Source organism: Aeromonas sp. DNP9 (assembly GCF_001728955.1).
GTDB classification, from domain to species: domain Bacteria; phylum Pseudomonadota; class Gammaproteobacteria; order Enterobacterales; family Aeromonadaceae; genus Aeromonas; species Aeromonas veronii.
The window spans coordinates 55,907-113,577 of sequence record NZ_LYSQ01000011.1; the positions used below are offsets into that span (position 1 = coordinate 55,907).

Annotated in this window: 46 protein-coding genes, 3 tRNA genes and 1 riboswitch (2 of these 50 running past the window's edge); of the genes, 29 read left to right on the forward strand and 20 right to left on the reverse strand. The window is 60.5% G+C overall.

The annotated features are described in order from the left end of the window. From A9G06_RS09200 to A9G06_RS09250, 11 genes are all read left to right on the forward strand, one after another. Positions 1 to 1,011 carry the 3' portion of a DNA internalization-related competence protein ComEC/Rec2 gene (locus A9G06_RS09200; protein ID WP_069555025.1) on the forward strand. Its footprint begins 1,191 nt before the window's first position, so the window shows 1,011 of its 2,202 coding nt (coding positions 1,192–2,202); the start codon falls outside the window, past its left edge; the stop codon is at positions 1,009 to 1,011. A gap of 104 nt (positions 1,012 to 1,115) precedes the next feature. Continuing rightward, positions 1,116 to 2,879 carry a lipid A ABC transporter ATP-binding protein/permease MsbA gene (msbA, locus tag A9G06_RS09205; protein WP_069555026.1) on the forward strand — a complete coding sequence of 588 codons (1,764 nt, stop codon included), beginning with the start codon at positions 1,116 to 1,118 and terminating at the stop codon, positions 2,877 to 2,879. Beyond that, positions 2,879 to 3,880, forward strand: coding sequence for a tetraacyldisaccharide 4'-kinase (lpxK, locus tag A9G06_RS09210; RefSeq protein WP_069555027.1), 1,002 nt, complete (start codon positions 2,879 to 2,881; stop codon positions 3,878 to 3,880). Before msbA ends, lpxK begins: the two co-directional genes overlap by 1 nt. Positions 3,881 to 4,003: 123 nt before the next feature. Continuing rightward, entirely contained in the window at positions 4,004 to 4,192 is a 189-nt protein-coding gene (locus A9G06_RS09215; RefSeq protein WP_005347033.1) for a Trm112 family protein, read from the forward strand. Continuing rightward, a complete protein-coding gene (gene kdsB, locus A9G06_RS09220) occupies positions 4,189 to 4,938 on the forward strand; it encodes a 3-deoxy-manno-octulosonate cytidylyltransferase (RefSeq protein ID WP_069555028.1) in 750 nt (249 codons plus the stop codon). The genes A9G06_RS09215 and kdsB overlap by 4 nt, the downstream gene beginning before the upstream one ends. 212 nt (positions 4,939 to 5,150) lie before the next feature. Then, the gene (gene uvrY, locus A9G06_RS09225) at positions 5,151 to 5,795 is read left to right on the forward strand and encodes a UvrY/SirA/GacA family response regulator transcription factor (RefSeq protein WP_005337448.1); all 645 of its coding nucleotides are present in this window, start codon (positions 5,151 to 5,153) and stop codon (positions 5,793 to 5,795) included. A 111-nt stretch (positions 5,796 to 5,906) separates the two neighbouring features. Beyond that, complete coding sequence (gene uvrC / locus A9G06_RS09230) at positions 5,907 to 7,760, forward strand: excinuclease ABC subunit UvrC (RefSeq protein WP_069555029.1); 1,854 nt, start codon at positions 5,907 to 5,909, stop codon at positions 7,758 to 7,760. Positions 7,761 to 7,959: 199 nt separating this feature from the next. Next, positions 7,960 to 8,514, forward strand: coding sequence for a CDP-diacylglycerol--glycerol-3-phosphate 3-phosphatidyltransferase (gene pgsA, locus A9G06_RS09235; protein ID WP_031227442.1), 555 nt, complete (start codon positions 7,960 to 7,962; stop codon positions 8,512 to 8,514). 181 nt (positions 8,515 to 8,695) lie between these two features. Beyond that, positions 8,696 to 8,771, forward strand: a tRNA-Gly gene (locus A9G06_RS09240). 35 nt (positions 8,772 to 8,806) lie between these two features. Then, a tRNA-Cys gene (locus tag A9G06_RS09245) sits at positions 8,807 to 8,880 on the forward strand. Between the two features lie 41 nt (positions 8,881 to 8,921). Continuing rightward, a tRNA-Leu gene (locus tag A9G06_RS09250) sits at positions 8,922 to 9,008 on the forward strand. 401 nt (positions 9,009 to 9,409) lie between these two features. Here the strand turns inward: A9G06_RS09250 and A9G06_RS09255 are convergent. From A9G06_RS09255 to A9G06_RS09275, 5 genes are all read right to left on the reverse strand, one after another. Further along, positions 9,410 to 9,934, reverse strand: a complete 525-nt coding sequence (locus A9G06_RS09255; RefSeq protein WP_069555030.1) for an acyloxyacyl hydrolase — start codon at positions 9,932 to 9,934, stop codon at positions 9,410 to 9,412. Between the two features lie 226 nt (positions 9,935 to 10,160). Beyond that, positions 10,161 to 11,825: an asparagine synthase B gene (gene asnB, locus A9G06_RS09260; RefSeq protein WP_069555031.1), complete on the reverse strand. Its 1,665-nt coding sequence runs from the start codon at positions 11,823 to 11,825 to the stop codon at positions 10,161 to 10,163. Between the two features lie 192 nt (positions 11,826 to 12,017). Beyond that, on the reverse strand, positions 12,018 to 12,386 hold the full coding sequence (locus A9G06_RS09265) for a cupin domain-containing protein (RefSeq protein ID WP_069555032.1): 369 nt from the start codon (positions 12,384 to 12,386) through the stop codon (positions 12,018 to 12,020). Between the two features lie 130 nt (positions 12,387 to 12,516). After that, positions 12,517 to 14,091, reverse strand: a complete 1,575-nt coding sequence (locus A9G06_RS09270; protein ID WP_069555033.1) for a cation:proton antiporter family protein — start codon at positions 14,089 to 14,091, stop codon at positions 12,517 to 12,519. A gap of 54 nt (positions 14,092 to 14,145) precedes the next feature. Beyond that, the gene (locus A9G06_RS09275) at positions 14,146 to 14,895 is read right to left on the reverse strand and encodes an HAD-IIA family hydrolase (RefSeq protein ID WP_005337281.1); all 750 of its coding nucleotides are present in this window, start codon (positions 14,893 to 14,895) and stop codon (positions 14,146 to 14,148) included. A 197-nt stretch (positions 14,896 to 15,092) separates the two neighbouring features. Between A9G06_RS09275 and A9G06_RS09280 the strand changes: the two genes are divergently transcribed. Continuing rightward, positions 15,093 to 16,157 carry an adenosine deaminase gene (locus A9G06_RS09280; RefSeq protein WP_069555034.1) on the forward strand — a complete coding sequence of 355 codons (1,065 nt, stop codon included), beginning with the start codon at positions 15,093 to 15,095 and terminating at the stop codon, positions 16,155 to 16,157. 113 nt (positions 16,158 to 16,270) lie between these two features. Here A9G06_RS09280 and A9G06_RS09285 read toward each other — a convergent pair whose 3' ends face one another. From A9G06_RS09285 to A9G06_RS09300, 4 genes are all read right to left on the reverse strand, one after another. Next, on the reverse strand, positions 16,271 to 17,257 hold the full coding sequence (locus A9G06_RS09285) for a zinc-binding dehydrogenase (protein ID WP_069555035.1): 987 nt from the start codon (positions 17,255 to 17,257) through the stop codon (positions 16,271 to 16,273). A gap of 146 nt (positions 17,258 to 17,403) precedes the next feature. Beyond that, positions 17,404 to 18,525 carry an alkene reductase gene (locus A9G06_RS09290; RefSeq protein ID WP_069555036.1) on the reverse strand — a complete coding sequence of 374 codons (1,122 nt, stop codon included), beginning with the start codon at positions 18,523 to 18,525 and terminating at the stop codon, positions 17,404 to 17,406. Between the two features lie 182 nt (positions 18,526 to 18,707). After that, complete coding sequence (locus A9G06_RS09295) at positions 18,708 to 20,243, reverse strand: TerC family protein (RefSeq protein ID WP_069555037.1); 1,536 nt, start codon at positions 20,241 to 20,243, stop codon at positions 18,708 to 18,710. 301 nt (positions 20,244 to 20,544) lie between these two features. Continuing rightward, complete coding sequence (locus tag A9G06_RS09300; RefSeq protein ID WP_069555038.1) at positions 20,545 to 21,471, reverse strand: cation diffusion facilitator family transporter; 927 nt, start codon at positions 21,469 to 21,471, stop codon at positions 20,545 to 20,547. A 167-nt stretch (positions 21,472 to 21,638) separates the two neighbouring features. Between A9G06_RS09300 and A9G06_RS09305 the strand changes: the two genes are divergently transcribed. The 6 genes from A9G06_RS09305 to A9G06_RS09330 all read left to right on the forward strand — a co-directional run bounded on the left by A9G06_RS09305 (position 21,639) and on the right by A9G06_RS09330 (position 30,643). Then, complete coding sequence (locus A9G06_RS09305) at positions 21,639 to 24,710, forward strand: FAD-binding and (Fe-S)-binding domain-containing protein (RefSeq protein WP_069555039.1); 3,072 nt, start codon at positions 21,639 to 21,641, stop codon at positions 24,708 to 24,710. Further along, on the forward strand, positions 24,710 to 25,198 hold the full coding sequence (locus A9G06_RS09310) for a hypothetical protein (RefSeq protein ID WP_069555040.1): 489 nt from the start codon (positions 24,710 to 24,712) through the stop codon (positions 25,196 to 25,198). The genes A9G06_RS09305 and A9G06_RS09310 overlap by 1 nt, the downstream gene beginning before the upstream one ends. A 168-nt stretch (positions 25,199 to 25,366) precedes the next feature. Then, a complete protein-coding gene (locus A9G06_RS09315; protein WP_069555041.1) occupies positions 25,367 to 25,828 on the forward strand; it encodes a hotdog fold thioesterase in 462 nt (153 codons plus the stop codon). Positions 25,829 to 26,008: 180 nt separating this feature from the next. Then, entirely contained in the window at positions 26,009 to 27,910 is a 1,902-nt protein-coding gene (locus tag A9G06_RS09320; RefSeq protein WP_047438936.1) for a DEAD/DEAH box helicase, read from the forward strand. 332 nt (positions 27,911 to 28,242) lie between these two features. Then, on the forward strand, positions 28,243 to 28,725 hold the full coding sequence (locus tag A9G06_RS09325) for a molybdopterin-dependent oxidoreductase (RefSeq protein WP_069555042.1): 483 nt from the start codon (positions 28,243 to 28,245) through the stop codon (positions 28,723 to 28,725). Position 28,726: 1 nt separating this feature from the next. After that, complete coding sequence (locus A9G06_RS09330; RefSeq protein ID WP_069555043.1) at positions 28,727 to 30,643, forward strand: bifunctional diguanylate cyclase/phosphodiesterase; 1,917 nt, start codon at positions 28,727 to 28,729, stop codon at positions 30,641 to 30,643. 134 nt (positions 30,644 to 30,777) lie between these two features. Here the strand turns inward: A9G06_RS09330 and A9G06_RS09335 are convergent, their stop codons facing one another. From A9G06_RS09335 to A9G06_RS09345, 3 genes are all read right to left on the reverse strand, one after another. Then, positions 30,778 to 32,100 (reverse strand): Na+/H+ antiporter family protein, encoded by a 1,323-nt coding sequence (locus tag A9G06_RS09335; RefSeq protein ID WP_005344933.1) that lies wholly within the window; start codon positions 32,098 to 32,100, stop codon positions 30,778 to 30,780. A 273-nt stretch (positions 32,101 to 32,373) separates the two neighbouring features. Next, a complete protein-coding gene (gene rnt, locus A9G06_RS09340) occupies positions 32,374 to 33,051 on the reverse strand; it encodes a ribonuclease T (protein ID WP_069555044.1) in 678 nt (225 codons plus the stop codon). Between the two features lie 99 nt (positions 33,052 to 33,150). After that, positions 33,151 to 33,894, reverse strand: coding sequence for a phosphatase PAP2 family protein (locus A9G06_RS09345; RefSeq protein ID WP_069555045.1), 744 nt, complete (start codon positions 33,892 to 33,894; stop codon positions 33,151 to 33,153). Positions 33,895 to 34,142: 248 nt separating this feature from the next. Between A9G06_RS09345 and A9G06_RS09350 the strand changes: the two genes are divergently transcribed. The 9 genes from A9G06_RS09350 (at position 34,143) to A9G06_RS09390 (ending at position 44,462) form a co-directional block, all read left to right on the forward strand. Beyond that, entirely contained in the window at positions 34,143 to 35,264 is a 1,122-nt protein-coding gene (locus A9G06_RS09350; protein WP_069555046.1) for a 4-phosphoerythronate dehydrogenase, read from the forward strand. A 194-nt stretch (positions 35,265 to 35,458) separates the two neighbouring features. Then, the gene (locus tag A9G06_RS09355; RefSeq protein ID WP_005344937.1) at positions 35,459 to 36,475 is read left to right on the forward strand and encodes an aspartate-semialdehyde dehydrogenase; all 1,017 of its coding nucleotides are present in this window, start codon (positions 35,459 to 35,461) and stop codon (positions 36,473 to 36,475) included. Positions 36,476 to 36,746: 271 nt separating this feature from the next. Beyond that, a complete protein-coding gene (locus A9G06_RS09360) occupies positions 36,747 to 38,951 on the forward strand; it encodes a FimV/HubP family polar landmark protein (protein WP_069555047.1) in 2,205 nt (734 codons plus the stop codon). A gap of 200 nt (positions 38,952 to 39,151) precedes the next feature. After that, complete coding sequence (gene truA / locus A9G06_RS09365) at positions 39,152 to 39,961, forward strand: tRNA pseudouridine(38-40) synthase TruA (protein ID WP_069555048.1); 810 nt, start codon at positions 39,152 to 39,154, stop codon at positions 39,959 to 39,961. A gap of 119 nt (positions 39,962 to 40,080) precedes the next feature. After that, the gene (gene accD / locus A9G06_RS09370; RefSeq protein WP_069555049.1) at positions 40,081 to 40,944 is read left to right on the forward strand and encodes an acetyl-CoA carboxylase, carboxyltransferase subunit beta; all 864 of its coding nucleotides are present in this window, start codon (positions 40,081 to 40,083) and stop codon (positions 40,942 to 40,944) included. A 2-nt stretch (positions 40,945 to 40,946) separates the two neighbouring features. Continuing rightward, a complete protein-coding gene (folC, locus tag A9G06_RS09375) occupies positions 40,947 to 42,206 on the forward strand; it encodes a bifunctional tetrahydrofolate synthase/dihydrofolate synthase (protein WP_069555050.1) in 1,260 nt (419 codons plus the stop codon). Between the two features lie 74 nt (positions 42,207 to 42,280). Further along, a complete protein-coding gene (gene dedD, locus A9G06_RS09380; RefSeq protein WP_069555051.1) occupies positions 42,281 to 43,081 on the forward strand; it encodes a cell division protein DedD in 801 nt (266 codons plus the stop codon). A 172-nt stretch (positions 43,082 to 43,253) separates the two neighbouring features. Further along, positions 43,254 to 43,571 (forward strand): heavy metal-binding domain-containing protein, encoded by a 318-nt coding sequence (locus A9G06_RS09385; RefSeq protein ID WP_005333757.1) that lies wholly within the window; start codon positions 43,254 to 43,256, stop codon positions 43,569 to 43,571. A gap of 288 nt (positions 43,572 to 43,859) precedes the next feature. Further along, the gene (locus tag A9G06_RS09390) at positions 43,860 to 44,462 is read left to right on the forward strand and encodes a hypothetical protein (RefSeq protein ID WP_069555052.1); all 603 of its coding nucleotides are present in this window, start codon (positions 43,860 to 43,862) and stop codon (positions 44,460 to 44,462) included. 100 nt (positions 44,463 to 44,562) lie between these two features. On the opposite strand, the gene cysG is transcribed toward A9G06_RS09390, so the two are convergent. From cysG to A9G06_RS09415, 5 genes are all read right to left on the reverse strand, one after another. Then, positions 44,563 to 45,954 (reverse strand): siroheme synthase CysG, encoded by a 1,392-nt coding sequence (cysG, locus tag A9G06_RS09395; RefSeq protein ID WP_069555053.1) that lies wholly within the window; start codon positions 45,952 to 45,954, stop codon positions 44,563 to 44,565. A 197-nt stretch (positions 45,955 to 46,151) separates the two neighbouring features. Continuing rightward, positions 46,152 to 47,162, reverse strand: a complete 1,011-nt coding sequence (gene asrC, locus A9G06_RS09400; protein ID WP_058056676.1) for a sulfite reductase subunit C — start codon at positions 47,160 to 47,162, stop codon at positions 46,152 to 46,154. An 11-nt stretch (positions 47,163 to 47,173) separates the two neighbouring features. Then, a complete protein-coding gene (gene asrB, locus A9G06_RS09405) occupies positions 47,174 to 48,013 on the reverse strand; it encodes an anaerobic sulfite reductase subunit AsrB (RefSeq protein ID WP_021229668.1) in 840 nt (279 codons plus the stop codon). Between the two features lies 1 nt (position 48,014). Then, complete coding sequence (gene asrA / locus A9G06_RS09410; protein ID WP_069555054.1) at positions 48,015 to 49,073, reverse strand: anaerobic sulfite reductase subunit AsrA; 1,059 nt, start codon at positions 49,071 to 49,073, stop codon at positions 48,015 to 48,017. A gap of 200 nt (positions 49,074 to 49,273) precedes the next feature. Further along, positions 49,274 to 50,116, reverse strand: coding sequence for a patatin family protein (locus A9G06_RS09415; protein WP_069555055.1), 843 nt, complete (start codon positions 50,114 to 50,116; stop codon positions 49,274 to 49,276). A 265-nt stretch (positions 50,117 to 50,381) separates the two neighbouring features. Between A9G06_RS09415 and A9G06_RS09420 the strand changes: the two genes are divergently transcribed. After that, a complete protein-coding gene (locus tag A9G06_RS09420) occupies positions 50,382 to 51,398 on the forward strand; it encodes a S66 peptidase family protein (protein ID WP_069555056.1) in 1,017 nt (338 codons plus the stop codon). A 78-nt stretch (positions 51,399 to 51,476) separates the two neighbouring features. On the opposite strand, the gene A9G06_RS09425 is transcribed toward A9G06_RS09420, so the two are convergent. Then, positions 51,477 to 53,732: an LTA synthase family protein gene (locus A9G06_RS09425; protein ID WP_069555057.1), complete on the reverse strand. Its 2,256-nt coding sequence runs from the start codon at positions 53,730 to 53,732 to the stop codon at positions 51,477 to 51,479. Between the two features lie 255 nt (positions 53,733 to 53,987). Between A9G06_RS09425 and A9G06_RS09430 the strand changes: the two genes are divergently transcribed. Next, positions 53,988 to 55,073, forward strand: a complete 1,086-nt coding sequence (locus A9G06_RS09430; RefSeq protein ID WP_069555058.1) for a hypothetical protein — start codon at positions 53,988 to 53,990, stop codon at positions 55,071 to 55,073. A gap of 81 nt (positions 55,074 to 55,154) precedes the next feature. On the opposite strand, the gene lysC is transcribed toward A9G06_RS09430, so the two are convergent. Both lysC and argA read right to left on the reverse strand, forming a co-directional pair. Beyond that, complete coding sequence (lysC, locus tag A9G06_RS09435; RefSeq protein WP_069555059.1) at positions 55,155 to 56,507, reverse strand: lysine-sensitive aspartokinase 3; 1,353 nt, start codon at positions 56,505 to 56,507, stop codon at positions 55,155 to 55,157. A gap of 90 nt (positions 56,508 to 56,597) precedes the next feature. Continuing rightward, positions 56,598 to 56,821, reverse strand: a riboswitch (Lysine riboswitch). A gap of 107 nt (positions 56,822 to 56,928) precedes the next feature. Further along, positions 56,929 to 57,671 carry the 3' portion of an amino-acid N-acetyltransferase gene (gene argA / locus A9G06_RS09440; RefSeq protein ID WP_005345063.1) on the reverse strand. The gene runs 586 nt beyond the window's last position, so 743 of the gene's 1,329 nt are visible here — the last part of the coding sequence; the start codon falls outside the window, past its right edge — the gene reads right to left on this strand; it ends in the stop codon at positions 56,929 to 56,931.

Genomic DNA, 57,671 nt, shown 5'->3' on the forward strand with positions numbered 1-57,671 from the left:
TTGCTTGCCTACGGCCTGTTCTGGCTGGCGGATTTTGCGCTCGGGTGGGTGCTGACGATCCTGAGCTGGCTTTCCGATCAACTGCAACTGTGGTGGCCACTGCCCAGCTGGTGGCTGCCGCTTTGCACCCTGCTGTTGCTGCTCTGGTTCGCCGCACAGTGGCGCCCGGCACGCTGGCTCTGGCTACCGGGTCTGTGTGCGCTGTTGTTGGCGCTCTGGCCAACGCCAGTCCGCTGGCAACTGCGGGTGCTGGACGTGGGGCAAGGGCTAGCGGTGCTGATCAGCAAGGGGGAGCGAGCCATCCTCTATGACACCGGCGATCGTTATCCCGGAGGTTACAACATGGCGGACGCTGTGATCCTGCCCCAGCTAAGCCATCTGGGGATCCGGGTCATCGATCGCCTCATCATCAGCCACAAGGATCGGGACCATGCCGGCAATCGCAAGCGACTGCTCAGCGCCATGCCGGTGCGCTACGAGCTCTCCTCTTACCCTTTTAGTGAGAGAACGACGCTCTGCCAGCGTGGGCAACAGTGGCGTTGGCAGGGGCTCTCGTTTGCAGTGCTCTGGCCAGAACGCCCCGGTGGCGGGCGCAATAACGATGGCTGCGTGGTGCGTATCAGCGATGGGCAGCGCAGCGTGCTGCTCAGTGCCGATATCGAGCGGCAGGCCGAGCAACGGCTGGTGGCGCTGGAGGGAGAGGGGTTGGCCAGCACCTTGCTGGTGAGCCCCCATCATGGCAGTCGCACCTCTTCCACGCCCCCGTTTGTCGCGGCGGTAGCGGCGCAGGAGGTGATCCACAGCGCCGGTTTTATGAATCAGTGGGGCTTTCCCCGTCCCGATGTGGTGGCCCGCTATCGGGATGCCCGCCAGTGGATCACCGGTCAGCAAGGGGCGATGCTGGTTGAACCCACCGCAGCGGGCTTGAGCATCACCGCCGAGCGAGATCTGGGGCCCTGGTACCGGCGCAGTGGCGAGTGGTGGCGACCGCGAGTGTGGTTTGAGCAATAATCGGCCATTTCTGCCGTGTAGGGATGCGATATAGGTGGCGGCGCTTGGTGTAAGCCTGCGCTTTGGCTAGAATAGCCCGTCATTTCCATTACTAACGGCTATTCATGCAACAAGAAACCTCACAAGAGAGCTGGCCAGTATTCAAACGCCTGCTCGGTTATGTCCGTGATCGCAAGCTGGGCCTGGTCGGTGGCATCATCGGGATGCTGGGCTACGCCGCCGTGGATACCACCTTTGTCTACTCCATCAAGCCGCTGATCGATCAGGGCATCAATGGCAACGACAGCACCGTTTTGAAATGGATGCCTTTCTTCGTCCTCGGCATCGTGGCCCTGCGCGGTGTCGCCAACTTTCTCTCCAACTACTGCATGGCCTGGGTCGGCAACCATGTCGTGATGCGTCTGCAACAGCAGGTGTTCAATCACATGGTGGCGATGCCGATGAGCTTCTTCGATCGCCAGAACACCGGCCACCTGCTCTCCAAGGTGACCTATGACGCCAGTCAGGTCTCCTCGGCGGCGAGCACCACCTTGGTGACCCTGGTGCGGGAAGGGGCGACCGTGGCCGGTCTGCTCGGCCTGATGTTCTGGCACTCCTGGCAGCTGTCGGTGATTTTCCTGGTGGTTGGCCCGCTGGTGGGGGTCATCATTGGCCTTATCAGCCGCCGTTTCCGCCAGATCAGCCGTCACATCCAGCAGGCGGTAGGGGATATCACCACCTCCACCGAGCAGATGCTCAAAGGGCACAAAGAGGTGCTGATGTTTGGTGGCCAGAAGGTGGAAGAGAAACGCTTCTTCCAGGTCAGCAACAACATGCGCCAGCAAACCATGAAGATGGTCGCCGCCGATGCCATCGGCAGCCCGGTGGTGCAGATGGTTGCCTCCATCGCGCTGGCTGCCTTCCTCTATGTAGCTACCATCGACAGTGTGCGCAGCGAGCTGACTGCCGGTACGTTTACCGTCATGATCACCTCCATGATGATGCTGCTCAAGCCGCTGAAAAGCCTGACCGACGTCAACAACCAGTTCCAGCGCGCCATCACCGCCTGCCATAGCCTGTTTGGCCTGCTCGACACCGAGCCGGAGCAGGATACCGGCACCCGTATTCTGGAGCGTGCCCGCGGCGAGATCGAGTTTCGCAACGTCACCTTCACCTACCCGACCAAGGATACTCCGGCGCTGCACAACGTCAGCTTCAAGGTGGAGGCGGGTAAGTCGGTGGCGCTGGTGGGCCGTTCCGGCTCTGGCAAGAGTACCATTGCCAGCCTGCTGACCCGCTTCTACGACATCGATCAGGGCGAGATCCTGCTGGACGGCATCAACATCCGCGAATACAAGTTGAGCGAGCTGCGCAAGCAGTACGCGCTGGTCTCCCAGCATGTCCACCTGTTCAACGACTCGGTGGCCAACAACATCGCCTACGCGGCAGAAGACAAATACAGCCGCGACCAGATCGTGCAGGCTGCCCGCATCGCTCATGCCGACGAATTCGTCAGCAAGATGAGCAACGGGTATGACACTGTGGTTGGCGAGAACGGTGCATCCCTCTCCGGTGGTCAGCGTCAGCGTGTTGCCATTGCGCGCGCCCTGCTGCGCGATGCGCCGGTTCTGCTGCTGGATGAGGCCACCTCGGCCCTCGATACCGAATCCGAGCGCCACATTCAGGCGGCTATCGACGAGCTTTGCAAAGCGCGTACCTCGCTGGTGATCGCCCACCGTCTCTCCACCATCGAGAAGGCGGACGAGATCCTGGTGATCGACGAAGGCCATATCGTCGAGCGCGGGAACCACGAAGCATTGATGGAGCAGCGCGGCACCTATGCCCAGCTGCGCGCTATTCAGTTTGGCAACGCGGGAAGCAAGGCCTGATGCTGGAACGGCTCTGGTATCGCAAAAGTGGCTGGCGCTGGTTGCTGGCCCCCTTTGCCCTGCTGTTTGCCATCATCAGCGGCACCCGCCGCTACGCCTATCGTCACGGCTGGCGCAAGGGGTATCGCGCCTCCTTGCCGGTGATCGTGGTGGGCAATATTTCGGTGGGGGGCAACGGCAAGACGCCGGTGGTGGTCTGGCTTGTGGAGCAGTTGCAAGCTCGTGGCTATCGACCCGGGGTGGTGAGCCGTGGTTATGGTGGCAAGGCGCCCCATTACCCCTATCGGCTGGATGAGACCAGCACTACGGCGCAGGCCGGAGATGAGCCTGTGCTGATTGCCCGGCGCTGCGGCTGTCCGGTGGTGGTTGCCCCGAAACGGGCCGATGCGGTACGACTGCTGGAGCAGAGCGGTGAGGTGGATATCATCATCACCGACGACGGCCTGCAGCACTACGGGCTGGCCCGTGACATCGAGCTGGTGGTGGTGGACGGAGCGCGCCGTTTCGGCAACGCCTGCCTGCTGCCCATGGGGCCGCTGCGCGAGCCAGTCACTCGTCTCAAACGGGTGGACGCCATCATCTGCAACGGCGGCGAGCCGGGCAAGGGGGAGTATCCCATGCAACTGGTCGCCGACACCCCGCGCCGGGTGCGCGACGATGCCCCGCTGGCGGCCCCCTTGTCGGGACCTGTCGATGCGCTGGCGGGGATTGGTCATCCGCCCCGCTTCTTTGCCACCCTGGAAGGGCTCGGCTATCAGCTGGATCAGCAGGCCGCCTACGGCGATCATCACCCCTTCGATCGGGATGAGCTGGTGGGCCGCTTTGCCCGCAAGCCGCTGCTGATGACCGAGAAGGATGCGGTCAAGTGTCGTCCGTTTGCCCTCGAAAACTGGTGGTATCTGCCGGTCAGTGCCGAGTTGCCCGCCTCCTTGCTCGATACCCTGCTGCACAAGCTGAGCACGAGTGGAAAGGCGCAAGGCGTAACCAAGGCACAAGATTAATCTCTCTCGCCTGAATGGGGGAGAAGTGGACCAATAGCGGTCCCGTATGGAATATCTGGTTGCTCGACATCCATCGCTGGCGTGATGAAGCCGCCAGCGCGACATCGTTGAAGGAGTATCGTTTTGGCTTTGGACATCAAGTTGCTCGACATCATCGCCTGCCCGGTCTGCAAGGGTAAGCTGCACTACAACAAAGCGGTTCATGAGCTGGTCTGCCGCTTCGACAAGCTGGCCTATCCGCTGGAGGAGGGGATCCCGGTACTACTGGAGAACCGTGCCCGTCCGCTCAACAGCGATGAGCTGCCGTCATGAGTTTCGTCGTCGTTATTCCTGCCCGCTATGCGTCAACTCGTCTGCCGGGCAAGCCGCTGGCGGATATTCATGGCAAGCCCATGGTGCAGCATGTGGTGGAGAAAGCCCTGCAATCCGGTGCCGATCGGGTGATTGTTGCCACTGACGATGCCCGGGTACAGCAGGCTCTGCTGACCACCGGCGTCGAGGTGTGCATGACCTCACCGGATCACCAGTCCGGCACCGAGCGTCTGGCCGAGGTGTGCCGTCACTACGGCTTTGCCGCCGATACCATCATCGTCAATGTGCAGGGGGATGAGCCGCTCATTCCGCCCGCCATCATTCGTCAGGTAGCGGACAATCTTGCCGCCGCCACGGCGCCGATGGCGACCCTGTCGGTGCCGATCAAGGATGCCGAAGAGGCGTTCAATCCGAACGCAGTGAAAGTGGTGACAGACAAGGATGGCTACGCCCTCTACTTCAGTCGCGCCAGCATTCCCTGGGATCGGGATCGCTTTGCCAACAGCCATGAGCAGATTGGTGAACACTACCAGCGTCATATCGGCATCTACGCCTATCGCGCCGGCTTTATCCAGCGTTATGTCGACTGGGCGCCGAGCGTGCTGGAGCAGGTCGAGGCGCTGGAGCAGCTGCGGGTGCTCTGGTACGGGGAGAAGATCCACGTTGCCCAGGCCCTTGAAGCGCCACCGGTCGGGGTGGATACTCAGGCCGATCTGGAGAAGGTGCGGGCCTTTTTGGCCAAGTGATGGCCACAGCACGAAAGTCATGAAAAACGGTGTCGCGAGACACCGTTTTTTGTTTTGAAAATTTATATAATTATTTGATTTTAAACGCTAAACATGGGTTTTCTCAAACTTTTGGCGTGCATGGTTTGCCAAAGCGACGAGTTTGGTTATGATGCAAGACGCCCTGTTAACCCTAACCGGGCGGCTAAAACGAGATAAAACGGGGTGTTTGGGTGATAAATGTATTCCTGGTCGATGATCATGAGCTGGTGCGTACAGGGATAAGACGCATTCTTGAAGATGTGCGCGGGATCAAGGTGGTGGGTGAGGCGCAGAGCGGCGAGACAGCAGTTACGTTCTGTCGCCAACACCATCCGGACGTGATCCTGATGGACATGAACATGCCGGGTATTGGTGGTCTGGAAGCGACCCGCAAAATTCTGCGGATCCGCCCCGATGTGCGCATCATAGTGCTGACCATTCATTCAGAAAATCCGTTCCCCACCAAGGTGATGCAGGCAGGCGCCGCCGGTTACCTGACCAAGGGGGCTGCCCCTGACGAGATGATCCAGGCGATCCGGTTGGTGCACTCCGGTCAGCGCTACATCTCCCCGGAGATTGCCCAGCAGATGGCCCTCAGCCAGTTTGCCTCCGCTGACGAGAACCCCTTCAAGTCCCTCTCTGAGCGCGAGCTGCAGATCATGATGATGATCACCAAGGGGCAGAAGGTGACCGATATCTCCGAGCAGCTCAACCTGAGCCCGAAGACGGTCAACAGCTACCGCTATCGTCTGTTCAGCAAGCTGGGGATCAACGGTGACGTGGAACTGACCCATCTGGCCATTCGCTATGGCATGCTGGATGCCGATACCCTCTAATCGGGTGGCGTGTGGTCACAAAGGCGGCGCGTGCCGCCTTTTTGCTTTTCAGGCGGCGGGGGCAGTATGCTCTGCCCGTCAATTTTTGCCTTTGTGTGAGCCGAGTAGCTGATGACCCTCTCTCCCGAACCTCTCTTCGACAGCAAGGCGTTTCTGAGCGCCGTCACCCATCAGAGCGGCGTCTACCGCATGTATGACAGCGGTGGCACCGTGATCTACGTGGGCAAGGCCAAGGATCTGAAAAAGCGGCTCGCCTCCTACTTTCGCACCAACGTCGACAGCATCAAGACTCGCACCCTGGTGCGACAGATCGCCGATATCCAGGTCACCGTCACCCACACCGAGACCGAGGCGCTGATCCTCGAGCACAACCTGATCAAGCAGTACCAGCCCCGTTACAACGTGCTGCTGCGGGACGACAAATCCTACCCCTGGATCATCATCACCGCGCACCAGCATCCACGCATCGGCGTCCATCGCGGTGCCCGCAAGGTGAAGGGGGAGTACTTCGGCCCATACCCCTCTGGCGGTGCGGTGCGCGAGAGTTTGCATCTGATGCAGAAGATTTTTCCGGTGCGCCAGTGCGAGGATGCGGTCTATGCCAACCGCACCCGTCCCTGTCTGCTCTATCAGCTCAAGCGTTGCGCTGGCCCTTGCGTACCCGGGTTGGTGAGCGAGGCCGAATATGCCCAGCAGGTGGAGCTGGCCAAACTGTTTCTGGCGGGCAAGAACCAGCAGGTGATTGGCGAACTGGTGGGCAAGATGGAGTCCGCCAGCGGCGATCTGCGCTTTGAAGAGGCAGCTCGCTATCGGGATCAGATCCTGGCGCTGCGCCGGGTCACCGAACAGCAGTCGGTGAGCGGCAACGTGCTGGACGAGCTGGATGTGGTGGGGGTCGCCTTCCAGCAAGGTGCTGCTTGCATCCACGTGCTCTTTATCCGTCAGGGCAAGGTGCTCGGTTCGCGTAGCTACTTCCCGAAAGTGCCGGCTGACACCCCGCTCGATGAGGTGGTGCAATCCTTCCTGCTGCAGTTCTATCTGTCGGGGCAGGGGGGACGGCAGATCCCGAGCGAGGTGCTGCTTGATGTGGCGTTGGAGGACGAGAGCGTCATCGCCGAGACCCTGAGCCAGACCGCAGGCTACAAGGTGCGGGTGGTGAGCCGAACCCGTGCCGAACGGGCCCGTTTTATCAAGCTTGCCTCCATCAACGCCGAGACGGCGCTGCGATCGCGGCTTGCTCACAAGAGCACCATCACCGCTCGCTACGACCAGCTGGAAGAGCTGCTGGAGCTGGAGCGCCCCATCGCCCGCATGGAGTGTTTCGATATCTCCCACACCATGGGGGAGCTCACCGTGGCCTCTTGCGTGGTGTTCAACCGGGAGGGGCCGCTCTCATCGGAATATCGTCGTTTCAACATCGACGGCATCACCGGCGGTGATGACTACGCGGCGATGGAGCAGGCGCTGGAGCGCCGCTTTGGCAAGCAGCAGGAGCCGGACAAGGTGCCGGACGTGCTGTTTATTGACGGTGGCCTCGGCCAACTGCGCCGCGCCGAAGAGATCCTGGCCCGTCAGCTGGAGTTCCTCGGCGGCAAATATCCGCTGCTGGTGGGGATTGCCAAGGGGGTCACCCGCAAGGCCGGGTTGGAAACGCTCATCATGGGGGAGAGCCACGAAGAGCTGCATTTGCCGGCAGATATGCCCGCTTTGCACCTTATTCAGCATATTCGCGATGAATCCCACCGTTTTGCCATTACCGGCCACCGGGCTAGACGGGCCAAGGCCCGCACCAGCAGCAGTCTGGAGGATATTCCGGGGGTGGGGCCAAAGCGGCGGCAGGCGCTGCTCAAATATCTGGGCGGCCTGCAGGAGGTCAAAAAGGCGAGCGTGGATGAACTGGCCAAGGTACCTGGCATCAGTCAGGAGCTGGCCCAGACCATCCACGATGGCTTGCACAGCGCCTGAGCAGGGTTAGCCGCATGGCAAAATCGCTAACTCCTTGATGCACAAGAGCCGTGACGCGGGGGGGCCGTAAATGCCATAATGGCCCTCGCATTTTGAGAAGATTGATGGATTAAAAAGACCAAGACGGGCGCCAGTGCGGTTGCATCGCAAATCGGCTTTGGCGCACTATGTAGCGACGTACAAGAAGTGGCTGAAAATAATGACAAACATACCTAACCTGTTGACGTTTTTCCGGATTTTGCTCATTCCCGTCTTCGTCATCCTGTTCTATCTGCCTTATCAATGGTCCTATCTGGCTGCCGCCATCATCTTTATTCTGGCCGCTGCCACCGACTGGTTTGATGGCTATCTGGCCCGCAAGCTCAATCAGTCCACCGCCTTTGGCGCCTTCCTCGACCCGGTTGCCGACAAGATCATGGTCGCTGCCGCACTGGTGGTCATCGTCGAACACTATAACACCATCTGGGTGACCATCCCCGCCATGACCATGATTGGCCGCGAGATCATCATCTCCGCCCTGCGCGAATGGATGGCCGAGCTCGGCAAACGCTCCTCGGTGGCGGTCAGCTGGATTGGCAAGTGGAAGACCATGATCCAGATGGTGTCGCTCACCGGTCTGATTTGGCAATACAACGTCTGGATGGTGTGGCTCGCCTATGTGATGCTCTATGTCGCCACCGTGCTCACCTTCTGGTCGATGTTCCAGTACATGAAGGCCGCCTGGGGCGATTTGACCCACCACGCCAACCTGTGAGTCGCTTGCTCCGCAAGGTGATGTTTCCACTGATTTGAGGCAGGAAACGGCCAAAGGCGCTAAAACTGTTCAAAAAGGGCAAAAAACGCCCGAACGATCAGGTAATTAAATATTTCTGGTTGACTGGGCGAGGAACATCGCTAGAATGCGTCCTCGTAGTCAGGCAGTCAGCCAGACCAATGCGGGAATAGCTCAGTTGGTAGAGCACGACCTTGCCAAGGTCGGGGTCGCGAGTTCGAGTCTCGTTTCCCGCTCCAAATTCAGACAATAGAGAGCCAACTCTCTTTTGCATGGCGCGTTAGCAAAGCGGTTATGCAGCGGATTGCAAATCCGTTTAGTCCGGTTCGACTCCGGAACGTGCCTCCATATTGACAAGCCCGCCACGCGAGCTTGATACCGATTGCGGTGCCCGAGTGGTGAAATCGGTAGACACAAGGGATTTAAAATCCCTCGACGTTCGCGTCGTGCCGGTTCGATTCCGGCCTCGGGCACCATTAAAATCAAAGAGTTACGAAAGGCCACTAGAAATAGTGGCCTTTTTATTTTGCCTAAATGGCGACAAAGTGGCGACAGCGCTTTTTTGATCGGTTCACCTCTTCTTGTAATGGTAGTGACACGGTCTTCTTGTATGATGCCGCTCTGCCTGACGGCGCACTTCATGCGGCGCCTTTCCCTGGCCATGTTTCGGTGTGCTGTCAGACAGAAACGAGAATGGCCCCACATTATGGGGTCATTCTCGGATCCTGTTATCACTCCTGCGTTCTTCTAGCTGCACGTCGATACTCTTCTTCTCGGTGGTATCGCCGTTGGTGAACGATGCTATGGTCTGGTCGTTTTGGACCATGCACACCTGTATTCCGCTGCGTAGTCTACAGACCAAGGCATTAGCCTGTAATCAGAACCGGTACTCGATATGGAAGGTATGGCTGTCCAGCCCCGGGTTCTTGTCATACATATAGGCGTTGGACATGTGCTCATACTGATAGCCGATCAGCCAATTCTTGGTGATGGCGTAACCGAGGCCAATACCCAGAGCGAACTGAAAGGGGCCGCCGTAATCCTTGTAGCCGTGGCCGAGAGTGCCAAATTGGTACTGATCGAGCCATACCATTTCGCCGGGGAGCCAGGTTACCCAGTTACCCCATTGGCATTCGATACGGGCACCGCCCCCCAGTCTGGCGGTCTCTTCATCTTCTACCTTGAGTGTGCCGCCACGTACCCCCAGTCCAAATTGACAGCCTGAGTCTCCCCAGCGCCAGAACATGTGATGGAACTTGGCGTCGGCAATGTTGATGTCGAGCTTTTCATTGCTGAAGGCCTTGCCAAGCTGCAGTACCACGATATTGTCATTGGCCATTGTAGCCTGACTGGCGAGCAGTGCTGTCAGCAGGCCGATCCTTGATAGAGTGTTAGCGTCCATGCCCCCTCCCGATCCTTGTTGTCATCCTGGTGATCACCCTTCAGGCATAGTCAATTGACGCGGTCCCTGTCAATGCATGGTCCTTAGGTAAAAAATTAAATATTTATGAAAAATCAACTATCTGTGTGGTCTGGCGGGCGTGTCCGCGGGGACATGAAAAAGCCCTTCACCATGGTGAAGGGCTTTTTGTTATCTGACGTTTATCCGCTCGGTTTGGCGTGCAGGCTTAGTAGCCCTGCTGGTGCACGTCCATCACGGCGCGACCGGACGGATCTGCCATCTCCTTGAACTTGGCATCCCACTCCAGCGCTGTGGGGGTGGAGCAGGCGACCGACTTGCCGTAGGGCACGGTACGGGCGGCGGATTCCAGGGGGAAGTGCTCGTCGAAGATGGCGCGGTAGAAGTAGGCCTCCTTGGTGAGCGGGGTGTTGATGGGGAAGCGGAATGCGGCCGCCTCGAACATCTGATCCGTCACTTCCTGCTCCACCATGGCTTTCAGGCTGTCGATCCACGAATAACCTACGCCGTCGGAGAACTGCTCCTTCTGGCGCCACGCTACTTCGTGGGGCAGCAGATCTTCGAACGCTTCGCGCAGGATGTGTTTCTCGATCTTGCCCTTGCCGCACATCTTGTCAGCTGGCTGCAGGCGCATCGCCACGTCCATGAACTCCTTGTCGAGGAAGGGCACGCGACCCTCCACACCCCAAGCGGCCATCGACTTGTTGGCGCGCAGGCAGTCATAGAGGTGCAAAGAGGCGAGCTTGCGCACGTTCTCTTCGTGGAACTCGCGGGCGTTGGGCGCCTTGTGGAAGTAGAGGTAGCCACCGAACAGCTCGTCGGAGCCTTCGCCGGAGAGCACCATCTTGATCCCCATCGCCTTGATGTAGCGGGCCATCAGATACATCGGCGTGGAGGCGCGGATGGTGGTGACATCATAGGTCTCGAGGTGATAGATGACGTCGCGCAGGGCATCCAGACCCTCCTGCACGGTGAAGTGGATCTGGTGGTGGATGGTGCCCAGATGGTCAGCCACCTTGCGGGCGGCGGCGAGATCAGGTGAGCCTTCCAGCCCGACGGCGAAGGAGTGCAGTTGCGGCCACCAGGCTTCGCTCTTGCCATCGTCCTCGATGCGGCGCGCCGCATAGAGCTTGGTGATGGCGGAGATAACGGAGGAGTCCAGCCCGCCGGAGAGCAGCACGCCATAAGGTACGTCGCACATCAACTGGCGTTTGACCGCCGCTTCCAGCGCCGCTTTCAGCTCGGCCTTGTCGCTGACATTGTGCTCGACCGCGCTGTATTCCATCCAGTCGCGTTTGTACCACTGTTTGAGCTCGCCATCCTTGCTCCACAGGTAGTGTCCCGGCGGGAAGGTCTCGACGCTCTTGCAGACCGGTACCAGCGCCTTCATCTCGGAGGCGACATAGAAGTTGCCGTGCTCGTCGCGGCCGGTATAGAGGGGGATGATCCCCATGTGGTCGCGACCAATCAGGTAGGCATCCTGTTCGGCGTCATAGAGGATAAAGGCGAAGATGCCGTTGAGATCGTCGAGAAACGCCGGGCCCTTCTCCTTGTAGAGGGCCAGCAGCACTTCACAGTCAGATTTGGTCTGAAACTGGAAGTCGACCTTGAGGGTTTTCTCCAGCTCTTTGTGGTTGTAGATCTCGCCATTGACCGCCAGCACATGGGTGCGATCGGGGTTGTAGAGCGGCTGGGCACCGTTGCCCGGATCGACGATGGCTAGACGCTCGTGCACCAGAATGGCTTTGTCGGAGCTGTAGACGCCGGACCAGTCAGGCCCGCGGTGACGAAGTCGCTTGGACATCTCCAGCGCCGATTTGCGCAGGGCAACTGCATCGGACTTGATATCCAGAATGCCGAAAATTGAACACATTGGCGGTAATCCTCTTGATTTTTATATGAGCCCCCCACGTTTGGGCTCGAAATTCCATTTACATTCCTCGTCAGACACAATGCCTAGCGGAAAAACCTTTTGCAAGCGGGAAAACCGCAGAAAATCATGCCGTAAGCGTCAAGCAGATCAACAGGATAAGGGTTGTTGCAACGGGGCAGGGTGACGTGAACGTCAAGTCGAGGCGGGTTCGAAGATGACATAGACCTTGCGACAGGGGGTGAGGGTCTCCCACTCGCCGACAAAGCCTGCCGGAATCACGAATTGATCGCCGGGTTTGAGGGCCAGCTGGCCGCCCTGACTGTCATGGATCACCACATCCCCCTCCAGCAGTTGGCAATACTCGTGCTCGGTGTAGTTAATGGCCCAGCGGCCGGGCTCGCAAGCCCAGAAGCCCACGTGAAACTGCTGGCTTGGGTCGGAGTAGTGGTTCCACACCGTTTGCGCCGGGTTGCCCGCTTTAATGCGCTCGGGGGCTGGCATCAGCGGGGTAGGGGCTACCTCGTGGCGGCCCGGCAAAATCCAGTCGTTGAGGGTCTTCATGGTGCCTCCTTGGCTTCGTCAGATAGGAAAGCGGGGCCATCCCGGTCCCGCGTTTGTTCGTTTTATTAAACGAGGTTATGCATAACTTAAACGATGCATCCTCACTTGCCAAGGGCTGCTGGCCGACGACTCAAAGCGGCTGCAAGCGGCGGATCACATGGCGGGCAAAGCCGCTGCCCGCTTCGTTGTAGACGTTGAACACCGCATCCACCCCTTGCTCCTGCAGGGAGGCTATATCATCCTCGAAGCGGACGATGGCGGCGATCTTGCCGTTGAATCCGTGGCTGCGCAGCTTCTCGATGGCGTAGAGATTCCCCGAATGGTGGGGCATCGCCAGCAGTACCAGATTGACCTGATTGGAGAGCAGCACCTTGTCCCAGAAGTCGGTATCGGTGGCATCCCCCTCGATGACGTTCATCCCCTGGGCGCGCAGGGTGGGCAGTTTCTCGCTGTCGTTCTCCACCCCGAGGATGACGTTGCCGTATTTGTTCTCCAGCTCGAAGTAGGCCCCCTGACCGATCCGCCCCATACCGAGGATGATCACTTCGGCATCGCCCAGCTCTATGGGTCTGTCTTCCGGATGGAGGTTGCTCGCCTGCAATCCCCGCAGCCAGTGGCCGATGCGGTGATAAATGCGCTCGCTTTGGGCATTGAGGGGAGCGGAGATCATAAAGCTCGCCGCCAGCGCCAGCGAGACCGCCACCAGCCACTCGTGGGAGAGCCAGCCCGCCTTGGCGGCGATGGCCGCGACAATGAGGCCAAACTCCGAGAAGTTGGTGAGCGCCAGGGTGGAGAGCAGGGCGGTGCGCACCCTCAGGTGGGCACCGCTGTAGACCAGATAGTAGAGCGCGCTTTTCAGTGGCAGAGCCAGCACCAGCGCCAGTGCCAGCAGCATGGTGTCGTGAGTCGGCAGGCCGTTGAGGCCGATGGTGAGAAAAAAGCAGACCAGAAAGAGGTCTTTGAGGTTGAAGAGCGCTTTGGCCAGCCCAGCCGCAGCAGGATGGGAGGCGAGCAGCATGCCGATGATGAGGGCTCCCAGATCCGGCTTGAGGCCAACCACTTCAAAACCGGCGGCTCCGACCACCAGTGCCAGAAAGACCCCGAACAGCACCTGCAGCTCGCCGTGACCGGCCCGCTCCAGCAGCTTGAACAGCAGCGGGCGCAGCAGCGGCAATCCCAGCACCCAGAGTGCCCAGATGCTGGGCCACTTGCCGCTGGAAAACGCCAAAAAGGCCACGGCGAACACATCCTGCATCACCAGCACACCGATGGCGATGCGGGCGTAGAGGGCGTTCATGTCGCTGCGATCTTCCAGCACCTTGACTGCGAAGACGGTGCTGGAGAAGGAGAGGGCGAAACCCAGCAGCAGCGCCAGTTTCCAGTCCAGCGAGAGGGCAAGTTCAAGCCCCAGTCCCTTGCAGACCAGCAGAACTACGGTAAAGAGCAGGGTGGAGAGCAGCAGGTGCAGGCTGGTGGTGCCCCACACATCGCGCCGCATCAGGGTTTTGATATTGAGCTTGAGGCCGATGGTGAACAGCAGCAGGGTGACGCCGAGATCGGCCACCTCGCTCAGGGCGGGGGTATTTTCATATCCCATGCCGTTGAGGATAAAACCGGCGGCCAGGAAGCCGAGCAGGGGGGGCAGGCCAATCAGATTGACTACCATGCCGCAGCCAAAGGCCACGGCGATCAGAATGGGTTCCATAACAGATCCTGCAAGGGCAGGAGAGACCTGCCCTGTTTAACGCTTGGGTGGTGATTAGACGATATCGATGTCGACCACGGAGTCGAAAATATGGTTCGGGCGAAACGGCATACGGTCGATATCGGCGACCTTGCTCACCCCGGAGAGCACCAGCACCGTCTCGAGACCGGCCTGAAAGCCCGCCAGAATGTCGGTGCGCAGGTTGTCGCCGATGATGATGGTGTCGTCGGAGTGGGCCTCCATCCGGTTGAGCGCCGCACGGATGATCCAGGCGCTCGGCTTGCCGACATAGAACGGCTTCTTGCCTGTCATCCGCTCGATGGGGGCGCACAGGGCGCCGCAGGCCGGGTGCATCATGGGACCGTGGGTATCGGGGTTGGTGGCGATAAAGCGGGCCCCCTGATCCACGAACTTGGCCCCCTGTTGCATCATGGTCCAGTTGTAGTTGCGGGTCTCGCCCACTACCACGAAGTCCGGGTCGATATCGGTGATGGTGAAACCGGCCTTGTAGAGCTCGTGGGTCAGCGCCCCTTCACCGATCACATAGGCCTTCTTGCCATCCTGACGCTTGAGGAAGTCGGCGGTGCCCATGGCGGAGGTATAGAAGCACTCCTCCGGCACTTCGATCCCGGCGGAGCGGAAGCGGTTTTGCAGATCTTTCTGGGTCTGGGCCGGGTAGTTGGTGAGGAACAAGAGTTTGCTGCCCTGCTCCAGCAGGCGATGGACGAAACGGTCGGCACCGGGGATGAGATCGTTGTTGTGCAGGATGACACCGTCGATATCGCAGATGACGTTCTTCTTCATGAAAACTCCTTGTCAGGGCGCAGGCGAGCCGCCAATCGTTAAGATGTTCAATCATTTATGATTTTTGTGACGCCATTATAAGTCTGTTTGATGACAAGTCTCCCCTGTCTCGCCACTTCGGTGCACAATAAAGCTGCCGTCGGGTCAGTCTGGTGGAGGGGCTGACGCCGGATCACTTTGCTGATGGAGCCGTCGCTATGGACACCCCGATTTCCAAGTCAGTCACACCCGAACACCTCACCGCCGTGCAATTTATCGCCGGACTGCCGAAACTGGAGCTGCACCTGCATATCGAGGGCAGCCTCGAACCCGAGCTGATGTTTGAGCTGGGCCGCCGCAATAATGTGCCACTGCCCTGGCCCGATGTGGCCAGCGTGCGCGCCGCCTATGACTTTGACTGCCTGCAATCCTTTCTCGACCTCTACTATCGCGGCGCCAGCGTGCTGGTGACTGAGCAGGACTTCTTCGACCTCACCTGGGCCTATCTTGAGCGTTGCGCCGCCGACAAGGTGGTGCATGTGGAGATCTTCTTCGACCCGCAGACCCACACCGCCCGCGGAGTCCCTTTTGCTACTGTGCTGGGCGGTATCGAGCGGGCGTTGCAGAGCGGGGAGAAGGAGTTTGGCATCAGCTGGCGCCTTATCATGAGCTTTTTGCGCCACCTGAGCGAGGATGAAGCGTTCGCTACGTTGGTAGAGGCTATGCCCTTCCTGTCGCGCATTCATGGCATCGGGCTCGACTCGGGGGAGAAGGGCAATCCGCCGACCAAGTTTGCCCGGGTCTTTGCCCGCTGCCGCAAGCTGGGGCTGCCGGTGGTGGCCCACGCAGGTGAAGAGGGGCCCGCCGACTACATCTGGCAGGCGATCAACGAGCTGCACGTTTGCCGTATCGATCACGGAGTGCGCTCGGCAGACGATCCCGAGCTGCTGCGCTATCTGGCCGATACCCGGTTGCCCCTCACCGTCTGCCCCCTCTCCAACACCCGGCTCAAGGTGTTTGGCAATATGGCCCAGCACAATGTGCTGCGGCTGCTGGAGCAGGGGCTCTGCGTCACCATCAACTCCGACGATCCCGCCTACTTCGGCGGCTACATGGGGGCGAACTTTGCGGCGCTGGCCGATGGCCTCGGCGCGACCATGAGCCAGCTCTGCCGCTTGTCGCTCAATGCCGTTGAGGCAAGCTGGCTCTCTTTGGCCGACAAGGCGAGGCTGACCCGGGAGATCCGCAGTTATGCCGCGACTCACGGGGTGATCCTGCACTGAGTCAGGCGCCAATGAAGTCGAGATGAGATGCACTAGATATAAAGAGAGGCCCGCCATCACTGGCGGGCCTCTTTCGTTTCAATGGTCGGTGTGGTTATCAGGGAAGGTCAGCGTTATGCCACTCGCACCAGAAACTTCTCGCCCTGTCCTTCGCGCTTGAAGCGCTCGAGCAGGGTAGGCAGTGACTCAAAGTCGCCGACCACCAGCGGCGGCAGGGTCAGCTCGCCGCTCGCTATCTGCTCCATCATGGCGACCCCGGCGGCGACCAGTCGGCTCCACTGTTTGTCCGAGCCAAAGGCGTGCTGGGCGCCCAGCGCAATCTCGTGCAATGAGTGGCAATGGGTAAAGGCGGGCAACGGATTGTGCGGGATGCGCCCGAGCACAGTCACCATGTGACCGTAGTAGCCAAGGGCGGGCAGCAGGCTCTCTGCCTGTTGGCTCGAGACCAGATCGATGATCCCCTCGAACGGCTCGTTGCCGTTGGCGGCTTGCAAGGTGGCCAGCCAGGCGGGATCCCGATAATCGGCTACGCCCTGCACACCTATCTGTTTGAGCCATTGATGGTGGCGTGGGCTGGCGTTGGCAAAGACCCGCGCTCCTTGCTGGAGGGCGAGCTGCACCGCAAAGCGGCCGACGCTGCTGCCAGCACCTGTGATGAGCAGCGCTTCCCCGTGCAGGCGCGGCAGCTTGGCCAGCGCCTGCCAGGCGGTGAGGCCGGGACAGGGCAAGGTGGCTGCCGCCTCGTCACTCAGGGCATCGGGCACCGGCAGCAGGGCGCGGGCCGGTACCCGGGTGTGGCGGGCAAAGCTGCCGTGGTGGCGCAGGTCGGTGTGATAGGCGACCCGGGCGCCGAGACGCAGATGGCTGACGTTGGCGCCGAGGGCCACGATAGTGCCCATGCCATCGACACCGGGCACCTGACCATCCTGCCAGTTGGAGTGGCCATATTCGATCAGCTTCCAGTCCACCGGGTTGAAAGCGATGACCCGGTTGGCTACCAGTACCTCGTCAGGGGCGAGCGGTGCCAGGGGCAGATCGGCGAGGGTAAGCTGGGTCGGTTCACCGGGGGCATGCCAGCACCAGGCTTGGGTGTGATTCATGATGACTCCTTGTGAAAGCGAGGGGAGAGAACAACGAGATCATTGCAACAGCAAGACAGTGAAACCGCCACTGCCGCGAATGGGCAACAATACGGCAGGCCCCAACCAGTGGGGCCTGCGTCACGTGGCCGGTTGGCCATTCGCAATCAGCAGCTGGTGGTTGCGTCCTCGGCCTGGTAGACGGGGTAGTCGGTCAACCCCTTCTCGCCGCCGCCAAACAGGGTGGCCGGATCGTGGGGGGCCAGCGGATAGCCGTGGCGCAGCCGGTTCGGCAGATCCGGGTTGGCGACGAAGGGGCGGCCAAAGCCAATCATGTCGGCCCAGCCCGCGTCGAGGGCGGCGCGAGCCCGCTCGCCATCATATTTGCCGGCGTAGATCAGGGTGTTGGGGAAGGCATCCCGCAGACCCTGCTTGAAGTTCTCCGGCATCAGGGGGGCATCGTCCCAGTCCGCTTCGGCAATGTGCAGGTAGACCACGTTGAGCTGGCCCAGCAGGCGGGCGGCCGCCAGATAGGTCTCCTGCGGGTTGGCATCGACTGTGCCGTTGAGGGTGGTGAGCGGCGCAAGGCGCACCCCGACCCGGTCAGCCCCGATCTCGCTGCAGACCGCTTCGGTCACCTCTTTGAGGAAGCGCAACCGGTTCTCCAGCGATCCGCCATAACTGTCGGTGCGGGCGTTGGATTCGGAGTCGAGGAACTGGTTGATGAGGTAGCCGTTGGCGGCGTGCAGCTCGATGCCGTCAAAACCGGCGCTGATGGCGTTGCGAGCCGCCTGACGGAACTGCCCCACCACCGCATCGATATCGGCCTGGGTCATGGCGCGCGGGGTGACGGCCTCGACAAAGCCCGGCGCATCGCTGCCGTTATCGACGAACACCTTGACGCCTACTGCGGGCAGGGCTGAAGCGGAGATGGGCTGGGCGCCGCCGATGTTGTCCGGATGGGTGACCCGGCCCACGTGCCAGAGCTGGGCGAAGATGGTGCCCCCCTTGGCATGCACGGCATCGGTCACAAGCTTCCAGCCGGCGATCTGCTCTGCGCTGTAGATGCCCGGCGTCCAGGCGTAGCCCTTGCCCATGGGGTCTATTTGGGTGCCTTCGCTGATGATCAGGCCCGCCTCGGTGCGCTGGGCGTAGTAGCTCGCCATCATGGCGTTGGCCACATCACCCGGCTGACTGGCACGGGAGCGGGTCATGGGGGGCATGACGATGCGGTTGGCAAGGTGTAGCTGGCCAAGGCGCAGCGGGCAGAACAGGTGATCGTGGCTCATCTTGAGTTCCTCATGGTGGAAGTGAGGCCACTCTATGCCGCCATCTTGTTGTGAAAAAGAGGGGTAATTGCACAAGAGAATTGTGCTTGATGCAGCAATCTGCACAAACCGTTAGGAAAGAGGCGTTTAGGCATAAAAAAGAGGGCCGTCTGGCCCTCTTCTGTATTCTGCTGGTGGCAGGCTCAAGCCGTGGCGGGCATCACTTTCACCCGCTCGATGCGCCGCTCGCTCACCTCGATCACCTCGAAGTTGAGCTGCTGCAGTTGCAACTGCTGGCCCGGGGTGGGCAGGGTGCCGAAGTGGGAGAGCAGCATGCCCGCCAGGGTCACGTATTCATCGCTCTCGCTCACCAGCCCCTCGTGCTCCAGCACCTGCTCCACATGGTGAATGTTGGTGCTGCCGTTGATCAGCCACCCTTCACCATCGCGCACGATATCCGGGGTTTCGTCCTCGTCCGGCAGCTCGCCGACGATGGCCTCCAGCAGATCGTGGGTGGTGACCAGACCCTGGATCACGCCAAACTCGTCGGAGACCAGAATCAGGCTCCCCTTGGCTTTGCGCAGCTCCGCCAGTAGGCGGATCACGTTGATGGTCTGCGGCACGATAATGGGATCGTTCTGCTTGGCCAGTTCGCTTAAGGATTGCCCTTCGTTCAAGGCAAACAGCAGATCGCGCGCCTTGACCACTCCGATCACCTCGTCCAGATCCCCGTCACAGATAGGGAACAGGCTGTGGGGCTCGTGCTGCAACAGGGAGCGGATCTCGTCGCTGGAGTCGTTGATATCGATCCAGGCCATCTCCGAGCGCGGGGTCATGATGGTGCGAATGGAGCGCTCGGCCAGCGACAGCACACCGGTCACCATGTAGCGCTCCTCCTCGCCAAAGCTCACCGGCGCTACGGCCGGGGCATCCAGATCGTCATCCGGCTGATCCTGATAGGCCTTGCTCCCCATCAGCTTGAAGATGGCGGCAGTGGTGCGCTCGCGCAGGGGCTGTTTGGATTCGTGACGCATGGCGCTGCGCTGGGCCAGCTGGTTGAAAAACTCGATCAGCACCGAGAAGCCGATGGCCGCGTAGAGGTAGCCCTTCGGAATGTGGAAGCCGAACCCTTCCGCCACCAGGCTGAAGCCGATCATCAGCAGGAAGCTCAGACAGAGCACCACCACGGTGGGGTGGGCGTTGACGAAACGGGTCAGCGGCTTGGAGGCGAGCACCATCACCACCATGGCGATGGTCACGGCGGCCATCATCACGCCCAGGTGTTCCACCATGCCGACGGCGGTGATGATGGAGTCGAGCGAGAAGACCGCATCCAGCACCAGAATTTGGGCGATCACCACGCCGAAGCTGGCGTAGGCGCCGACCGGGCCATCATCCTGGGGTTTGGCTTCCAGCCGCTCGTGCAGCTCGGAGGTGGCCTTGAACAGCAAGAACAGGCCGCCTCCCATCAGGATCAGATCCCGACCGGAGAAGGGGTGATCCCACAGGTGCAAAATCGGGGTGGTCAGGGTGACCAGCCATGACATGACGCTCAGAAGCCCAAGTCGCATCAGCAGGGCCAGCGACAGGCCGATGATGCGCGCCTTGTCCCGTTGGGCGGGGGGCAGTTTTTTCACCAGAATGGCGATAAAGACCAGGTTGTCGATCCCCAGCACGATTTCCAGAATGATCAGGGTAAACAGACCAATCCAGATATGGGGATCCAGCAGCAATTCCATTGTGACGACCTCAATAAAAACAGACAGAGCAAACAGTGATCACGGCGCAAGATGGCCGCAGTAACAGCAAGGCAAAGGTGTTATTCAGAGGCGCTGATGAAGCAGAAAAAGATAGGCTTTGACAGAGAGAGACGAAGGGCAACTTCGGGGATTGTCCATGATGGGCAATAAAACCTCGGGTGAAAAATGAGCCCTGATGATAGCGGCTGGCGCCAATTTGGCAAGCGCAGTGTCAGTGGGACGTGATGGGGTTGTGATGCGACAGGGGGAGGCGGCGGTGCCGCTCTCCCCCGTGCGGTCGTTACAACCAGCGCTTTTCGCGGGTGAAACAGACCGACAGCCAGGCATCCCCCAGAATATCACCGAGGCGAGACCAGAGCTCCTGACGCAAGGCATCCTGACGTTCGACGGGCCACTCCTGACCCGGCGCCACCAGAATGTTCAATTCCAGATCGAAGCGACGACCGCTTTTGGCCAGATGGCTGTAGCACTCGATGCCGTGGCGCTGGCGCAGCGCCTCGATCTCCTGCTCGACTTGCCGTGGCACATCTCCCTTGGGGGCGATCTTCAACACTTCCCGCAGGTTGCGACCGAGCACCTTGATGGGAATGAGAGTGGCGCAGAGGGCCAGCAGCGAGACCAGCACCGGGTCTATGTAGCGGTTGTATTGGCCGTAGCCGATGGCATCGAGGCCAATGGCGACCACAAAGCCAATCAGCAGAGTGGCGCTGAGCAGGGTATCCACCAGCCACTCCTTGGAGTCGACTCGCACCAGCTCGGAGTCTACCTGTTCGGCGACCTGGGCTTCGATGCGATAGATGATGGCGCAGAAGAAGGTGGAGACGGCGGCATAGATAAGGGCGTGGCCGAGATCGATCTCCCGTCCTCCCTCCAGCAGGGTGGTGATGCCGCTATAGAGGGCGCCAAGGCAGAGCAGCAGAATAATGGCGCCATTGATGACGTTGGTGATGGGCTCGAAGTGGGCATAGCCATACTGGAAGCGCGCATCGGAAGGGCGGGTAACGAGATAGGCGGTAACAAGACCGAGGCCCGTCATGCCCATGCTGAACAGGGTGAAGATACCATCGAGCATGATGGCGTTGGAACCGACGAAGAGGCCGTAGCCGATGCCGAAGATGGCAAAGGTGATACAACCGAACAGCGACAGGGTAAGCGCCTGTTTTTCGGTGGTGACCAGCGTACTGATAACATGGCTGTGGTGAGCCATAAAAGTCCTCCTTTCAAATGGTTAATATTGCCAAGCGCAAGCGGTTTTCTAGCTGATATACTGCCCGCTCACATGTGAGCGGACTGGCCTGACTGTCATTGACAGGCGGCTGGCCAGTCGTTGTCGCCGGCGTGCCGGCATCAAGCAAAGGATGGGAACAAGGATTCATGATCCCGAGACTCGATTACCAGGACAGTTTGTCACCCGCAACCCTGCAGTTTCTTGAGTTGCTAGAGCGCAGCGCATTTCGTGGTGATATCGAAAAGTCTTATGCAAGCCGGTTGGCGATGGCGACGGATAACAGCGTCTATCAGGTAGTACCTCAGGCGGTTCTCTATCCGCGCAGTGCGGACGACATAGCAGCAATGCTCAAGCTGGCCGCAGAGCCGGCGTTCGCCTCCTTGAGTTTTTTCCCTCGCGGTGGCGGTACCGGCACCAATGGTCAGTCATTGGGCGGCGGCATTATCGTCGATCTCTCCCGTTATATGAACCAGATCATGGAAATTAATCTGGAGGAGGGGTGGGTGCGCGCCCAGGCCGGGGTGGTGAAAGACCAGCTCAATGCCTATCTCAAGCCTCACGGCTATTTCTTCTCGCCGGATCTCTCCACCTCCAACCGCGCCACCTTAGGGGGCATGATCAACACCGATGCCTCGGGGCAGGGGTCACTGGTCTACGGCAAAACCTCGGATCACGTGCTGGGTCTCAAGGCGGTGCTGGAGAATGGCGATATCATGGCGACCGAGCCGGTCAATGGCTCCCGTCTTGAAGACAAGCTGGCGCTGGAGAATCGCGAAGGGGAGATCTATCGCACCCTCTATCGTATCGGCAAGGAACGCCGCGCCGACATCGAGGCGACCTTCCCCAAGCTCAACCGCTTTTTGACCGGTTACGATCTCAAGCACCTCTATCAACCCGATACCGACACGCTGGATGTGAGCCGGGTGCTGTGCGGATCTGAAGGGTCTCTCGGCTTTATCACCGAAGCCAGACTCAACATCACCCCCATCCCGCGCTACCGCACCCTGGTCAACGTCAAGTACGACAGCTTCCCATCCGCCCTGCGCAATGCCCCCTTTATGGTGCAGGCGCAGGCTCTCTCGGTGGAAACGGTAGACTCCCGGGTGCTCGGGCTGGCCCGCGCCGACATCATCTGGCATTCGGTGAAAGAACTTATTCAGGATGTGCCCGGCAAGGATCTGCAGGGGCTCAACATCGTCGAGTTTGCCGATACCGACGAGGCAGAACACAGGGCCAAGGTGGCGGAGCTGTGCCGCCGTATCGACGAGCTGCTGGCCAAGGGCGAGGCAGGGATCATCGGCTATCAGGTGTGTGACCACTTGCCGAGCATCGAGACCATCTACACCATGCGCAAGAAGTCGGTGGGGCTGCTGGGCAACGCCGAAGGGCGCAAGAAGCCGGTGGCCTTCACTGAAGACACCGCCGTGCCGCCAGAGTCACTGGCCGATTTCATCATGGAGTTTCGCGCCCTGCTGGATGCCCACGGCCTCGACTACGGCATGTTTGGCCACGTCGATGCCGGTGTGCTGCACGTGCGCCCGGCGCTGGATTTGTGCGATCCCGAGCAGGAGGTGCTGCTGCGCCGCATCTCCGATCAGGTGGTGGCGCTCACCGCCAAATATGGCGGTCTGATGTGGGGCGAGCATGGCAAGGGCTTTCGCTCCGAGTACAGCCCCGCCTTCTTTGGCGAGCTGTGGGAAGAGCTGCAGCGGGTCAAGGGGGCGTTCGACCCGGCCAACCGCATCAACCCGGGCAAGATCTGTATCCCCTACGGTAGCGGCGCCGAGCTGGTGTCGGTGGATGGCCCCAAGCGTGGCAAGTATGACCGCCAGATCCCGCTCGCGGTGCGCACCAGCTACACCCGCGCCATGGATTGCAACGGCAACGGCCTCTGTTTCACCTTCGAGACCGACTCCCCCATGTGCCCCTCGGTCAAGATCAGCCGTGACCGCCGCCACTCCCCCAAGGGGCGGGCGGGCCTGATGCGTGAATGGTTGCGTCAGCTGGCGGAGCAGGGCTTCGATCCGCTGGCGGAAGAGGTGGCACTGCAATCCGGTGGCGTGCGCTTCAAACAGCTGGTGGACAAGGTGCGCAACAGCTGGGCCAAACAGCGCGGCGAGTATGATTTCTCCCACGAGGTGATGGAGGCGATGGCTGGCTGTCTGGCCTGCAAGGCGTGCACCAGCCAGTGCCCGATCAAGGTGGATGTGCCAGATTTTCGCGCCCGCTTTATGCAGCTTTATCACGGTCGCTACCTGCGCGCCCCCAAGGATTACTTCGTCGGCACGGTGGAGAGCTATGCGCCGCTGCTTGCCAAGGCGCCGAAGCTGGTCAACTTCTTCCTCGAAAAAGAGTGGGCCCAGAAGGCGACCGAGAAGAGTATCGGCATGGTGGATGTGCCGCTGCTCTCGGTGCCGACCCTGGCCGAGAGCCTGCACGACAACCGTGCCCGCTATTTTGATCTGCCGGGACTGGAGCGCATGAGCGCCGAGCAGCGCAAGCAGGTAGTGCTAATCGTGCAGGACCCCTTCACCAGTTATTACGACGCCCCCGTGGTGCGCGACCTGGTGAAACTCGCCAGCAAGCTCGGCTTTCAGCCCTACCTGCTGCCTTTTAAACCCAACGGTAAGCCCCAGCATATCAAGGGGTTCCTGCGTGCCTTTGCCCGCACTGCAGCCAACAGCGCCCAGTTCCTCAATAAGGTAGCGGCGCTTGGCATTCCCATGGTGGGGGTGGATCCGGCCATGGTGCTCTGTTATCGCGACGAGTATGCCAAAACGCTGGGGTCGGCTCGTGGCGATTTTCAGGTGTTGTTGCCGCAGGAGTGGCTGCTCTCGCTGCCGGCAGATCAACTGCCTGCTAGTGCCAACAAGGCAAAGAGCGAGGAGGGGAGCGAGCCCTGGTATCTCTTTGCCCACTGCACCGAGAAGACCGCCAAGCCCTCGACCCACGGCGACTGGAGTACCCTGTTTGGCCGCTTCGGGGCCAGTTTGCAGCCGGTCTCTGTGGGTTGTTGTGGCATGGCTGGCACCTATGGTCACGATGTCAAACAGGTGGAGAACTCCAAGGGCATCTATGGGTTGAGCTGGGCCGACCCGCTCGCCCGTCTACCCAAAACGCGTTGTCTGGCAACTGGCTATTCGTGCCGTAGTCAGGTCAAGCGGATGGAGGGGGAAAAGCTCAAACATCCATTGCAAGCCCTGCTGGAGCTGCTCTGATGCTGACGTTTCCCAAGCGGTTTCGGGTGCCGAAGGCCTATCGGCACCCGCGTTTCTTGCTGTTACCCGCCACTCCCGCTCAGGCGGTAGTGGAGTTTGTCGCCATGTTGCGCGAGCGTGAGCAGCTTCATCAGCTGTTTCGCCCGAACGATCTCTGGCCCTCGGCCAATTTCAGCCTGAGCCAGCACGAAGGAGACCTGGAGTGGCAGCAGTCGGAGTTTCTGGCCAAGCGCTCGTTCGCCTATAGCCTCTGGAGCCCGGATCGGGAGCCGCAATTTTGGGGTGGGGTTTATCTCTACCCCTCGGTGTTGCCTGAGGTAGCGGTGGAGCTCTTCTTCTGGAAGGTGGCCGAGGCGCCCATCACGGATGAGGAGCTGGAGATTCAGCTGCGCGACTGGCTCGCCAGGGTGTGGCAGTGGCCAGAACCCCGCTTGCCGGGGCGAGATGTGCCTTGGTCCGAGTGGCCCGGCGTTACCTACCCCTGGTGATATCCCGCTTAAGGGCATGATTGTGTAACACGCAGCTCCGGGTCGGGGCTGCGTTGTTACCACGTCACCCGGTAACCAACAACTCACATAACCGAACCATTTTGCCGATGGAGGGCGTTTCACTCGTATCGGTACGCATTCATCGCTTACATAAGGAGTCTGCTCGCAATGAGTCACGATATTGCGCCCATCTGGCGTAAACCCATGAGTCTGGAGGGGCTCAACGCCACCTCTCGCAACACCCTGATGGCCCATCTCGATATCGTCTACACCGACTTTGGCCCAGACTGGCTGGAAGCGACCATGCCGGTGGATCATCGCACTCACCAGCCCCTTGGCATGCTGCACGGTGGCGCATCCGTGGTGCTGGCGGAAACCTTGGGATCGATTGCCGCCAATATGGCTGTCGGGCCAGATAGCTACTGTGTGGGGCTGGAGGTGAATGCCAACCATCTGCGAGCCAAGCGGGAAGGGGTGGTGACAGGGCGTTGTGAGCCGCTCCATCTGGGAGCAACGACCCAGGTGTGGCAGATTGAAATTCGGGACGAACGTGAGCGTTTATTATGCACCAGCCGACTGACCATGGCGGTGCTCAAACACAAGCGGGGCAAGGACTCCAGCGAGGAGTGATCTGCAATAACGCACTATGAGTGCAAAATAAGCAAGCCATACTCGTCAGATCCCTCTATAATTGCCAACGTCTTGAGAGGCTTATCACATTTTTCAAGACAGCAGAACAAAGTGGCGCTATAATCGCCGCCTTTTTGCTATTCCGCGGTGTTAGCCGCCTGCCTTAATCTGGAAGAATCTATGTCTGATACCGAACAACTGCCCCTTTTTAGTGAGCTTGGACTGGCCGCGCCTGTATTGAAAGCGCTGCAGGACGTGGGCTATGAGCGCCCGTCACCGATCCAGGCCGCAGCAATTCCCCACCTGATGGCGGGACACGATCTGCTGGGGCAGGCGCAAACCGGTACAGGGAAGACCGCTGCTTTTGCCTTGCCTCTGTTGTCTCGTCTGGAAGCTGGTAACCGCAACACCCAGATCCTGGTGCTGGCGCCTACCCGCGAACTGGCGCTGCAAGTGGCTGAAGCGTGCCAACGCTACGCCCACCACATGCCTGATTTCCACGTACTGCCCATCTACGGCGGTGCCTCCTACGAAACCCAGACCCGCGCCCTGCGTCGCGGTGCTCAGGTTGTCGTCGGTACTCCGGGCCGCGTGATGGACTTGATCCGTCGCAAGAACCTGGACCTCTCCGGCCTGAAAGCTCTGGTACTGGACGAAGCTGATGAAATGCTGCGTATGGGCTTCATCGACGACGTTGACTGGATCATGGAGCAGTGCCCGAGCACTCGTCAGGTTGCCCTGTTCTCTGCCACCATGCCGGAGCAGATCCGTCGTGTGGCCCAGAAGCACCTGAAGCAGCCCAAAGAGATCAAGATTGCCTCCAAGACTGCTACCGCTACCACTATTCGCCAGCGCTACTGGCAGGTAACCGGTCTGCACAAGCTGGACGCCATGACCCGTCTGCTGGAAGTGGAATCCTACGAAGCCCTGCTGGTATTCGTACGTACCAAGAACGCCGCCGAAGAGCTGGCTGGCAAGCTGGCCGCCCGTGGTCACGCCTGTGAAGCGCTGCACGGCGACATCCCGCAGAAATTGCGTGAGCGTACCGTAGACAAGCTGCGTCAGGGCCAGCTGGACATCCTGATCGCCACCGACGTTGTTGCCCGTGGTCTGGACGTTGAGCGCATCACTCACGTAGTGAACTACGACATTCCGTACGACACCGAATCTTACGTACACCGTATTGGCCGTACCGGTCGTGCCGGTCGTAAAGGCGAAGCCATCCTGTTCGTCGCTCCCCGCGAGCGTCGTATGCTGCGCGCCATCGAGCACGCAACCCGTCAGGCCATCGAGCCGATGAAGATGCCGAGCACCGAGGACATCAACCAGCATCGTCTGGCCAAGTTCAAAGAGCGCATCCGCGAAACCATGATGGGTGAAGAGCTCGAGATCTACCACAACCTGGTCAACGAGCTGATCGAAGAAGATTCTGCCGATCCGCTGGAGCTGGCTGCTGCACTGGCCAAGCTGGTACAGGGTGACCAACCGCTGCTGCTGGATGATTCCATTCCGGATCCGCTGTTCAACAACAGCAACGATCGTGGTGGCTTCGAGCGCCGTGACTTCAACGACCGTGGTGGTCGTGACTTCGGTGACCGTGGCGATCGTCCTGCCCGTCGCATGCCGTCCCTGGAGCCGCGTCCGCTGAAAGACAACCCGGACGTGGAGATGGAGCGCTATCGCGTAGACGTGGGTGCCCATCACGGTGTCAAGCCGGGCCAGATCGTAGGCGCCATCGCCAACGAAGCGAACATCGAGAGCCGCTTCATCGGCAACATCGACATCGCCGATGACTTCTCCACCGTCGATCTGCCGAAAGGCATGACCGCCGATGTACTGGAAGTGATCAAGAAAGCCCGTGTTTGCCAGCGTCCGCTGCAAATCACCCGCTACACCGAAGTGCCGGCCGGTGGCAACACCAGCAGCCGTCCGCCCCGTGGCGATCGTCCGTTCCGTGGCGACCGTCCTTTCAACAAGGATCGCCGTCCCCAGGGTGACCGTCCGTTCAACAAGAGCGGGGAGCGCCGTGAAGGTGGCTTCAACAAAGATCGCAAATTCGGTGGCAAGCGTCGCGAAAGCTGATTGCTGATCCCGTTATGAAGAAGGCCGCTCATTGAGCGGCCTTTTTTGTATCTGCGATAGGGACTGCACCGTCAGTTTGCCTGTGTGGGGGTCATATATCTGTTCCATAACCCAGGTCGTGAGCCAAAGGGACATGAATATTTTCCGATGCAGTTGTGACATTCGGAGCCAGGATGCCATGCTTTTGGTGGCATTCGGGTACAGCCTGATGCTGGTTGCCTGTTGTGGTGAGCTGGTTGCAGCAACATTGTTTTGCATTGTGACTCTGCCGTTGTCATGTGGGTGGGCTGAGTGAAACCAATAAAACAAACAGTACGATACGGAGGTCTATCATGGGTGGATGGCTTGGCAGGATGCTGCTGTTATCCGGCTGTCTCGTTTCTGGCATGGTGTTGGCTGATGATCCCTTCCTCAAGATCAAGGGAAATGGCTGTTGCAATGGTAAAGGGGAGGTCGTGTTGACCCGGGCCGAGTTTGAGGCCTTACCTCAGACAGAGGTCAAGACCCAGACCCCCTGGACCGAGGGGGATCACACCTATCGTGGCGTGCTGCTGCGAGATCTGGTCAAGATGTATGGTCTCAAGAGTGGGGAGGTCAAGGCGGTTGCCATCAATGACTACTGGGCGGCGGTGCCGCTGGAAGATGGAGATAAATATGCGGTACTGCTGGCCGAGAAGCAGGATGGCAAGGCGTTGACCCTGCGCAACAAGGGGCCGCTCTGGATCATCTATCCCCTCTCTGATCACCCGGAGCTGAACAAGGAGCTCTATCACAGCCGGATGGTGTGGCAACTGACGGCGATTGAGAGCAAATAAAATGCTGCGCGGCAAGTTTCTGAGCTTGATCCTGATGGTGACTGCCTTTTTGGGGGTCGCCATCTGGTCGGTCTGGAACTATGACCGTGCTTTTAATGCTGTGACCCGCTATACCCAACTCTCCGCCTGGGCGTTGGCGCAGCTGGAGCTGGAAATCCGTGGCTTTGATGAGGCGCTCTCTCTCTATCGCACCGGTTCGACCAGTCAGAAAGAGATGAACAAGCGTTTTGATATTGCCTGGAACCGCCTCGATGTATTCCTGCACGGTGAAGAGGCAAAACAGGTTCGAGCTCGCTTTGGTGCTGAACAAGCGGTAGGGAAGATCATGGCCCTGTTCGAGAAGTATGAGCAGGCCGTGGTCAGTGGAGAGCGAGATTCGAAAGAACTTGCTCGTTTCGCCGAGGAGTTGGCTCGGGATCTGGCTGCCATCCGCGATGTGATGGTGAAAAATTTCACCGGCCCATCCGCTATTGCCCAGCGGGAGGTACTCAACTCGTCGCGTATCCAAAACTTCTTCATTCTGGCTTTCTTGATGTTGGCGACCGTGGTGATGCTGCTGATGCTGTTTCGCGAAGTGCGCCACCAGCACTTTCTGGCGTGGAATGATGCGCTAACCCGCTTGCCAAACCGGGCCTCCTTGATCAAACACCTCAAGCAGCTGACGGGACATAAAGGGGGGCGCAGCAGCGTGACCGTCTGTCTGGTGGATCTTGGCCATTTCAGGGAGGTAAATGACAGCCTGGGCTACGAGGTGGGGGATGCATTGCTGACGCAACTGGCCGAGCGGATCCGCGCCGTATCGGTTGACGGTATCTTTGCCGCCCGCACCGGTAGCGATGAGTTTGCCATCATTATTTCCGGCGTTATGCCCACCTATTTGCGTTTTCCATTTCTGGAGCAGCTGCGTAACGAACTTGCCGGGCTCGCCTTGGCGACTGATCCCGCCCACCGGGTGCGGGTCTTTATGGGGGTCAGCCAGTACGTGCGACCGGTACACACGCCGGAGGAGATGCTGCTGTTTGCCGATATCGCCCTCGACAGTGCCAAGCGCAAGCGGCTGAATCGTTACGTGGTTTTCTCCAGCAGCATGTATCAGCACTATCTGCGTAACCGCCGTTTGTCGACCGAGTTGCGCGAACTGATCCAGCACCACAGCAATTTGCAGTTGAGCCTCTACTATCAGCCCATTGTCCGTGGTCAAGGTAGGGTGCGGCTGGGGGCTGAGGTACTGATCCGCTGGAATCACCCGGAGTACGGGTCTATTCCGCCCCTCGATATCATCTCGCTGGCAGAAGATAACGGGCTGGGGGAGGCGCTCGGGTTATGGATCTTCCGGCGCTTGCAACATGATCTCGCCACTTTCCCGAGCGACTTGATTGAACCGCTGGAGATCTCGGTCAACCTCTCGAGTTCCATGTTCACTATGGGGTTGGCAGCCCAGTTGGATGAGAACATGAGAGAGGGGCCGCTAAGCCTGCAACAGCTGATCGTCGAGCTGACCGAAACTATTGCTCTGGATGATATCGAGCTGAGCAAGCAGATCATCGATACGCTGCGTCAGATTGGAGTGCGGGTGGCTCTCGATGATTTCGGTACCGGCTGGTCATCGTTCTCCTACTTGCGGGAACTCTATTTCGACAAGCTCAAAATCGACCGCTCATTTATCACGGCCATCGACAATGACACCCGTCAGGCGCTGTTCGTCGAGGCGATCACCAGCCTCTCTCATCAACTCGGTGTGCGGGTGGTGGCGGAAGGGGTGGAAAACAATGATGAGCTGAAGGCGGTGCTGAGCATAGGGGTGGATGAAATTCAGGGCTATTTCTACTCCAGGCCCTTGCCACTACAGGACTTTCTGCTGTTCTGCCATCGCTACTTTATTAATCGGAGCATCATGCAGGAGGTGGCGCTTGGTTAGCGAGCGGTGCCTTTTCACCGTTACCACAAGCTACCGTGCTGTTGTTTATCTAGCCGAATAAATAAAGAAGGCGACCATCTGGTCGCCTTCTTGTTTTGCATTGTGATGTGCAGAGGTCGCAGCCCGAGGGGCTATCAGAGCACCATGGCGGCAATCCAGCCGAAGATCACCAGCGGGATGTTGTAGTGAATAAAGGTGGGCACCACGCTGTCCCAGATATGGTCGTGCTGACCATCTGCGTTGAGGCCGGAGGTGGGGCCCAGCGTCGAGTCGGAGGCTGGTGAACCCGCATCCCCCAGCGCGCCAGCGGTACCAACCAGTGCGATGATCGCCATTGGTGAGAAGCCAAGCTGCAGACAGAGCGGCACATAGATGGTGGCGATGATGGGCACGGTGGAGAAGGAAGAACCGATCCCCATGGTGATGAGCAGACCCACCAGCAGCATCAGGAAGGCGGCGATCCCCTTGTGCTGACCGATGCCGGAGGCGACCACCTGAACCAGAGAGTCGACCCCGTGAGTTGCCTTCATCACGGCGGCAAAACCGGCGGCAGAGATCATGATGAAGCCGATCAGCGACATCATCCGTACCCCCTGAGTGAAGGCATCCTGGCTTTCGCGAAACTTGATAACTCCGCCGCAGGTGAAGATGACAAAACCAGCCAGTGCACCCAGTACGATGCTGTTGGTCATCAGTTGCAGCCCCAGCGCTACGCCAATGGCCAGCAGGGCCACCCAGATGTGGGTGAGGTTGAGCTCGACCGCTTCGGGCTCGGCATCCAGGATCTTGGCCAGATCGTACTGGCGCGGTTTGCGATAGCTGATGAATACCGCAATCAGCAGGCCCAGTACCATACCGGCGACCGGAATGGCCATCGCCAGCGGGATCTGGCTGGTGGTGATGGGCACGCCGTTATCGATCAGGTTCTTGGCCAGAATGTTATTCAGGAAGATGCCACCAAAGCCGACCGGCAGCACCATATAGGTGGCGGTCAGGCCGAAGGTGATGACACAGGCCACCTGACGACGGTCGATCTGCATCTGTGCCATCACATGCAGCAGCGGCGGGATCAGAATGGGAATAAAGGCGATATGAACCGGGATCAGGTTCTGGGAGGAGATCGCCACAGCCAGCACGGAAGAGAGCAGCAGGGTTTTGACCCACATGATACGGGTCGAGCTGGCATCCTTGCCCAACTGGCTGATCACCTTGCGGGCCAGCAGGTCGGTGATCCCGGAGCGGGAGATGGCAACCGCAAAGGCGCCCAACATGGCGTAGGAGAGAGCGATCTCGGCGCCACCGCCCAGGCCACCGCTGAAGGTGGTGAGGGTATCGGTCAACGACAGCCCACCGACCAGGCCGCCAGCAATGGCCCCCAGCGCCAGCGAGACCACCACATTGATCCGCAGCAGACTGAGCACCAGCATCAGCCCGACTGCGATAACAACTGGATTCATTTGATTTCCTTATAGTTTGTTATTGCTGTCTGTCATGTGAAGGGGAGTTAGTTTGCGAAAAATGTGACAAATGTCGAGTAAAAAATCAGTCAAACACCTCATATCGCAGCAGCATGTGGCACAAGGTTGCTCAACATGAGGGGTTTTGACCTGTTTGTCTCCGTTCATCGCGTGCGCAGCGGTGGATAGTGACGCTGATAGCGATTTCCGGTGCGCTGTGCAATCAATCACGTCCCCAAAAAGCGAAGGCTGCCAGTGGCAGCCTTCGTCCGTTTATTCTTGCCCCTCATCGTCGGCAGGAGCATCGGTTGTGTCATCATCCGGATGCGCTGGCGGCCAACCCCCCATGCTCTTCCAGCGGTTAACGATATGACAGAACAGCTCTGTGGTGCGTTCGGTGTCATAGAGGGCAGAGTGCGCCTCTTTATTGTCAAACGGGATGCGGGCGCTCTGGCACGCTTTGGCCAGCACGGTCTGACCCAGCGCCAATCCGGAGAGGGCTGCGGTGTCGAAAGTGGCAAACGGGTGGAACGGATTGCGCTTGAGGCCAGCGCGCTCGGCGGCAGCCATCACGAAGCCGTGATCAAAGGTGGCGTTGTGGGCCACTATGATGGCGCGGCCGCAATCCTGCTCCTTCATCCCCTTGCGGATCCCCTTGAAGATCTCGGTCAGCGCCTCTTTTTCCGAGACAGCGCCACGCAACGGGTTGTAGGGGTCGATGCCGGTGAACTCCAGCGCGGCCTTTTCCAGGTTGGCCCCTTCGAAAGGCTCGACATGAAAGTGGAATACCTGATCGGGAACGAGCCAGCCCTGCTCATCCATTTTCAGGGTGTAAGCCGCGATTTCGAGCAGGGCATCGGTCTTGGCGTTGAACCCGGCTGTTTCAACATCGATGACGACGGGGTAAAAACTACGGAAACGGCCCTTGAGGGTATGAACTGCGTCGGTCATGGGATCTCGGTCGGGATAAAATGAGGCGGCATTATGGCAAAAAAGCACAGGCTTGTCCTCCCATCCCACGCAGGATGCCGCGCCAAGATGGCGCCGGATTCAATATCTGTGCAGCCACCAGCGGGCGGCAATCAGCGCCGTGAGCGACCCCAGCAGGGCGCTGGCCAGCACATCCACCGGCCAGTGCATCCCCATTACCATGCGCGACAGACCAATTCCCAGTGCCCACAGTGGCAGCAGCCAGACGCCCGTGGGAGCGCGGGCCAGCCAGATCAGACCAAAAAATTGGGCCAGGCTGATGGCGGCGATGCTGTGGCCAGAGGGGAAGGCGTAGTTCACCTCGGCCTGCCAGTGGTGGCCGAGCCATTCTGGCAGGGCCAGCAACTGGCTGGCGGCGTGAACCTGTTCACTGCGCACATCGACGCTACTGGCGTAGAAGCTCTTGATAGCCGGGATCAGCCCCTGACTCTCCAGCCAGATCAGATAGGGTCTGGGCTCTTCGGTCAGGTGCTTGATCAGGCTCTTGAGCACCCAGTCGCTGGCTAGCAGGGCCGCCAGTGCACACCCCAGCGCAATGAAGGGGGTCAGCTCCAGTTTCAGTTTGTAGCGGGTCAGCAACAGCAAGAGTGCGCCACTGACCCCGATCCCGGGAATATCGACCATGCGGGTGAGGGCGTATGACCACCATAGCCAGCCTGATTGCAGGGATCCGGTCAGAAAAGGCTGCCAGGGAAGGGTGGCGAGCATCAGCAGGGGCAGGATCAACAGGGCAGTGAAGCCAAGCACCTGGCTGCGGGTGAGTGAAGCGGTTGACGTTGGGAGAGACGAAGCGTGTGGCGGCATGGTGGGTATGGGCGATCGCGAAAAAAGAGGGGCATTGTGCCACCGTGATATGCCCGGACAAAGCCGAGCAGCACGTTTGTTACCTCTGCTTACACATTTGTGGCGACATCCTCTGTTTGAGCGGGCGGATGGAGCGGCTGCCGCGCAATGTGGTCCCGTTTCGCGCCGGATTGCATCACAGGCTGAAATCTCGGGCGGCTTTGCGCTAGAATGGCGCCCCCGTGGCGGTTGTGACCAAAGAGAGCCCGATGAAGATAGTCGTTGATGAGAATATGCCCCATGCCGTGGAGCTGTTTGCCGAATTTGGCGAGGTGATCCCCTTGCCCGGACGGCAGATGCAGGCCCGCGATCTGCTGGATGCCGATGTGCTGCTGGTGCGTTCGGTCACCCGCGTCAACGGCGATTTGCTGGCGACCTGCCCCAAACTCGGGTTTGTCGGCACCGCCACCATAGGCACCGATCATGTGGACAAAGCCCTGCTGGCAAGCCGCAATATTCCCTTCTTCAGCGCTCCCGGTTGCAACAAGTATTCGGTGGGGGATTATGTGCTCTCCGCCCTGCTGGTGCTGGCGGAGCGTTACGAACTCGAGCTCTCGGCCATGACGTTGGCGGTGATTGGCGCGGGCAATACCGGCGAGTGTATGGCTGGCAAGGCCCAAGCGCTCGGCATGCGGGTGCTGCGCTGCGATCCGCCCAGGGCGCGGGATAATCCTGATGCGGGCTTTGTCGATTATCAGACCGCCCTTGGCGCCGATATCGTCAGCTTCCACGTGCCCATCACCCGCGAAGGGCAGGATGCCACCTACCATCTGCTCGATGCCGAGCAGATTGCCGCGCGCCCTGCCGGACAGATCCTGATCAACGCATCCCGTGGCGAGGTGTGGGATAACCGGGCCCTGCTGGCACGCCAGCTGAGCGATAAGCCTTTACGACTGGTGATGGATGTGTGGGAGAACGAGCCCGAGCCACTGGCAGCGCTGGTGCCCCATACCGAGATTGCCACCCCCCATATCGCTGGTTACAGCCTGGAGGGGAAGGCCCGCGGTACCTGGATGCTCTATCAGGCGCTCTGCCAACAGCTGGGGCGCGAGCCTCGTCAGGATTTGAGTCGGCTGTTACCTGCCCCCGATGTGCAGGCGGTGGTGCCGGGCCGCGCGCCGGATCAGGCGCTGATCAAGCAGCTGGTGCATCTGGTCTATGACGTGCGCCGCGATGATGCCCGTTTCCGTGCCCGACTCGGTCTGCCCGGCAGCTTTGACGAGCAGCGCAAACACTACCCCGAGCGCCGTGAACTATCCTCCCTGCAGGTTGAGGGGGCGTTTGCCGACCAGGCGCTGGGCGAGCTGGGATTTGCGCTGTCACGCCCTTGAGCCGGGGCTCTTATGATTTGAAAGATAACTGGCAGGTGTGAGCTGTTAGTGCCACATCGCCGCCATTTTTACTGTTTCGGCGCAGAGTTTTCTGCGCCGGCTCAGCCATATCTGGCAGCGTCATCTCGCAGCGCGGGAGCCTGCCGACCATGGCGCTACCCGGCGCCATTGCAGCATTATCAGAGGAGAACAGAATGAGCCAGCAGTTTAACGTAGCGGTATTGGGTGCCAGCGGCGCCGTGGGTCAGGCCATGATCGAGATCCTGGAAGAGCGCGAATTTCCGGTAGCGACCCTCTATCCGCTGGCTTCCAGCCGCAGTGCCGGTGATACCGTGCGCTTTGGCGGCAAGAACCTCGAGATCCTCGATGTGGAGGAGTTTGACTGGAGCCAGGTGCAGATCGCACTCTTCTCCGCCGGTGCCGAGGTCTCTGCCAAGTGGGCGCCGATTGCTGCCGAACACGGCTGCATCGTCATCGACAACACCTCCTGCTTCCGTTACGACGAAGATATCCCGCTGGTGATCCCGGAAGTGAACCCGGATGCGCTGGCCGATTTTCGCAATCGCAACATCATCGCCAACCCCAACTGCTCCACTATCCAGATGCTGGTGGCTTTGAAGCCGCTGCACGACGAAGTGGGCATTGCCCGCATCAACGTGGCCACCTATCAATCCGTATCAGGCTCCGGCAAAGAGGGGGTCAGCGAGCTGGCGGGACAAACTGCTCATCTGCTCAACGGCCGTCCGGTAGAACCGACCCTCTATCCGCAACAGATCGCCTTTAACCTGATCCCGCAGATCGACAGCTTCACTGACAACGGCTACACCCGTGAAGAGATGAAGATGGTATGGGAAACCCAGAAGATCCTCGGCGATGCCAGCATTGCCGTGAACCCCACCTGCGTGCGGGTGCCGGTCTTCTACGGCCACGCCGAGGCGGTACACGTCGAACTGCACCAGCCGCTCGATGCCGAACAGGTCAAGGACCTGCTGCGCAATGCGCCGGGTGTGACCCTGTTTGATGACGAAGGGGACTATCCGACCCCGGTGCGTGACGCAACCGGCAAGGATGAAGTGCTGGTGGGCCGGGTACGCCAGGATATTTCTCACCCGAGTGGTATCAATATGTGGATCGTGGCCGATAACGTTCGTAAGGGCGCGGCAACCAACAGTGTACAGATTGCCGAGCTGCTGGTTCGCGACTATCTGTAAGGCTGGTCAGATGCCACAGATGCGCAGCAGGGAGTGCTGCGCATCCGGCCTGTGATCAAACAGGGGTGTGACCCATGCCGCACTCCGTCACTTCAAGATTCTGTTGCGATATCAACTGATTAAGTTTTTTCCTACACTCAGGGTCAAGTTGGGTGCTAAATGTGTCGGACTGCTGGCTTGCCAGGCGAGCCTGATTTATATTGAACCGACTGTTTTGGGGTAACTATCCAGATTTTTCAATGTGATAGGGCCGTCATACGAAGGAACGAATATGGGACATTCCCGCATAACATTGGCAACGCTACTCGCATTGGGTCTGCTGGGCACCGTCCAGGCTGAAGACTCGGCGCGGGAGCCTTTTTTTGTCGAGCTAAAAGGCCCTGACGAACCCGCACCTCCCGCCGTCAATTCCCAGCCGCTGGCGCAGCCGGTCGCCAGACCCGTCGCGCAACCGGTGCGTGCAACCGCCCAGCCGGTGGTGCGTCAGGTCACTGCCAATGCCGGTAGCTATGGCCCTGTTCGTCCGACCGATACCCTCTGGAGCCTGGCGAGCAAATATCGCCCCTCCAATCGGGTCAGCGTCTACCAGACCATGGTGGCGATTTACGAGAAAAACCCCCGCAGTTTTGCCGATGGCAATATCAACCACATTCTGGTGGGATCCCGCATTCTGCTGCCGACTGCGGCCGAGGCGAGCGTCATCACCGATGCTCAGGCCCGCGCCAAGTTCCGCAGCGACAACGCCAGCTGGAAGGGGTTAAGCCCCAAATATCTGGCTGACAAGCAGGCCCATACCGCCAAACCGGCTGCCGCCAAACCCGCGAAGGTGGAAGCCGCCAAGACCGAGCCGGTGAAGGCTGCGCCTGCGCCGCTGCCAGTGGCGAAAGCCGCCCCCATTCCCGCCCCGGTGGTGGCACCGCAACCGGCGGCTGAAACCAAAGAAGTGGCCAAGGTGAGCGAGCCTGCGCCCAAAGAGGCGGTAGCACCTGCTCCTAGTGCTGCAGAAGGCACCACCCCGGCGCCTCTGCCTTCCGATCTGGATAAACCGGTGGGCAAACCGGCCACCGAGATGGCGCTGGCACTGGAAGATGCCAATGCCCAGCTCGGCCAGGTGACCGAGATGAACCACAGGCTCAAGCTGCGTCTGCAATCCCTGACCGAAGAGGTGGAGACCCTCAAGGCGCAGCTGCAGGATCAGACGGCGCTGCAAAAAGAGATTGCCGAGCTCAAGGCCCAACCGGTCCCGCCGGTGGTAGCCGAGCCTGAGCCTGAGAAAAACTGGTTGATGGATCTGCTCGCCTCACCGCTCAACCTCGCCATGATCATCCTGCTGCCGGTGCTGCTGGTCTTGGCGCTGGTGACCCTGTGGCTGCGTGCCCGGGCCCGCCGGGAGCTGGAAGAGCAGGAGAAGAGCCTCTCCGAATCCACCGCCATGATGATGGATCAGGAGCAGAGCGAGTTTGATGATCTGCTGAGCGTCGATGTGACCGACAACGAGCCGGTGCGCCCGGTGCCGGATCTCAACACCCCCGATGGCTTTATGCCGATGGAGCCTGACGAGCCGGCCGCCAAGCCGGATGTCGATCTGGTGTTCAGCGACGAGGGCGAGATGGAGCTGCAGGGCTTTGAGCCCGAGCGGATGGCGGCCCAGCCAGCCAGTCGTGACCCGGACCTGGTGCCGGATCTCGATCTCTCGCTGGATGAGCCCATCGCGCTGGCCAACGAGCCCGCCATGGATCTGGCCAGCGAGTTCAACCCCAAGCCCAAGGCCGCTGACGAAATCATGAGCGAAGAGGAGCTGCAGGCAGCCCTGTTTGCCGAGCTGGATGCGGATCTCTCAGCCGACCTCGAGCCCGATTTGAGCTCCATCGACGAAGTCGGTGCCGCTGACGACGATCTGGCCAGCTTCGATCTCGGCGATTTCGACAATGCCCTCGACGAGCCTGCTGCTGGCAAAGATGATAACGCCATTGATCTCAGTGCCGCAGAGGACGCCGACGAGAGTGCGGATGCCATGCTGGCCGAGCTCGGTCTTGAGCCTGTCACAGCGAAGGACGCCGAACTGGATCTGGAGTGGGATCCCAACGAGCTGGCGCTCTCCGATTTCGAAGACGCGTTCGCCGAGGTGGAGTCTCATCCGGCAGATGTTCAACCCCGTGAGCAGGCGCAGGAGAGCGGCTACGTCGAGATCGACAAGCTGCTGGCCGAAGCGGATGCCACTGCGCCGGAGCAGGAGCCGTATCAGGGCTTCTCGCTGGATGTGGGGCTGGATGGCTTCCCCGAGGTGCTGCCGGAATCCACCGGATTTGACGTGGATGCCGACGACGGCGGTGTGGGGGCCAAACTGGATCTGGCCCGTGCCTACCTCGAGATTGACGACAAGGATAGCGCCCGCGAGCTGCTGCAAGAGGCGGCGGAGCAGGGTAGTGATCACCAGCGCGCCGAAGCCGAGAAGTTGCTCAAGCGGTTGGGCTAAAGCATTTCCCATCACGGGATCAGCAAAACGGGGGCAGCCAGCAGGCTGCCCTCTTCTTTTGGCGAGTTGCGATGGTGCGAGCATGGCCGTGCAGGCTCGCTATCCAGGCCAATTGCGCGCGTGGTGGGACTTTTCGGGCTGAGCGCGTATAATCCGCCCCGTTTCTTTCACCGCGTTTTCACAACAAGACAAGTTTATCCATGCGAATTGCCCTAGGTATTGAATATGACGGCAGCCGGTATTTCGGCTGGCAGCGTCAGCGTGAAGTGATCAGCGTGCAGGCTGAACTGGAGACGGCGCTGAGCCGGATCGCCAACCACCCTGTCTCCATCCAGTGTGCCGGGCGCACCGATGCCGGTGTCCACGCCACCGGTCAGGTGATCCACTTCGATACTGAGGCGAACCGTGCCGAAGGGGCCTGGACCCTGGGGCTCAATTCCAACCTGCCGCCGGATATCGCCGTGCGTTGGGTCAAGCAGGTGGACGAGAGCTTCCACGCCCGCTTCAGCGCCACCGCCCGTCGCTACCGCTATGTCATCTACAACCACAACTACCGGCCGGCGATCCTCGGCAGTGGCGTCAGCCACTACCACGAGACCATCGATGCCGAGTTGATGCACCGGGCGGGCCAGAGCCTGCTGGGGGAGCACGACTTCAGCACCTTCCGTGCCGTCGCCTGCCAATCCAACACCCCGTGGCGCAATGTGACCCATCTGTGCGTCAGCCGTCAGGGGCCCTATATCGTGCTGGATATTCGCGCCAACGCCTTCCTGCACCATATGGTGCGCAACATCACCGGCTCCCTGCTGCTGGTGGGGCAGGGGCTCAAACCGGTGGAGTGGATTGCCGAGGTGCTGGCTGCCAAGGATCGCAATCTGGCCGGGCCGACCGCCAAGGCCGGTGGCCTCTATCTGGTCGACGTGGATTACCCGGCCGAGTTTGCTCTGCCGCAGTTGCCGCTCGGCCCGCTGTGGCTGCCGGACTCGGCACCGGGTACGACCAGTTTTTAGTAACTGCGCCCGAAAAATTGTGGTTTAATGACCCGTCATTTGTTGCCATCGAGCTATTAAGTCATTGAACAATCTAGGCTCGATGCGTTTTGTCAGGCACAAAAGCATTAAGGAATTCCATGAGCTGGCTTGAGAAGATTCTTCCCAAGAGCAAGATCACTGCGCCCCGTCGTCACAACATTCCGGAAGGGGTGTGGACCAAGTGCAGTGCTTGTGAACAGGTGCTCTACCGGGCAGAGTTGGAGCGCAACCTCGAAGTGTGCCCCAAGTGTGATCATCATATGCGCATTAGCGCCCGTGCCCGTCTCGAGCGATTCCTCGACGAGCAGGGTCGTACCGAGATCGGTGCCGAGCTGGAGCCGCAGGATGTACTGAAATTCAAGGATGCCAAGCGCTACAAGGATCGTTTGTCTGCCGCTCAAAAAGAGAGCGGTGAGAAAGATGCGCTGGTGGTGATGAAAGGCACCCTTAAAGGGGTGCCGGTTGTTGCCTGTTCATTCGAGTTCTCCTTTATCGGTGGCTCCATGGGCTCCGTGGTCGGTGCCCGCTTCGTGCGCGCCGTCGAGGAGTGCATCAAGGAAGGCCGTGGTCTGATCTGCTTCTCCACCTCGGGTGGGGCGCGTATGCAGGAGTCACTGTTTTCCCTAATGCAGATGGCCAAGACCAGTGCGGCGTTGGACAAACTCTCCAAGGCAGGTCTGCCCTATATCTCCGTGCTGACCGACCCGACCCTTGGCGGCGTCTCTGCCAGCCTGGCGATGCTGGGTGACATCAACGTGGGCGAGCCCAAGGCGCTGATCGGTTTTGCCGGCCCGCGCGTTATCGAGCAGACCGTGCGCGAGAAATTGCCGGAAGGCTTCCAGCGCTCCGAGTTCCTGCTGGAAAAGGGTGCCATCGATATCATCATCGATCGCCGTGAAATGCGTAACCGTCTGGCCAGCCTGCTCGCCAAAATGCTGAATACTCACGTCATCGAAGAGTGAAGATGAGTTCAAACATGCAACAATCCCAAAGCCGGTCGCTTGTCGACTGGCTTTCTTATTTGGAGCAGATCCATCCGGTCAATATCGACATGGGGCTGGATCGGGTCGGTGCTGTCGCCCGGCGTATGGGGCTTACCCAGCTGCCGTTCAAGGTGATCACGGTGGCGGGCACCAACGGCAAGGGCTCCAGCTGTGCCATGGCGGCCAGCATTCTGATGGCAGCAGGCTATAAGGTCGGCGTCTACTCCTCGCCCCATCTGCTGCGCTTTACCGAGCGGGTGCGGGTCAACGGGCAAGAGCTGTCCGACAGCGATCACTGCGCCGCCTTTGCCGAGGTGGAAGCGGCCCGCGGCGAGATTGCCCTTACCTTCTTCGAGTTCGCCACCCTGGCTGGCTTGTGGCTCTTCTGCCGCGCCGCCCCCGATGTGCTGCTGCTGGAAGTGGGGCTGGGTGGCCGGCTCGACGCCACCAATGTGGTGGAGTCCGATGTGGCGATGATCACCTCCATTGCTCTCGATCACTGCGACTGGCTGGGTGATACCCGCGAAGCTGTGGCGGTGGAGAAGGCGGGGGTCTATCGCGCTGGCAAGCCCGCCATCAGCGGTGAGCCCAATCCGCCGGCGACTATCGCGAGCGAAGCACAGCGTCTTGGCGCCAACCTGCGTCAGGTCGGTATCGATTTTCGTGGTGATGAGCACGAGAGCGGTTGGGATTATCACGGCCTCAACCAGTGGCGGGATCTGCCAAAACCGGCGCTGCCGCTGATGAACGCGGTGACCGTGCTGGCGGCGCTGGAATCCCTCGGCTTGCCGCTGCCGGAGTCCGCCATTCGTGACGGGCTTGCCAATGCCCGGCTGGCTGGCCGGATGCAGCAGTTGCAAAGTGCGCCGCTGGTGATCGTCGATGTGGCCCATAACCCCCATTCGGCCGCCTATCTGGCCGCGCAATTGCGCAAGATGCCCTGCACGGGTGTGCGCCGCGCCGTAGTCGGCATGCTCAAAGACAAGGACATGGCGGGATCCCTTGCCGAGCTCGACGGTCTGATCGGCGAGTGGTATCTGGCCAGCCTCACCGGCCCGCGCGCCGCCACCGCTGCGCAACTGGCTGCGGCGTTGGGAGAGGGCAAGGGGCCTGCCAGGGAGTTTGATGATGTCAGCGCCGCTTATCAGGCAGCGTTGGCCGCATCGAGTCCGGACGATATGGTCATTGTGTTTGGTTCGTTTTACACTGTCGCCGACATTCTGGCGGGTGTCGCCGTCTAGGCCACACCCCGGCTCCCCAGCCCTTTGGCGGGGAGCCAAATCGCATATTGAGTTACGTAAAGGTAGGATTCAACTTGGCCTCGAAGTTTCAAAACCGTCTGGTGGGCACCGTCATCCTGGTGGCCCTGGTTGTTATTTTCCTGCCGGACTTGCTGGATGGTCACAAGCTGGCACAAAAGGAGGAGGCCTTTGCCAAGATCCCGCTGCGCCCCGAGCTGGAGCCTGCCAAGCCTGCGCTGCAGGTCTCGGCGGCCAGCAGCCTGCCCGCCGATCATCTGGCCAGCCAGCAACAGGCCTCTACGGCCCAGCAGTGGCAAGTGGAAGAGGTGGCTGACCCCATGACCCTCGCCGGTCAGGGCAACGCTGCGCAGCCGGCGACAACCCCTGCCGCACCGGCACCGGTTCAGCCGCAACAGAATGCCCAACCCAAGCCACAGCCCAAGCCGGAAGTGGTGGCCAAAAAACCGGTCGAACCGCCCAAGCCAGCACCCAAGCCGACACCAGCCAAACCGGTTGAAGTTGCCAAGGCACCCGCACCGACCAAGCCGCAGGCGGGTCAGATCAAGTCCCTCGACGATCTGATTGAAAGCAAGATGACCCAGCCGACCACACCCGCGCCTGCTGCGGCAGCGGCACAGGGTAGCTGGATCCTCCAGCTTGGCGCCTTCAAGAACGTCGACAGCGTCAACGCGCTGGTGAGCAAGCTGCGGGCGGCGGGCTACTCTGCCCACACTTCGCCGCGCACACCGGTGCAGGGTCAGCTCAACCGGGTCTTTATCGGGCCGGATGTCTCCAAGGCCAAACTGCAGGGGATGCAGGGGCGGATTTCCCAGATGACCGGCCTCAGTGGCTCGGTGGTCTCTTACAATCCGTGATGGTCTGGCCGCTGGCCATGACGTTCCGATAGCAACACCGCGCCCCGTGCGCGGTGTTTTTTTATCTGGCCGTCGTGATTTTTAAGGACGGCGTCGTACAGGTCACCCCCCGGTTGGGATTTTCGGGCAGTTGGGGTAGTCTGAGCCCTTCTGCTACTCACAGGAGTTCAAGATGATCCTCTCGACGACCCCCACGCTGGAAGGCAAAACCATTCGTGAATACCGCGGCATCGTGGTTGGCGAAGCCATTCTCGGCGCCAACATTTTCAAGGATCTCTTTGCCGGGATCCGCGACATCATCGGCGGCCGCTCCGGCGCCTATGAAAAAGAGCTGGCCCGTGCTCGCGAGATCGCTTTCGATGAGCTCAAAGAGCGTGCCGCCGCCCTTGGCGCCAATGCGGTGGTCGGCATCGATATCGACTACGAGGTGGTGGGGCAAAATGGCAGCATGCTGATGGTCAGCATCAGCGGCACCGCCGTGGTGGTCTGAGCGCGCACCAGCGTCTTCATGGGCAATGAGCCGATAACCGGGTTATCGGCTTTTTTATGCCCGATGGCGGGCAACGAGGAGTGAACGGGGTGTTGAACCCATGCCATAAATGACTCTAAGTTGATGATTTAAAACTTTTATATTTTTTCATAACCCGATGACTCGGGTTTTATTTTTTTTAACTGGGCCCCCCTGAATCACCGGACTAGAGTGGCAGCCATCAGGACGATACCTCATCACGGATGACCCCATTTTGTATGAATCACTCTTTCTTGAAGGCGTATCAAGATGCACAAAAAATCTGCTCTGTTGACTGTTATCACTCTGGCCATCGCCACTTATGCCGGAAGTGTTGTCGCGGCCGTTCCCAACTTTACCGCCAGCTGCCCGATGAATATTCAGGTCAAGTCGCAAGGGGGCAATGTCTTTATCAATGGCAAGAAGGCCACGCTGAAAACCGATGCACCGACCGCCTATACCGCCCAGAGCGGCAAGATCATGATCGGCATCACCTCTGACTCCGCGACCAGCGAGCCCAGCGTCGATTACGCCATCAAGCATGACAAGCGTGCCAACGGCATCTGCACCGTGAAATCTTGGTCAGCGGGCAAGGCTACCTCGTTGCCGATGGCCAAGGGGGATTCCCCTTATCAGGGCAAGTGGACCGCCAAAAATAGCGAGACCGGTGCCACGGTGGCCAACATTCAGGTGGATGGCAAGGAGCAGGTGTGGGTCAACGGGGTCAAGGTGAAGGCCAAGCGGGCCGATGGCGCGCTGCAGTTTCGTCAGGGCACCATCCTCTACACCTTGCAGGGGGATCCGCGTATTCGCGATGAGAGCGACTGGAATGACAGCGATGTTCAGAACACCGGCCCCATCCGGCTCGAGTAACAGACGTGCCGTGCCACGGCTTGGTCATTGATGCAAAAAGCAGAGAGCGGCATGGCCGCTCTCTGTTTTGCTGTCTCTATTGGTTGATCGCCGTGCGGGGTTAGATGCCGTGGATGGCGTTGGCTTCCCCATACCAGTCCAGCTTGTCGGCCAGGGTGACCACCGAGCCGATGATGATGAGACTCGGGCTTTTCACCTGACGAGCCAGTTCGGCCAACTGCTGCAGCTCGCCGCGCACCACCCGCTGACTGAGCTGGGTGCCTTGCTCCACCAGCGCCACCGGGGTGTGACCGGGCATGCCGTGGGTTTGCAGCTCATCCTGAATGCGGGCGGCGTGGGCCAGCCCCATGTAGAACACCAGGGTCTGGCGTGGGGCCGCCAGCGCCGACCACTCCTGGGCAATATTGCCCTCCTTGTCGTGGCCGGTGATGAACTGCACCCGCTGGGCGTGATCGCGGTGGGTGAGGGGAATGCCGCTGTAGGCGGCGCAACCCGATGCTGCCGTGATGCCTGGCACTACCGAGAAGGGGATGCCCGCCTCGGCCAGGGTTTCCAGCTCCTCGCCGCCCCGGCCAAAGATAAAGGGATCGCCCCCCTTGAGCCGCACCACCTGTTTGCCCAGCTGCGCTTGTTCCAGCAACAGCTGGTTGAGCGCCTGCTGGGGCACACAGTGGCGGCCCGCCTCCTTGCCAACAAAGATCCGCTCGGCATCCCGGCGAACAAGCGCCAACACCTCCTGCGAGACCAGCCGGTCATAGACCACCACATCCGCCTGTTGCAGCTGCTGCAAGCCGTTCAGGGTGAGCAAGCCAGCATCGCCGGGGCCGGCGCCCACCAGGGTGACGCTTCCCTTGCTCAGCACCGGCTCATTCAATAGCTCAGCGACGCTCTGCTCGGCGGCCTGTTGCTGGCCGCGGGCCAGCTGGCATGCCAGTCGCTCATGGCTAAAGAGCCGCTCCCAGAAACGGCGGCGAGCCAGCTTGTCCGGTATGGCCTTGACCCGCTCGCGCAGCTTGCCCGCCAGCGCCGCGAGCTGGCCGAGGTGTTGCGGCAGCATGGCTTCGAATTTTTCCCGCAGCTGGCGGCTTAGAACCGGCGCCGCGCCTGCGCTGGAGATGGCCACCATCAGCGGCGAGCGGTCGATGATCGCGGGCATGATGGCGCTGCAGTGGGCCGGAGAGTCCACCACATTGCAGAAGATCTGGCGCAGGCTTGCTTCGTTGAAGACCTGCTGGTTGACCTCTGGCTGGTTGGTGGCGGCGATCACCAGCCACTTGCCATCGAGCAGTTCGGGATGAAAGCCGGCGGCGCAGACGGTCAGGCGACCCTGCTCGGCCCAGCTCATCAGCTGGGGTTCCAGATGCGGGGAATTGATGGTGATCTTCGCCTTGGCATCGAGCAGCAGGCGCGCCTTGCGCACCGCCACCTCACCGCCGCCGACGATCAGAACCGGCTTGTTTTGCAGCTGACAGAAGAGAGGGAGAAAGTCCATAACAGGCTCCGGATGCTGGCCCGCTCGCAATGCCGCGCCGGGCGAGATAGCAGGGCACGCCGTGACGCACCCCGGATAGTCGGGGGAAAGATCCCCCGACGGGAATAAAAAAGGGGAAGGGTGATCTACGCCCGGGCCAACGACAGATCCCCACCGGTGTCGGCCACTTGATCACGCTTCCCCAAACGAGGTTTTTCCTATTGCACCGCTTTGACGTGCATGTTGGCGACGTACTGATCTTCGGCCCAGAAGATGCGGTCAGCGACCATGGCTTCCGGGTTGAGGGTGACGCCGCGCAGCACCCGCTCCTTGAACTTGTGATAACCGGCCCGGTCGATAAGGTGACCCATGTGCAGGTAGATGGGCTTGCCATCCAGCATCTCGGCCTCGAACTCGAACAGGTTCTTGATCACCGCATGCAGCACCTCTTCGGTGACCCAGTTGAGGAACAGCTTGCCGGTGCGGGGGGTCTTCTTGCTGGTGCGCCCCCCCAGCTTGACCATGTAGAGCTGCTTGGGATCCCGCTGCCAGGCCAGGGTCGGGCAGGCCAGCACACACTCGCCACAGCCGATGCACTTGCTCTCCTCCTTGACCGCCTTGCCATGCTTGATGGCGAGGCAATCCACCGCGTGGTGGCTGCACGCCTTGACGCAGGCGCCGCAGCCGATGCAGCGCTCGGCATTGAAGTGGATCTTGGCGATGCCGAGGATGCCGAAGTCGGCCATGTTGGCCTTGGCGCAGTCGTTGGGACAGCCGGCGATCACCATCTTGAGGTGATAGGGGTTGGGGTAGAGGTGCTTCTCCATCCGCTGAGCCAGCCCGGTGCAGTCGATATTGCCCTTCTGGCAGATGGTGTTGCCCTGACAGGCGACGATATTGCGCCCGCCGATGGTCTGGTAACCGGCTTGGGTGTCTTCTACCTCGATGCCGCAGGTCTCCACCTCGATCTCCTTGATAAAGGGTTCGAGGGCGGCGTTGACCTTGTCCATGTCCTGATACTTGATACCGGGCATCGCCAGCTTCTGGCGGGTGGTGAGGTGGATCAGGCCGTTGCCGTACTGTTCGGCGATCTGCTGGGCCACCGCCAGCAGGTGGGCGGGCATGATCCCGCCGGGAATGCGTACGCTGATCATCGCTTCGCCGCGCACCTTGGAGAGGCGGTATTCGTTCTTGGCGCGGGCCTTGATGATGTCGATATCGAGACTCATGGTGTTCTCCCTCAGTCGATCAGATGCTGGGCCTGGTCAAAACGAAAGACCGGTCCATCCACGCAGATATAGGTGTCGCCCATCCGGCAGTGGCCACACTTGCCCACGGCGCAGGCCATGCGGCGTTCGTAGTCGACCCAGATGCGATCCTTGGGGATGCCCCGTTCGAGGAAGGCGAGCACCACGAAGCGGATCATGATGGGGGGGCCGACCACGATCACCTGGATATCCTCCTTGTCAGCGAGATCCAGCTGGTCGATGTAGTCGGTGACCCGGCCGATGCGAAACTGCTCGCTCTCCTTGCCCTCATCCAGGGTGACGATGAGGTTCTGCTGCTCGGCCCAGAGCGGCATCTCGTGGCGATAGAGCACCGCCTGCTCGTTCTTGAAGCCGAGGATCATGTCGAGGGATTTCACCTCTTCCGGATGTTTGCTGAAGCGGCGCAGCAGCCCCTTGACCGGCGCGACGCCGGTACCGCCCGCCACCACGATGAGGTGCTGGTTGCGGTAGGTCTCCAGCGGATAGCCGTTGCCGTGGACGCCGCGCATCCACACCTTGTCGCCCACATCGAGGGCAAACAGCGCATCGGTCACCTTGCCGACCTTGCGGATCAACAGGTCCACATAACCATCGCCATAGTCGGAGACCGAGATGGGCGCTTCGCCCACGGTGGGCAGGGAGATCTCCACAAACTGGCCGTAGTGGACATCAAAGTCGCGTGATACTCGAAAGTTCCACTCCAGCTCGGTGTGGCGCTCGATGGCCAGAATGGTGTAGGCCTTGGGCAGCAGGCGGTTTTCGACCACGTCCTGCTGCGGTTCTGCTGTTGCGGTTTGCTGGCACTGGCACATATCAGTTCGCCCCCTGCGCGTTGTCGGCTGCGATGGTCTGTTCGACCACATCGGTCATCTTGTTGATGATGTTGCTAAAGGAGATGTAGTGAGGGCAGCGATCGTCGCAGCGGCCACAGCCGACGCACATGTGCTCCTCTCCCTGACGGGCCTTGTAGTCGTTGACCTTGTGCAGGGCGCGATAACGCAGGCGCTCGCCATGCTTGGCGCGAAAACCGTGGCCACCGGCCATGTCGCTGAAGCCATCCACCATGCAGCTGGCCCACTGGCGACGGCGCTCGCCCTGCTTGGGGTTCTCTGCATAGGTGAGGTCGTGCACGCTGTAGCAGCTGCAGGTCGGGCAGGAGGTGGTACAGCGGCCGCAACCGATGCAGCGGCTGTCGTACTCGGCCCAGACCGGATGGGCGGTGAGGATCTGGCGGATCCGCTGGGGGTCGTCACAGACGCTCTCCGGGGTGCGAACCTTGACCGGATTGCTCTGGACAAATTCCGGGGTGAAGTCGTCGGGCTCGCCCAGCTCGGCAAAGTAGCCGAGCAGCTCGGGATCCTTCACCTCGATGCGGGCACCCTCATCGCTCAGACGAATGGCTGCGGCGTAGTCCTGGGTCTCGTTGCTGCCCATGGAGACGCAGAAGCAGTTCTCGAAGCTCTCGTGGCACTCCAGCAGCACCAGCTTGAGCTTGCTGCGCAGCCGAGCGTAGTAGACGTCGCTGTTTTGGCCATTTTTCAGGTAGACCTGATCCAGCCTGCGCAGGGCGTGGATATCGCAGCTGCGCAAGAACAGCAGGGTGGGCTTGGCCTCCACCTTTGATTCGCGCAGCTCCAGATTGTCGAAGTGGAACAGGGTCTGGGTGATGGGGAGCACCACCTCTTTCGGGGAGAAGTGGGACTTCTCCTGCCACACCAGATCGGCCGGATGGCGGATGCTGTGGTAGGTGACGTTGTCGGTGTCGGAGAAGCGGCCGCCCCGATATTCGGCCGCGGGCGCCATGATCCGGTAATCGGGCAGCAGCCGCTCGAACAGCTGCGCCAGCGCGGGATGGGTGAGAAGAAACGACATAAATAAACACCTTGTATGAGGGTGAGATGCCCTGGCATAGGGATGAGGAGCGGGCCGGTCAGGATGTCTGGCATCGGTTCTGGCCGCGCTTGCCTCGCCACGGTCTGTTTTTATGACTCATGTTGCTCAACTGACCCGATTGTTATTGTGTTGGCGGCGCGTGCGTCGCGGCAGGTCGGGTCATGCCTGTAAAATCCTTATCAATTGAGCAGGGCGGCCCGATAGCCTGCGCACTTGCCCATCACGTATCCCATCTCCAGCTTGTTGATATCGCGGGTGAAACGGGAGACGGGGAAGTAGTCGGCCGGGGCGATCACCTCGATCTGGCAGTCATCCGGCGGATTGGCGATAAAATCGAGCGCCTCGTTGTAGCTGCGATCCCGCTGCTCCAGCGCCTGTGCCAGCGCGGGGCGGGTCTTGAGCAGGGTACGGATCATCCAGGGGAAGGGCATCGGCTTGAGCCGGTAGCCAAGGGGCTCGGAGAGGATCACTGTCAGGTGACGTGCACCGCGGCGGTAGGCCTCGATCACCGGGATGGAGTCGGCCACCCCGCCATCTGTCATCGGTACCCCGTGTACCTCCGGGTATTCGTGGGAGGCGAGGGGAATGGCGCAGCTGGCGGGCAGCACCTCGTTCATGTTCTCCGGCTTGACCCGGATGTACTCCGCCTTGCCGGTCAGGGTATTGGTCACCACCGCATAGAAGGGGATGCCGGTCTCCCGGTAGGCGTGAATGTCGAGGGGATACTTGCGGCAGCTGGTGTGCCACAGCCAGTGGATATCCACCAGATTGCCCCCCTTGGCAAAGCGCAGGGGATCCATAAACTGCTGGCTGCACGCCAGTTTGGTCAGGATCTCGTGGCTGCGGCCATGCTGGCTGGCGAGATAAGCCAGCAAGTTGGTGGCCCCCGCCGAGACGCCGATGGCGAAGTCAAAGGGGCGATAGTCATGCTCGATAAACGCATCCAGCACGCCGCTGGCAAATATGCCGCGCATGGCGCCGCCTTCTACAACCAATGCGCTGGGGGATGCGTTTTTGTTCATGACAGGCACCTCATTGATAAGTCAGAGAGAAAAAGTGGGAAAGAGAACGTTCGGGCTGTCAGGCCGACCGTTCTGACAACCAACCGGGGTTGGCCATCGCAATGAGGTCATTCTAGGAAGGGGATAGTGTTTAGAATATCTGTTAATAATGAATCAAGTGTTTTGTATTTCTAAACGATGGTGATAAACCCGTTGTGATCAACGGGGTTGTGTAGGAGTCTCAACAACTCTGTGATGGCTGGATATTGGCAAGGATTAGTGTGTCATGACGTTATTGGTTCCCCCGCTGCTCCAACGTGGCGATACCATCGCTTTTTTCTCCCCCTCCAGCGCGGCGACCGCCTGGGCACCCAACCGTTTTGCCCGCGCAAAAGCCTTTCTTGAGGGGCTGGGCTTTAGGCTCAAGGCGGGCAGCCTCACCGGCCAGCAGGATCACTGGCGATCCGGCTCCATTGCCGCGCGGGCCGAGGAGCTCAACGCCCTTATTCGCGACCCAGAAGTGCGCTGCATCATGTCGGTGATTGGCGGCAGCAACTCCAACTCTCTGCTCCCTTATCTCGATTTTGAGGCGCTGAGGCGCGATCCCAAGATCATCGTTGGCTACTCCGATGTGACGGCGCTGCTGCTCGGCATCCAAGCCCAGACTGGCCTGGTTACCTTTTATGGCCCGGCGCTGGTGGCCTCCTTTGGCGAGTTGCCGCCGCTGGTGGATGAGACGCTGGCCAGTTTTTTACAGATTGTCTTGGCCGACGAAGCTGGCGTCCCCTGCACGCTGCCTACTCCGGCGCAATGGAGCGATGAGCGGCTGGATTGGGAGAACCAGACCCGGGCCAAGTTTTGCCAGCCCAATCGGCTGATCTCGGTGGGCTCAGGCCGGGTTGAGGGACGGCTGATCGGTGGCAACCTCAACACCATGGCGGGGATCTGGGGCTCCCCCTATATGCCGCCCATCGAGCGCGGCGACATTCTGCTGCTGGAGGACAGCCTGAAATCTGCCGAGACGGTGGAGCGATCTTTTGCCCATCTCAAGCTGTGCGGGGTGTTTGATCGGATCGGCGCGCTTATCCTCGGCAAGCACGAGCTGTTCAACGATCAGGGCAGCGGCAAGCGCCCCCTCGATATCCTGCTGGAGGTGGTGGGTGAGCCGAACTTTCCCATTCTGGCAGAGTTTGACTGCGCCCATACCCATCCCATGCTGACGCTGCCGCTGGGGATCGAGGTGGCGCTCGATCTCGACCGCCAGCAGCTCACCTTGCTGGAGCCCTGGTGGCGAGCAGAATAAGGGCGAAATGAATGTCAAAAAATGGGTGTCAAAAAACAAGGCCGCGGATGCGGCCTTGTCTGTTTTTGTGGGGAGGGATCAGGGCAGGGCATCGGGCCGGAAGCTGGCACGGATCTGCGGCACCAGGCTTGAAGGGTCGAACCCTTTCTCCTCGCCCAGCACCGGATGAAGCAGGGGTTTTTCTTCGATGGGGGTGATATCCCCCGCCAGCAGCTGGCGGGTGGCCTGACCCATCTGGTAGAGCTGGCGCACCGGCGCAAACTGGGTCGCCAGATTGAGGGGATCATCTGCGCGGGTGAAGGCCATCATGGGGATCTGGTAGGTGGCATCGCGCGCCGGCTTGTCACCGTGAATCCCCTTGCCGGCGGACATCAAAAACGGCTGGTGATCGCCAAAGGCCACCACCAGATAGCGCTTGCCTGACTGGTCTAGGGTCTTGAGCAGCCGCTCCAGCGAGGCCATGGCATCCACAACCCCGGTGTAGTAGGTGTTGAGCAGTTGGGTGTCGCTCTCGCTCTGGTTCGGACAGGCGCCGCTGCGCTCCTGCCCCTGATAGCGGGGGCCATCGAAGGGGCCGTGCCCCTGCATGGTGACCGCATAGGCAAACAGCGGTTTGTCATCCTGTTCGCTGCGCTTGAGTATGTGGTCGATCAGCGCATCATCGGAGATATAGAGCCCCTTGTGCTCGAGGGTGGTGAAGCGGGTGTCGAACCAGCGCTCCTCATAGCCGAGCGCCGGGATCGCTTTGGCGCGGCCCCAGAATTTTTCCACATAGGGGTGGGCGAACAGGGTCTTATAGCCGCTCTGTCTTGCGCTCTGTGCCAATCCCGGCACCTGCTCAGAGAGGTAGTAGTAGGGCACCACACCCTGCTTGAGCAAGCCCACCGGCAGGCCGGTGTTCATCTCGAACTCCGCCAGCACCGTCATGCCGCCGGTGGTGGGGGAGTGGATGGTCTTGTGCCACTGCTGCACGCTGGCAGGCAGGGAGAGAGTAGGGGCCGGGGCGCAGATCCGCCCCTTCCAGTCGAGCCAGAGCGACTCATATTGCAGCACGATCACCAGATCCCAGCGCGGCGTGATGCCCTGGGGTGGATAGCTCAGCTGCGGGGCTAGCTCATTGATCTGCAAGGGGTAGCGAAACACACTGCCGCTTTGCAGCATCTCGTCCACCAGATTGAACAGATAGAGGCCGGGGCCGGAGCGGATGATGTCCCTGTGGTAGTTGACCGCGCGATCCACGTAGCGAATGTTGGCTCCCAGCAGCTTGTTGCCGGTCTGAGTGGCAAAGACGCACAGGGCAAAGAAGGCGACGGTGGCAGCGGCTGTGCGCAGCACCCAGCGTGACAGGGCAAAGCGCCAGCAGAGAAACAGTGCCAGCAAGACGGTGAAGATGGGCAGGATGGGGTGCTGGTCGAGCAGGATCCGCAGCAGCGCCAGCAGGTTGCCAAAATCGTCCCCGCCGAGCGGCACGCCGTAGATGGCGATCTTCATAAAGTTGGCTAGCAGACCTATGCCTGACAGCGCGGTAAAGACCAGCCCCATATAGAGGTTGAAGCCCGCCAGCGCGCAGAGGCTCCAGCCCAGCACCATGCTGCCCCAGGCGAGATAGTAGTGCTCCGGCCGAAAGCCTGACCAGAGCAGAAACTCCCCCAGCTTGAACACCACGAAGCCGTGCAGCAGCACGAAGGTGAGGTTGCCGAGCAGCAGGCTGCCGATGATCCGCCAGCGCAGGCTGCGGCGCAGCTTTGGCAGCACCGTTTTGAGCACGGCGGCGCTCAGGGCCAGCACCAGCGTCAGGCTCACCACCAGATAGGTGAGGTTGAAGCCCTGCTCGGGCAGGGTTTGCAGGATCTGGCTGAAGTCGCCGCTCTCGGGGCGATCTTTGAGCAGCAGACCGATGCGCAGCTGATAGCGGCTGGCCAGTGCATCGTCTGGGGCACGCAGGGTGCTGTTGAGATCCAGCGAGCAGCGGTTATTGCGGCACACCTGACGCTTGTCCACCGCTTGACTGAGCTGGTCAATTCGCTCCCCCTTGTCGTTGAGCAGCTCTACCCGCACCTTGTCCCCCGCTTGCAATGGCCCTCGCAACTGCCACTGACTGCGCACCACCAGATAGAGACCGCGGCTGTCGCTTTTATAGAGCAGGGCGTGGCGGGTGAGGGTAGCCAGCGGATTGTCGGCGGGGCCCAGCACCAGCGGTTGGGCACGGCCCAGCCAGCTACCGGGATTGATCAGTGGCAACAACAGGGTCAGCAGCAGCAATCCGCCCAGTAGGGCAAGCAGTAGAGAGGGCAGACTCAGGACGCGGGGGCGGCCTGAGGAGGGGCGATTCATATAAGCTCATCCTTTGAGCGAGTGAGGGAGAGATCGTTCATCCGCATAGAGTTTGACCCGATGGTGCGGGCCTTGTTTCAGCTTGTCAATTTAATGACCACTTAATGAATATTTGGTTACAGCTCAACCTTGCAAATTGTGATCCCGGTCGAGGGATTGTTCGGAATATGTGATGAAAGCGTCATCATGGGGTTTTGCCACTGGCTTGGGAGGGATCTGCTGTTTAGTCTCTCGATAGCGACTGGAGGTACATGTATGAATCCCAAGGTGATGGCACGTCAGGCCAGATTGCTGCGCATGCTGGAGAGCAAGGAAGAGATCCGGATCGGACGCGAGCGCGACTGCCCGCTGCCGCTGGCCCAACTGGTCAAGCTGAAGGATAGCCATCCGGCTGTGGTCAAGGTCTATCGCCACGGTCTCACCGCCGAGGTGTTTCACCTCAAGGTGGAGGGGCATCACTGGTGCCTCAAGCGGCGCCGTCAGGATTCACTGGTGGCCAACCTCGATGGCAAGACCGCCTTTCTGACCGAGCTGGAGCGGCGGCGTGAAATCGAGGCGCTGCGCGAGCTGCATCCTACTGTCCTCTCCCACGTGGTCTGCACCAGCTTTGGCTCGGCGCGGGCCGGGGTGCTGGTCTCCCCCTGGTTGCGGGGTGTGCCGGTCCATCAGCTCAACGAACGCAATCTGGCCCAGATGCTGGAGGTGCAGGGTGAGCTGGCGCGCTGGGGCTGGTTTGACTGGGACCCGAGTCCGGGCAACCTGCTCGATGATGGCGAGCAGATCTGCGTGTTTGACTTTGGCTATATGTGGACCTTCGATCCCCGCTTTGAATACAACTCCAACGGTCTGGTCGACCCGCAGTTCCATGTACCGGAGCGGTTGGAGACCCGTACCCTCTCGGGGCTTTGGCTCGATGAGGCCGATCCTCTGCCGCAATTTCGCTACTGGCGCGAGCTCTGCCTCAAGTGGGTGAAACGGGAGATCCACCACCTGATCCGCGAAGGAGCCAGCGCGCCCGTGCTGGCCCGCCTGCACGCCCTGCAAGGGGAGTGGAGCGCCGCGCTGGCGAGCGACGAGGCGCTGGTCGCCAACTGGTGGCGGGACATGTATCGCAGCCACCGGCTCGATGTGGCCGATGATCTGAGTGGCCAGAGCTGCGGCCCGCTCACCCTGCGTCGCCTCGACTGGCTGATGCAGGCGGTGACGGATCACTATCCGCTGCTGGTGGACAATCTCTCGCCTCAGGAGACGGAGCTGGGCCAGACCGGGCTGCTGGCCCGCTTGCAGCAGCTGCGCCGGGAAGCCGTGGCCTGCCAGTTGCCCGCCACCAGCTTTGCCTGAGCCATACGTCAGTGATACACAAATAAACAGGGCGCCTTGCGGGCGCCCTGTTGCATGGTCTGGTTTGCCTCGCGGTGAGGGTCAGTCCAGCAGCTCCTGATGGAGGCGGTTGACGATATTGCCCGCCTCGCTCTCCTTGACCAGGAAGCAGAGGTTGTGGGCGCTGGCGCCGTAGCAGATCATCCGGATGTTGTGCTCGCGCAGGGCGTCAAAGACCTGACTGCCCACCCCGTTCACTTCGCTCATCCGGTTGCCGATGAGCGCCACCAGTGCCAGACCGGTTTCCACCTCCACCTTGCAAAGCTGGCCCAGCTCGGCCAGTACCTTGTCGCTCAGGATCGGTTCGCCGTTGCTCTGGCTGCCGGTGTGATCCAGCGTCAATGACACGCTCACTTCCGAGGTAGTGATGAGGTCTACCGAGATGCGGTGACGGGCCAGAATGCCGAACACTTCGGCCAGAAAACCGTAGGCGTGGAACATGTTGAGGCTGTGCAGGGTCACCAGCACCTGCTGGCGGCGCAGGGCGACGGCGCGAAACAGCGGGCTTGAATCTGTGCTGGCGCGGATCCAGGTACCACCGGCGGCAGGATCCTTGGCGGAGCCGACAAACACCGGAATATTCTGGCGCACCGCCGGTTGCAGGGTGGCGGGGTGCAGCACCTTGGCGCCGAAAGTGGCCATCTCGGCCGCTTCGACAAAGCTGATTTCGGGAATGGGACGGGCGCGGGTGACGAGGCGCGGATCCGTGGTGTAGATGCCGGGCACATCGGTCCAGATCTCGATACTGGCGGCATCGAGCGCTTCAGCCAAGAGGGCTGCGCTGTAGTCAGAGCCGCCGCGACCCAGCGTGGTGGTGCGGCCATCGCCATCGGCACCGATAAAGCCCTGGGTGATGATAAGGCTGTCGCCAAGCTGCGGGCCCAGCGTCTGCTGGCAGAGAGTGCGGGTGGTGGCCAGATCGACGGTGGCCTTGCCAAAGCGGCTGTCGGTGCGCATCAGCTGGCGCACATCCTGCCAGTGGGCTTTGACGCCGCGCTGGCGCAGCAGTTCGGTAAAGAGGCGGGTAGACATCAATTCGCCGCAGGCGATGAGGCGATCGGCCAGCTCCGCATCGGTATGCTGGTGGGCTTGCTGGGCCATGAGGCGAATTTCGTCCAGCTGACCATGAATAAGGGCGCTCACATCAACGGGGTTGCCGAGATCGGTCAGAATGGCCTGCTGGATCCCGGCCAGTTTGGCCAGCTGCTCGTCGCGGCCCGCTTCGTCCAGCTCCCCTTGTGCCAGGGTGACCAGCAGGTTGGTGACACCGGCGCTGGCACTCAGTACCACCACCCGGGTGGCGGGATTGGCCAGCACGATGTCGGCGCAGTGATTCATGGCCGGGAAGTTGGCGACACTGGTTCCGCCAAACTTGGCGACATTGATCGGGCTCATTGCTTACTCCTGTCTTATTTTAAGATTCCGGATCCATCGGGCAAAAAAGAGAGGAGGAGGCTGAAAATGGCAGGAATGAACGAAGCTATCCCGGCCAGAAGCACTCCACCTGCAGAGCCCATCCCGTACCGCCCCTGACAGGGCGCGGTGTGGGATGATCACTACCGATGACAACCCGGGGGATTCAGCCCCCGCAGCCGACGTTGAGGTCACCAGTCTCCTCACTCGTCTCGGCGCTGCTCCCCCTGACCCAAGTTCACCGGACGCTGGCGTCCTCCCTTGGGCTGCCTGGGCAGCGCTCCTCTTCTGGCTCCACCAGGGCGGTGGAGTGCATTTAGAAATACCCTGCGTTGGATTGCACTGTCAATCGAGTTTGTGAAAAAGTTCAAATTGTCAGCTAACTCAACGCAGGATCAATGACTTAGGCAATGGTCTTTGACAAAACCTTGGAACGGCGCTGCCAGTTGTAGAGACGCTGGCGCGCCACCGGCAGATCTTCCACTTCCAGCGGATCGAAGCCCCGCTCCCGGAACCAGTGGATGGAGCGGGTGGTGAGCACGAACAGGCGGCGAATGCCGAGCCGCTTGGCCCGCTCGGCCACCTTGGCCACCAGCTGATCTCCCCGGTTGGAGTTGCGATAGTCGGGGTGGATGGCGACGCAGGCCATCTCCGCCATCGCCTCTTCCATAAAGCAGTAGAGGGCCGCGCAGCCGATGATGAGGCCATCGCGCTCGATGATGGTGAACTTGTCGATCTCCATCTCCAGCTGCTCGCGGGAGCGGCGCACCAGAATGCCTTCCTCCTCCAGCGGGCGGATCAGATCCAGAATGCCGCCGATATCCTCGATGGTGGCGGCGCGGGCCTGCTCGGCGCTTTCCCGCACGATCTGGGTGCCGAGGCCATCGCGGCTGAACAGCTCCTGCAGCATGGCGCCGTCATCCTGATAGCTCACCAGATGGGAGCGGGGCACGCCGCCGCGGCAGGAGGCAATGGCCGCGCGCAGATAGCGGGCGGTGCCAGACATCTCTTCGCCCGCTTGTTCCAGCTCCACCAGCAGCTCTTCGGCCTGCTCGGGGAAGAGCTCGGAGATGGCTTCGCCGCGTCTGTCCATCACCCCCTGGGTGCTGCTAAAGCAGATGAGCTTGTCCGCCTTGAGGTCGACCG

Coding starts and splice junctions, on each gene's coding strand:
- msbA (WP_069555026.1), top strand. CDS start 1,116: ATGCAACAAGAAACCTCACAAGAGAGCTGGCCAGTATTCAAACGCCTG.
- lpxK (WP_069555027.1), top strand. CDS start 2,879: ATGCTGGAACGGCTCTGGTATCGCAAAAGTGGCTGGCGCTGGTTGCTG.
- kdsB (WP_069555028.1), top strand. CDS start 4,189: ATGAGTTTCGTCGTCGTTATTCCTGCCCGCTATGCGTCAACTCGTCTG.
- uvrC (WP_069555029.1), top strand. CDS start 5,907: ATGACCCTCTCTCCCGAACCTCTCTTCGACAGCAAGGCGTTTCTGAGC.
- pgsA (WP_031227442.1), top strand. CDS start 7,960: ATGACAAACATACCTAACCTGTTGACGTTTTTCCGGATTTTGCTCATT.
- A9G06_RS09255 (WP_069555030.1), bottom strand. CDS start 9,934: ATGGACGCTAACACTCTATCAAGGATCGGCCTGCTGACAGCACTGCTC.
- asnB (WP_069555031.1), bottom strand. CDS start 11,825: ATGTGTTCAATTTTCGGCATTCTGGATATCAAGTCCGATGCAGTTGCC.
- A9G06_RS09265 (WP_069555032.1), bottom strand. CDS start 12,386: ATGAAGACCCTCAACGACTGGATTTTGCCGGGCCGCCACGAGGTAGCC.
- A9G06_RS09270 (WP_069555033.1), bottom strand. CDS start 14,091: ATGGAACCCATTCTGATCGCCGTGGCCTTTGGCTGCGGCATGGTAGTC.
- A9G06_RS09275 (WP_005337281.1), bottom strand. CDS start 14,895: ATGAAGAAGAACGTCATCTGCGATATCGACGGTGTCATCCTGCACAAC.
- A9G06_RS09280 (WP_069555034.1), top strand. CDS start 15,093: ATGGACACCCCGATTTCCAAGTCAGTCACACCCGAACACCTCACCGCC.
- A9G06_RS09285 (WP_069555035.1), bottom strand. CDS start 17,257: ATGAATCACACCCAAGCCTGGTGCTGGCATGCCCCCGGTGAACCGACC.
- A9G06_RS09290 (WP_069555036.1), bottom strand. CDS start 18,525: ATGAGCCACGATCACCTGTTCTGCCCGCTGCGCCTTGGCCAGCTACAC.
- A9G06_RS09295 (WP_069555037.1), bottom strand. CDS start 20,243: ATGGAATTGCTGCTGGATCCCCATATCTGGATTGGTCTGTTTACCCTG.
- A9G06_RS09300 (WP_069555038.1), bottom strand. CDS start 21,471: ATGGCTCACCACAGCCATGTTATCAGTACGCTGGTCACCACCGAAAAA.
- A9G06_RS09305 (WP_069555039.1), top strand. CDS start 21,639: ATGATCCCGAGACTCGATTACCAGGACAGTTTGTCACCCGCAACCCTG.
- A9G06_RS09310 (WP_069555040.1), top strand. CDS start 24,710: ATGCTGACGTTTCCCAAGCGGTTTCGGGTGCCGAAGGCCTATCGGCAC.
- A9G06_RS09315 (WP_069555041.1), top strand. CDS start 25,367: ATGAGTCACGATATTGCGCCCATCTGGCGTAAACCCATGAGTCTGGAG.
- A9G06_RS09320 (WP_047438936.1), top strand. CDS start 26,009: ATGTCTGATACCGAACAACTGCCCCTTTTTAGTGAGCTTGGACTGGCC.
- A9G06_RS09325 (WP_069555042.1), top strand. CDS start 28,243: ATGGGTGGATGGCTTGGCAGGATGCTGCTGTTATCCGGCTGTCTCGTT.
- A9G06_RS09330 (WP_069555043.1), top strand. CDS start 28,727: ATGCTGCGCGGCAAGTTTCTGAGCTTGATCCTGATGGTGACTGCCTTT.
- A9G06_RS09335 (WP_005344933.1), bottom strand. CDS start 32,100: ATGAATCCAGTTGTTATCGCAGTCGGGCTGATGCTGGTGCTCAGTCTG.
- rnt (WP_069555044.1), bottom strand. CDS start 33,051: ATGACCGACGCAGTTCATACCCTCAAGGGCCGTTTCCGTAGTTTTTAC.
- A9G06_RS09345 (WP_069555045.1), bottom strand. CDS start 33,894: ATGCCGCCACACGCTTCGTCTCTCCCAACGTCAACCGCTTCACTCACC.
- A9G06_RS09350 (WP_069555046.1), top strand. CDS start 34,143: ATGAAGATAGTCGTTGATGAGAATATGCCCCATGCCGTGGAGCTGTTT.
- A9G06_RS09355 (WP_005344937.1), top strand. CDS start 35,459: ATGAGCCAGCAGTTTAACGTAGCGGTATTGGGTGCCAGCGGCGCCGTG.
- A9G06_RS09360 (WP_069555047.1), top strand. CDS start 36,747: ATGGGACATTCCCGCATAACATTGGCAACGCTACTCGCATTGGGTCTG.
- truA (WP_069555048.1), top strand. CDS start 39,152: ATGCGAATTGCCCTAGGTATTGAATATGACGGCAGCCGGTATTTCGGC.
- accD (WP_069555049.1), top strand. CDS start 40,081: ATGAGCTGGCTTGAGAAGATTCTTCCCAAGAGCAAGATCACTGCGCCC.
- folC (WP_069555050.1), top strand. CDS start 40,947: ATGAGTTCAAACATGCAACAATCCCAAAGCCGGTCGCTTGTCGACTGG.
- A9G06_RS09385 (WP_005333757.1), top strand. CDS start 43,254: ATGATCCTCTCGACGACCCCCACGCTGGAAGGCAAAACCATTCGTGAA.
- A9G06_RS09390 (WP_069555052.1), top strand. CDS start 43,860: ATGCACAAAAAATCTGCTCTGTTGACTGTTATCACTCTGGCCATCGCC.
- cysG (WP_069555053.1), bottom strand. CDS start 45,954: ATGGACTTTCTCCCTCTCTTCTGTCAGCTGCAAAACAAGCCGGTTCTG.
- asrC (WP_058056676.1), bottom strand. CDS start 47,162: ATGAGTCTCGATATCGACATCATCAAGGCCCGCGCCAAGAACGAATAC.
- asrB (WP_021229668.1), bottom strand. CDS start 48,013: ATGTGCCAGTGCCAGCAAACCGCAACAGCAGAACCGCAGCAGGACGTG.
- asrA (WP_069555054.1), bottom strand. CDS start 49,073: ATGTCGTTTCTTCTCACCCATCCCGCGCTGGCGCAGCTGTTCGAGCGG.
- A9G06_RS09415 (WP_069555055.1), bottom strand. CDS start 50,116: ATGAACAAAAACGCATCCCCCAGCGCATTGGTTGTAGAAGGCGGCGCC.
- A9G06_RS09420 (WP_069555056.1), top strand. CDS start 50,382: ATGACGTTATTGGTTCCCCCGCTGCTCCAACGTGGCGATACCATCGCT.
- A9G06_RS09425 (WP_069555057.1), bottom strand. CDS start 53,732: ATGAATCGCCCCTCCTCAGGCCGCCCCCGCGTCCTGAGTCTGCCCTCT.
- A9G06_RS09430 (WP_069555058.1), top strand. CDS start 53,988: ATGAATCCCAAGGTGATGGCACGTCAGGCCAGATTGCTGCGCATGCTG.
- lysC (WP_069555059.1), bottom strand. CDS start 56,507: ATGAGCCCGATCAATGTCGCCAAGTTTGGCGGAACCAGTGTCGCCAAC.